The following is a 56,731-nucleotide window of genomic DNA, read 5'->3' as shown; positions in this document are numbered from 1 at the left end:
CCATGGGCGGGATGAACGGCCTGTTCTACGAGGCGGTCGCCCGCATCCCGCTCGGCCCCGCCGTCACCCTGGAGGTCCTCGGCCCGCTGGCCCTGTCCGTCCTCGCCTCACGCCGCGCGATCAACGCCGTGTGGGCGGGACTGGCGCTCGCGGGGGTCTTCCTGCTGGGCGGTGGAGGCTTCAGCGATCTCGACCCCATAGGTGTCGCCTTCGCCCTGGGGGCCGGCGCCATGTGGGCGGCCTACATCGTTTTCAGCGCGCGCACGGGGCGCCGCTTCCCGCAGGCGGACGGACTGGCCCTCGCCATGGCGGTGGCCGCCCTTCTCTTCCTGCCTCTGGGCATCGCCGAGGCGGGCAGCCGCCTGCTGAACCCCACCACCCTCGCCCTCGGCTCGGGGGTGGCCCTGCTCTCCTCGGTCCTGCCCTACACCCTGGAACTCCTGGCCCTGCGGCTGCTGCCAGCCTCCACCTTCGCGATCCTCATGAGCCTGGAACCGGCCATCGCGGCCACGGCCGGCTTCCTGATCCTCGGCCAGTCCCTGTCCGCCGCGCAGGCCGCCGCCATTGCCCTGGTCATCGCGGCGAGCATCGGCGCGGTCCGCACCCAGGTGGGCCGGGGCAAGGTGCGCGAACCGGTCCCGGAGGCCTGACCCGCACCGGGGCGCGTGCGCCGGTGCGTGTGTTCAGTCCACAGGCTTTCAGTCCACAGGCTTTCAGTCCGCAGGTTTTCAGTCCACAGGCTTTTCCCACACCGACACGTGGTGCCGGCTGTCGCTCGTGAACGGCTCCCGTGTCCAGCCCTCCCACCGCTCGCGCAGCCGCAGCCCCGCGAGCCGGGCCATCAGGTCCAGCTCGGCCGGCCACGCATAGCGGAACGGAACGGCCAGATAGGTGGCCCGGCCGTCCTCCACCCGTACGTGGTGCGAGCTGACCGACTGCGTGGCCACGTCGTACAGGTCGAAGCCCAGACGCCCCTCGTCCACACGGAACGGCACCGCGCTCTGTCCGGGCGGCAGCCGGCGCAGATCCGGCACCCCGACCTCGACGACGAAGCAGCCGCCCGGCTCGAGATGGTCCGCGGCGTTGCGGAAGCAGTCGACCTGGGCGTCCTGCGACGTGAGGTTCATGATCGTGTTGTAGACGAGGTAGGCCACGGAGAAGTGGCCGTCCACCTTCGTCGTCGCGAAGTCCCCGATCGTCACCCCGATCGCGGCACCGCCCGGCTTGGCCCGCAGCCGCTCCACCATCGCCCGGGACAGGTCGATGCCGTGCACCTCGACGCCGCGCTCCGCCAGCGGCAGCGCGATCCGCCCGGTGCCGACGCCCAGTTCGAGCGCCCGGCCCCCGCCCGCCAGCTCGGTCAGCAGGTCCACGGCCGGCGCCACGACGCCCGGGTCGAACATCTCCGCCGACGACTCGTCGTACCCCGCCGCGACGGGCTCTCCGAAGTAACCGTCCTGATCCGACATGCCTCGACAGTAGGGCGGGTACGTCGCGTGGCGCGCCCGGTTTTCTCCGGCCGGATCATCCGACGAAATTCATGCAAGCACGCTTGATTGTTTCTGGTGTCGCTGCCATGCTCCCTGGCATGTCAGATCCGACGCCCGTCTTCGACGACCTGCGTGAGGAAAGCCGAGCACTCGACGTGCTGGTGGCCGAGTTGACCGGCGAGCAGTGGGCGATCGCGACGCCCGCGCCGCGCTGGAGCGTCGCCCACCAGATCGCCCACCTGCACTGGACCGACAAGGCCGCCCTGCTCGCCGTGACGGACGGGGACGGCTTCGGCGAGGTCGTCGAGAAGGCGCTCGCCACGCCCGACTCCTTCGTGGACGACGCCGCCGACGAGGGCGCCCGCCTCGCCCCCGCGGAACTGCTGGCCCGGTGGCGGGAGGGCAGGGACGCGCTCCAGGGGGCACTGCGGGACGCGGCTCCCCAGGGCACCCGCTTCCCCTGGTTCGGGCCGCCCATGTCGGCCGCCTCCATGGCCACAGGGCGCCTTATGGAGACCTGGGCCCATGGCCAGGACGTGGCCGACGCACTCGGTGTGGTCCGCGCACCCACCGACCGGCTCCGGCATGTGGTCCGCATCGGGGTCCGCGCCCGGGACTTCGCGTTCGGGGTACGGGGGCTGCCCGTGCCGCAGGAGGAGTTCCGCGTCGAGGTCCAGGCACCGTCCGGCGCGCCGTGGACCTTCGGCCCGAAGGACGCACCGCAGCGCGTCACCGGGACCGCACTCGACTTCTGCCTCCTGGCCACCCAGCGCGCCCACCGCGCCGACCTCGCCCTGCGCGCCGAGGGCCCGGACGCCGACCGCTGGCTCGACATCGCCCAGGCCTTCGCCGGCCCACCCGGCACCGGCCGCCCGCCGAAGGGGGAACCGGCGTGACGGTGCTGCGCGTCGGCAACTTCTCCGGCTTCTACGGCGACCGCGCGGCCGCCCTGCGCGAGATGCTCACCGGCGGCGAGGTCGACGTCCTCACCGGCGACTACCTCGCCGAACTCACCATGCTCATCCTGGGACGGGACCGGTTGAAGGACCCGTCCGCCGGATACGCCCGCACTTTCCTTCGGCAACTCGAAGACTGCCTCGGCCTCGCCCACGAGCGCGGGGTGCGGATCGTCACCAACGCGGGCGGCCTCGACCCGGCCGGACTCGCGGGCGCCGTACGGCAGCTGGCCGAGCGGCTGGGCGTCCCGGTGCGGGTCGCGCACGTCGAGGGCGACGACCGCACCGCGGACCACCCCGGCACCCTCGCCGCCCACGCCTACCTCGGCGGGTTCGGCATCGCCGAGTGCCTGCGGGCCGGGGCGGACGTCGTCATCACCGGCCGGGTCACCGACGCGGCCCTCGTCACCGGGCCCGCCGCCGCCCACTTCGGCTGGGGGCCCGAGGACCACGACCGTCTCGCGGGCGCCGTCGTCGCCGGGCACGTGCTGGAGTGCGGGACCCAGGCCACCGGCGGGAACTACGCCTTCTTCCAGGAGGGCGACGTACGCAGGCCCGGATTCCCGCTCGCCGAGATACAAGCCGACGGCAGCAGTGTCATCACCAAGCACCCCGGCACCGGCGGTTTCGTCGACGTCGGGACGGTCACCGCCCAGCTGCTCTACGAGACCGGCGGTGCCCGGTACGCCGGGCCCGACGTCACCGCCCGGCTGGACACCGCCCGGCTGAGCCAGGACGGACCGGACCGGGTGCGGATCGAGGGCGTACGCGGGGAGGCGCCCCCGCCCACCCTCAAGGTCGGGCTCAACCGGCTCGGCGGCTTCCGCAACGAGGTCGCCTTCGTCCTCACCGGCCTCGACATCGAGGCCAAGGCCGCCCTCGTGCAGGAGCAGATGAGTGACGCGCTCGCCAAGTCCCCGCCTGCCGAGGTCCGTTGGGACCTGGTGCGTACCGACCGCGCCGACGCGGGCACCGAGGAGACGGCCAGTGCCCTGCTGCGCCTCGTCGTACGCGACCCCGACGAGCGGGCCGTCGGGCGGACGCTGAGCGGCGCCGCGATCGAACTGGCCCTCGCCAGCTACCCCGGCTTCCATGTGCTCGCGCCACCCGGAAAGGGCGCGCCCTATGGGGTCTTCGAGGATGTGTACGTGCCCCAGAAGGCCGTCGACCATGTGGCGGTCCTCCATGACGGCAGCCGCGTTCATGTGGCACCGGCCCAGGACACCCGGGCACTCGCCCCCCTGCCAGGGCCGCCCCTGCCGGATCCCCCGTCCGCCGGACCCACGCGACGTGCCCCGCTCGGCCTGGTCGCCGGTGCCCGCAGCGGGGACAAGGGCGGGAACGCCAACGTCGGCGTGTGGGCCCGCACGTCCGCAGCCGGAACAGCCGCCGCAGCCGACGCAGCCTGGCGGTGGCTCGCGCACGAACTGACCGCCGAACGGTTCCGGGAACTGATCCCCGAGAGCCGGGACCTCGTCGTCACCCGGCACGTCCTGCCGAACCTGCGCGCGCTCAACTTCGTCGTCGAGGACATCCTCGGCGCCGGCGTCGCCGCCCAGCACCGCTTCGACCCGCAGGCCAAGGCCCTCGGCGAATGGCTGCGCTCCCGCCACCTGGACATCCCGGAGGCCCTGCTATGACGGTTCTCGAGTCCGCACTGGACCCGCACGGCACCGACCACCGGGCGGCCCGCGAGGCCATGCTCGCCAAGCTCGCCGAGCTGGAGACCGAGCACGCCAAGGCGCTCGCGGGCGGCGGCGAGAAGCCCGTCGCCCGGCACCGCGGGCGCGGCAAGCTGCTCGCCCGCGAACGGATCGAGCTGCTCCTCGACCCCGACACCCCGTTCCTGGAGCTGTCCCCGCTGGCCGGCTGGGGCAGCGAGTACACGGTCGGCGCGTCCGTGGTCACCGGCATCGGCGTGGTCGAGGGCGTGGAGTGCCTGATCACGGCCAACGACCCGACCGTGCGCGGCGGAGCCGGCAACCCCTGGACGCTGAAGAAGACGCTGCGCGCCAACGACATCGCGCTCGCCAACCGGCTCCCCTGCATCAGCCTGGTCGAGTCCGGCGGCGCCGACCTGCCCTCGCAGAAGGAGATCTTCATCCCCGGCGGGGCGGTCTTCCGCGACATCACCCGGCTGTCCGCCGCCGGCATCCCCACCGTCGCGGTCGTCTTCGGCAACTCCACCGCCGGCGGCGCGTACATCCCCGGCATGTCCGACCACGTGATCATGGTCAAGGAGCGGGCGAAGGTGTTCCTCGGCGGGCCGCCGCTGGTGAAGATGGCGACCGGCGAGGAGAGCGACGACGAGTCCCTGGGCGGCGCGGAGATGCACGCGCGCGTGTCGGGCCTCGCCGACTACTTCGCCGTCGACGAGCTGGACGCCCTGCGCCAGGCACGCCGCGTGGTCGCTCGCCTGGGCCACCGCAAGGCGTACGCGGACCCGGCGCCCGCGGCACCGCCCAAGTACGACCCGGAGGAGCTGCTCGGCATCGTCCCCGCGGACCTGAAGAACCCCTTCGACCCGCGCGAAGTCATCGCCCGCCTCGTCGACGGCTCCGACTTCGACGAGTTCAAGCCGCTGTACGGGACGAGCCTGACCACCGGCTGGGCGTCCCTGCACGGCTACCCGGTCGGCATCCTGGCGAACGCCCAGGGCGTGCTGTTCAGCGCCGAGTCGCAGAAGGCCGCCCAGTTCATCCAGCTCGCCAACCAGCGCGACATCCCGCTGCTGTTCCTGCACAACACCACCGGCTACATGGTCGGCAAGGAGTACGAGCAGGGCGGGATCATCAAGCACGGCTCCATGATGATCAACGCGGTCAGCAACAGCCGCGTCCCGCACCTCTCCGTCCTCATGGGGGCCTCCTACGGCGCCGGGCACTACGGCATGTGCGGCCGCGCCTACGACCCCCGCTTCCTGTTCGCCTGGCCCAGCGCCAAGTCGGCCGTCATGGGCCCGCAGCAGCTCGCCGGCGTGCTGTCGATCGTCGCCCGGCAGTCGGCGGCGGCGAAGGGAGCGCCGTACGACGAGGACGCGGACGCCGCCCTGCGCGCGATGGTGGAGCAGCAGATCGAGTCCGAGTCGCTGCCGATGTTCCTGTCCGGGCGGCTGTACGACGACGGCGTCATCGACCCGCGCGACACCCGCACCGTCCTCGGCCTGTGCCTGTCGGCCATCCACACGGCGCCCTACGAGGGCGTGCGCGGTGGCTTCGGCGTCTTCCGGATGTGAGGCTCATGATTTCGACTCTGCTGGTCGCCAACCGGGGCGAGATCGCCTGCCGGATCTTCCGCACCTGCGGCGAGCTGGGAATCCGGACGGTCGCCGTGCACTCGGACGCCGACGAGAACGCGCTCCACGCGCGCGTGGCCGACACGGCCGTACGGCTGCCGGGGGCGACGCCCGCGGACACGTATCTGCGCGGCGACCTGATCGTGAAGGCGGCGCTGGCCGCCGGCGCCGACGCCGTGCACCCCGGCTACGGCTTCCTCTCCGAGAACGCCGGCTTCGCCCGCGCCGTCCGCGACGCCGGCCTGGTCTGGATCGGCCCGCCGCCCGAGGCGATCGAGGCGATGGCGTCCAAGACCCGCGCCAAGGAACTGATGGGCCTCGCCTCCCTCGACGAGGAACAGGTCACCGAGGCGGACCTGCCGGTCCTGGTGAAGGCGGCGGCGGGCGGAGGCGGGCGCGGCATGCGGATCGTACGCCGCCCGGAGGACCTCCCGGCCGCCCTGGAGAGCGCACGCGCCGAGGCCGCGAGCGCCTTCGGCGACGGCGAGGTCTTCATCGAGCCCTACATCGAGCGGGGCCGCCACGTCGAGGTGCAGATCCTCGCCGACACCCACGGCACCGTACGGACCCTCGGCACCCGCGACTGCTCCCTCCAGCGCCGCCACCAGAAGGTGATCGAGGAGGCCCCCGCGCCGGGCCTGACCGACCGGCTCGCCGAGGAACTGGACACCCTGGCCGTCCGTGCCGCCCGCGCCGTGTCCTATGTGGGCGCCGGCACGGTCGAGTTCCTGATCGCCGACGGCCGGGCCCACTTCCTGGAGATGAACACCCGCCTCCAGGTCGAACACCCCGTCACCGAGGCGGTCTTCGGCCTCGACCTCGTCGCCGAACAGATCCGCGTCGCCGAGGGCCACCCCCTGCCCGCCGACCCGCCCCGCGCCCAGGGGCACGCCGTCGAGGCCCGCCTCTACGCCGAGGACCCCGCCCAGGGCTGGGCGCCCCAGACCGGCACCCTGCACCGCCTCGCCGTACCCGACGGCATCCGCCTCGACACCGGCTACACCGACGGCGACGGCATCGGCGTCCACTACGACCCGATGCTCGCCAAGCTCGTCGCCCACGCCCCCACACGCGCGGAGGCGATCCGCAAGCTCGCCGGCGCCCTGGAGCGCGCCGCCGTCCACGGCCCGCTCACCAACCGGGACCTGCTCGTCCGCTCGCTGCGGCACGAGGAGTTCACCGGCGGCCGCATGAACACCGGCTTCTACGACCGCCACCTGCCCGAACTGACCGCCCCCGCTCTCGATCCGCACGCCCCCCTGGCCGCCGCCCTCGCCGACGCCCACGCCCGCTCCCGCTTCGGCGGCTGGCGCAACCTGCCGTCCCAGCCCCAGATCAAGCGGTACGAGTCGGCGGGGGAGGAGCACGAGGTCCACTACCGGCACACGCGCGAGGGCCTCACGGCCGACGGGGTGCGGGTCGTCCAGGCGGACGCGGGCCTGGTCGTGCTCGAAGTGGACGGCGTACAGCGCCGGTTCGAGGTGGCACGCCACGGAGACCAGGTCTACGTCAACGCCACCCGCCTCACCGCCCTGCCCCGCTTCCCCGACCCCACGGCCCAGCTGGCCCCCGGCTCCCTGCTGGCCCCGATGCCGGGCACGGTCGTCCGCGTGGCCGAGGGCCTGTCGCAGGGCGCGACCGTACGAGCGGGCCAGCCACTGATCTGGCTGGAGGCGATGAAGATGCAGCACCAGATCTCCGCCCCCGCCGCAGGCACCCTCACGGCCCTGCATGCCAAGCCCGGGCAGCAGGTGGAGCCCGGAATGCTGCTGGCCGTGGTGCAGACACCCTAGGGGCGCGCGGAACCGCGCGAGCGACCACACACAAGCCGCACTCGGAGGACTCGCATGACCACGCACATCGAATCCGAAGAACACAAAGCCCTGCGCTCCGCCGTCGCCGCCCTCGGCAAGCGCTACGGACGCGAATACCTCACCCGCGCCGTCGCCGAGGGAAAGCCCCCCACCGAACTCTGGTCCGAGGCGGGCAAACTCGGCTACCTCGGCGTCAACCTCCCCGAGGAGTACGGAGGCGGAGGCGGTGGTATCACCGAACTCTCCATAGTCCTCGAAGAGTTGGGCGCGGCAGGATCCCCCCTGCTCATGCTCGTCGTGTCTCCGGCCATCTGCGGCACCGTCATCTCCCGGTTCGGCACCGAGGACCAGAAGACCCGTTGGCTGCCCGGTCTGGCCGACGGCACCCGCCTCATGGCCTTCGGCATCACCGAACCCGACGCCGGCTCCAACTCCCACCGCATCACCACCACCGCCCGCCGCGACCCCGCAAGCGGCGACTGGCTCCTCACCGGCCGCAAGGTCTTCATCTCCGGTGTCGACATGGCGGACGCCGTCCTCGTCGTCGGCCGCACCGAGGACGCCCGCACCGGACGCCTCAAGCCCTGCCTGTTCATCGTCCCGACCGACGCCGAGGGCTTCCAGAAGCGGCCCATCGAGATGGAACTCAACGCCGCCGAGAAGCAGTTCGAGCTGGTCCTGGACGATGTACGGCTGCCCGCCGACGCCCTTGTGGGCGACGAGGACGCAGGCCTGCTCCAGTTGTTCGCCGGACTCAACCCCGAGCGGATCATGACCGCCGCGTTCGCGATCGGCATGGGCCGCTACGCCCTCGCCAAGGCCATCGAGTACGCCCGCGACCGCAGTGTCTGGAAGACCCCCATCGGCGCCCACCAGGCCATCGCCCACCCCCTCGCCCAGGCCCACATCGACCTGGAGCTGGCCCGGCTGATGATGCAGAAGGCCGCCCACCTCTACGACGCCGGCGACGACATCGGCGCGGGCGAGGCCGCCAACATGGCCAAGTACGCGGCCGCGGAGGCCTGCGTGAAGGCGGTCGACCAGGCCGTGCACACCCTCGGCGGCAACGGCCTCACCCGCGAGTTCGGACTCGCCTCGTTGATAACTGCCGCGCGTGTGGCTCGCATTGCCCCGGTGAGCCGGGAGATGATTCTCAACTACGTCTCCCACCAGACCCTGGGCCTGCCCAAGTCGTACTAGGCCGCCACCGCCCGCCACTTGGAGGAACCGTGTTCCGCAGCACGTACGCAGACGTTCCGCCCGTCGAACTCCCCATCCACGAAGCCGTTCTGGGCCGCGCCGCCGACTTCGGCGACCACCCGGCCCTGATCGACGGCACGGACGGCACCACCCTCACGTACGAGCAAGTGGACCGGTTCCACCGGCGCGTCGCCGCCGCGCTCGCCGAGTCGGGGCTGCGCAAGGGCGACGTCCTCGCCCTGCACAGCCCCAACACCGTCGCCTTCCCGACCGCCTTCTACGCGGCCACGCGCGCGGGAGCCTCCGTCACCACCGTGCACCCGCTCGCCACACCCGAGGAGTTCGCCAAGCAGCTCCGCGACAGCGGCGCCCGCTGGATCATCACCGTCTCCCCGCTGCTGCAGTCCGCCCGCCGCGCCGCCGAACTCGCGGGCGGCATACGGGAGATATTCGTCTGCGACAGCGCCCCGGGACATCGCTCGCTCAGCGACATGCTCGCCACCACCGCCCCCGAGCCGAAGGTCGCCATCGACCCGGCCGAGGACGTCGCCGCGCTGCCGTACTCCTCCGGCACCACCGGCACCCCCAAGGGCGTGATGCTCACCCACCGGCAGATCGCCACCAACCTCGCCCAGGTGGAACCCGCCTTCCCCGCCGAACCCGACGACCGCATCCTCGCCGTCCTGCCGTTCTTCCACATCTACGGCCTGACCGCCCTGATGAACGCGCCGCTGCGCAAGGGCGCCACGGTCGTCGTGCTGCCCCGCTTCGACCTGGAGACCTTCCTCGCGGCCATCGAGACCCACCGCATCACCACCCTGTACGTCGCCCCGCCGATCGTCCTCGCCCTGGCCAAGCACCCGGCGGTGGCCCGCTACGACCTCTCCTCCCTGAGGTACGTCATCAGCGCCGCCGCCCCGCTCGACGCGAGCCTCGCCGCCGCCTGCTCCGAACGCCTCGGGCTGCCCCCGATCGGCCAGGCCTACGGCATGACCGAGCTCTCCCCCGGCACCCACGTCGTCCCGGTCGACGCCCTGCACATCGCGCCCCCCGGCACCGTCGGCCGGCTCATCGCCGGCACCGAGATGCGCATCGTCTCCCTCGACGACTCCGGCAAAGACCTCGACACCGGCGAAAGCGGCGAGATCCTCATCCGCGGCCCCCAGGTCATGAAGGGCTACCTCGGCCGCCCCGACGCCACCGCCGCCATGATCGACGCCGACGGCTGGCTGCACACCGGGGACGTCGGACACGTGGACGACGACGGCTGGCTGTTCGTCGTCGACCGGGTGAAGGAACTCATCAAGTACAAGGGCTTCCAGGTCGCCCCGGCCGAACTGGAAGCCCTCCTCCTGGCCCACCCCGGCATCGCCGACGCCGCCGTCATCGGCACCTACGACGACGACGGCAACGAGATCCCCCACGCCCACGTCGTCCGCCAGCCCACCGCGGGCGACCTGACCGAGAACGAGATCATGCTCTACGTCGCCGAGCGCGTCGCCCCCTACAAGCGCGTGCGCCGCGTCACCTTCGCCGACTCCGTCCCGCGCGCGGCCTCGGGGAAGATCCTGCGCCGCGAGCTCAGGGAGAGCGTGTGAGCGCACTGATCGGACGCACGCGCACGCGCGGCGTCGAAACCCTCAGCCTGGACGCCGTCGACACCCGCAACGCGCTCTCCGCGGCCCTCGTCGGCGAACTCGCCGAGGCCCTCGCCGACTGCGCGAAGGACCCGGAGGTGCGGGCCGTCGTCCTCACCCACACCGGCACCACCTTCTGCGCCGGCGCCGACCTGCGCGACCCGCCCGACCCGGACGCCCTCGTGGGCGTGCTGCGGCAGATCGTCGAGCTGCCGAGGCCCGTCGTCGCCCGGATCACCGGCCACGTCCGGGCCGGCGGCCTCGGCCTCCTCGCCGCCTGCGACCTCGCCGCCGCCTCCGCAGCGGCCACCTTCGCCTTCACCGAGGTCCGCATCGGCGTCACCCCCGCGGTGATCTCCCTGACGGTCCTCCCGCGCACCGACCCCCGCGCGCTCGCCCGCTACTACCTCACCGGCGAACGCTTCGACCCCGCCGAAGCCGTACGCCTCGGCCTGCTCACCACCACAGGCGACGACGTGGACGAAGCCCTCGCCCCCGTCCTCGACGGCCTGCGCCGCTCCTCCCCCCACGCCCTGGCCGAGACGAAGCGACTGCTCACGGCTAGGGTGCTGGAGACGTTCGACCGGGACACGGCCCACCTGACCGCGCTCTCGGCCCGGCTGTTCTCCTCCGCCCAGGCCCGGGAGGGGATGACGGCCTTCCTGGAAAGACGGGATGCGGCATGGGTGGTGTGAGTACGGCGGAACGCGACCGCGTACCCAAGCAGGACCGGAGCCGGGCCACCCGGCAGCGGCTCCTGGAAGCAGCCGTGGCCTGCCTCGCCGAATACGGCTGGGCGGGCTCCACGGTCGCCGTCGTCGCCGAGCGCGCCGGCGTCTCCCGGGGCGCCGCCCAGCACCACTTCCCCACCCGCGAGGACCTCTTCACCGCCGCCGTCGAGTACGTCGCCGAGCAGCGCTCCAGCGCGCTGCGGGACCTGTTCCCGGACGGCGCCGCCGACCGCCGCGCCGTCGTCGTCGCCCTGGTCGACCTCTACACCGGCCCCGTCTTCCGGGCCGCCCTCCAACTGTGGGTCGCCGCCTCCAACGAGGACCAACTGCGCGGCCGGGTCACCGAGCTGGAGGCCCGCGTCGGCCGCGAGACCCACCGCATCGCCGTCGAACTCCTCGGCGCCGACGAGTCCCGCCCCGGCGTCCGCGAGACCGTCCAGGGCTTCCTCGACATGGCCCGCGGCCTCGGCCTCGCCAACCTCCTCACCGACGACACCGCCCGCCGCGCACGCGTCGTCGCCCAGTGGGCGGCCCTGCTGGACACGGCCCTGGCCTGAGCGCGACTCTGGCCTGAGCGCCCGCGCCACCGTCAGTGCCCCCCGCGCCCCTCGCGCCGGTCGTGTGAGGGGCGCCACATCCGTTCGGTGCGTCCCGCAGTACCCTTGCCCCATGCTTCCGATGCTCGTTCGCCGCCGCCACGTGGACTACGTGCGCGTCACGAGCATGGGCTGTCGCCACTCGGCCTGAAACAGCCCCGTTTCCCGGCTTCTCACAGCCTCTTCTCCTCCCCCTTTGTTTGCGGCATTCCGGGCACCGCCCCACCCCCGGCGGCCTGCCCGCGGGCCCACACACCCTGTGGACGCATCCATGACGACGCACACCGCGACGAACCCGTCGTACGACCAGCTCCCGATCATCGACCTGTCCGCCGCCGACCGCGGACCCCGGGCCCGGGCCCAGCTCCACTCCGCACTGCACAGCGCCGCCCACGACGTCGGCTTCTTCCAACTCGTCGGACACGGCGTGACCCAGGCCGAGACCGACGCCCTGATCACGGCCATGCACGCCTTCTTCCGGCTGCCCGAGACCGACCGGCTGGCCCTGGACAACATCAACTCCCCGCACTTCCGCGGCTACACGCGCACCGGAGACGAGCGCACCGCCGGCGCCCGCGACTGGCGCGACCAGCTCGACATAGGCGCCGAACGCCCCGCTCACACCCCCGGTCCGCACGAGCCGCCGTACTGGTGGCTGGAGGGCCCCAACCAGTGGCCCACCGCCCTGCCCGAGCTGCGCACCGCCGCCCTGGCCTGGATCGACAGGCTCAGCGGCGTCGCCCAGCGCCTCCTGCACGAACTCCTGACCGCCATCGGCGCCCCCGCGGACTTCTACGACCCAATCTTCGGCCCCCACGCCCACCCGCACCTCAAGCTGGTCCGCTACCCCGGCAGCGCGGGCGACGGCACCGACCAGGGCGTCGGCGCCCACAAGGACTACGGCTTCCTGACCCTGCTCCTCCAGGACACCGTCGGCGGCCTCCAGGTCCACCGCGAGGACGGCCTCTTCCACGACGTGCCCCCGCTGGACGGAGCCTTCGTCGTCAACCTCGGCGAACTCCTGGAAGTCGCCACCAACGGCTACCTGGTCGCCACCAACCACCGCGTGGTCAGCCCGCCCGGAGCGACGGAACGCTTCTCCGTCCCCTTCTTCTACAACCCCCGCCTGGACGCCAAGGTCTCCCCGCTCCCCTTCCCGCACGCGGGCACAGCCCCCGGCGTCACCACCGACCCGGCGAACCCGCTCTTCGCCGAGTACGGCTACAACGAACTGAAGGGCAAGCTGAGGGCCCACCCCCTGGTGGCGGAGCGGCACCACGCGAGCCTTCTGACTCCCGCATGAGAAAACGGCCCCGAAAGGACCGTTTTTTTCAGGGGCGCGGGGCTGTGCCGACATGCGGCTTCCGCCGCGCGGGCACGAGCAACCACAACGCACCCGCAGCCGCCACGCGCCCCACGCCACCCCCTCAGTGGGCGATGTCCGCGTACCCCTCCACATCCCGCGGATCACGCGGCCCCGGCCCCACATACCGAGCGGAAGGCCGCACCAAGCGACCCGTCCGCTTCTGCTCCAGAATGTGCGCCGACCAACCGGCGGTCCTCGCGCACGTGAACATCGACGTGAACATGTGCGCCGGAACCTCCGCGAAGTCCAGCATGATCGCGGCCCAGAACTCCACGTTCGTCGCCAGCACCCGGTCCGGCCGGCGGTTGTGCAACTCCTCCAGCGCCGCCTTCTCCAACGCCTCGGCGATCTCGAAGCGCGGAGCGCCCAGCTCCCTGGCGGTACGGCGCAGCACGCGCGCGCGAGGGTCCTCGGCCCGGTACACCCGGTGCCCGAACCCCATCAGCCGCTCACCGCGGTCCAGCGCCTTCTTGACGTACGCCTCCGCGTCCTCGGTCCGCTCGATCTCCTCGATCATCCCGAGCACCCGGGAGGGCGCGCCACCGTGCAGCGGACCCGACATCGCACCCACCGCCCCGGACAGCGCCGCGGCGACATCCGCGCCCGTCGAGGCGATCACCCGCGCCGTGAACGTGGACGCGTTCATCCCGTGCTCGGCCGCCGACGTCCAGTACGCGTCCACCGCGGCGACGTGCTTCGGATCCGGCTCCCCCCGCCAGCGGATCATGAACCGCTCGACGACCGACTGCGCCTTGTCGATCTCCTGCTGCGGCACCATCGGCAGCCCCTGCCCCCGCGCCGACTGGGCGACGTACGACAGCGCCATCACGGCGGCGCGGGCGAGATCCTGGCGGGCCTGCGCCTCGTCGATGTCGAGCAGCGGCCGCAGCCCCCACACCGGGGCCAGCATCGCGAGCGCCGACTGCACGTCGACGCGGATGTCCCCCGAGTGGACGGGGATCGGGAACGGCTCGGCCGGCGGCAGACCGGGATTGAAGGCGCCGTCGACGAGCAGCCCCCACACATTGCCGAACGAGACGTGACCGACCAGATCCTCGACGTCGACGCCCCGGTACCGCAGGGCGCCGCCCTCCTTGTCCGGTTCGGCGATCTCCGTCTCGAACGCGACGACTCCCTCGAGCCCGGGTACGAAATCGGACATCAGGCGGCTCCTCAAGATTCGGCGGCGGTCACACCGGTGATGCCCCGTTCCTCCGGTGGTCACCCAAAACCGCGGGGGGATCTGCACGATAACCCCGGGTGCCACAGTTGGGGAGACCACGCGACACTGAGTGCCACGGTCGTTCGATACGGCAGGATGACCGCGTGACGACCGACAGCGAACCCGTCCTGGACCCCGCCGCGGATCCCGCCGCCATGCGCAAGCAGTACCGGGCCCAGGGTCTCGAAAAGCAGAACCTCGCCACGCACCCCATGGACCAGTTCGCCCGCTGGTTCGAGGACGCCGCGCGCGCGGCCCTGCACGGCACGATCTACGAACCCAACGCCATGGTCGTCTCGACGGCGGACGCACAGGGCCGCCCCAGCTCCCGCACGGTCCTGATGAAGCAGTACGACACCGAGGGCTTCGTCTTCTACACCAACTACGACTCCCGCAAGGCCCGCGAGCTGGCGGAGAACCCGTACGTCTCCCTGCTCTTCCCCTGGCACCCCATCGCCCGCCAGGTCGTCGTCACCGGCATCGCCCGCCGCACCGGCCGCGACGAGACCGCCGCCTACTTCCGCACCCGCCCGCACGGCTCCCGCCTGGGCGCCTGGGCCAGCGCCCAGTCCTCGGTGATCGACTCCCGCGACGAACTGGAGTCCGCATACGCCGACCTCGCCGCCCGCTACCCCGAGGACGAGGACATCCCCGTCCCCCCGCACTGGGGCGGCTACCGCATCGCCCCGCAGACCATCGAGTTCTGGCAGGGCCGCGAGAACCGCCTCCACGACCGCCTCCGCTACACCGCCCGACCGGACGGCACCTGGATGGTCGACCGCCTCAGCCCCTGACCCTGAGGCCCCACAGACGCAGACGACCCGCGAGCTCGGGTCCTGCGCCGTACGGCGGACAGGGCCGGCCGGACGTACCGGCGAGCTCGCGGGTCGGGTGACTGCTTGGGATTGGGCCGGCTGCGTGTGTCTCGCACACGCTGGTCCGGCACCGCACATGGTGTAGTGGCGAGCCGCTAGCCCGCAGCCACCTCGTACGTCCGGGTTTCACTCATTTACCCGATCACCTCCTTTCCACGTGAAACCCACCCTAGGAAGCTGCCGGGGCGAGCTCAACTGTTTTTTCGGAGATGTTGACGGAATGGCTTCCGGCCGGAGACTGTAGCCATACCCGTCGCCTCGCTGCAGCAGCCGAAGATTCCAGTGAGAGACGTTGATCCGGCCGACCGGGGTGGTGAGGCTGTGCTGGCCTCTGGCTCGGACGGAGATACGGCCGGTCCAAGTCCCTGCCCACTTTCCAGAGGGCATGACTGCACGTACGAGGTCTCCGGTGACGTATCCGAAGTGCTGTTTCCTGCGGTCCCGTCGCAGGCGGGGGAATCCATACCGATCCGGCGTCGTGCGGGCGTATGAGCCGCGACCTGTGGCCTTGACGACCAGCACCCGATCGGGGACGCGAGCGATCGCGTCTCCGCTGTTGTGATCAAGACGGCCGACGGACAGGGCGTCCAAGGTGTGCGTCTTGTCGAGCCTCATCGCGTCACGGTTCGCCTTGGTGAGATGCCTTGGCCAGGCGAGTACGGGCTTGCCGAGCGTTTCCAGGGTCGCAATAAGCCGTAGCTGCGTCGCATTCATGGCAGCGGCGTCCCGAAGCGGGGCTTTGCTCTGATCGAGGATCCGGGCCAGGAGGCCGGGCCGGTGGGCGAGGAAGGACTCGATTGATCGGCTGCCCTTGGCCTTGTTGCACGGGATGCAGGAGAGAACGAGGTTCGAGATGCGGCTGGATCCTTGTCGGCTGCGGGGGCGCAGGTGCTCGATGTTCAGGGGTACTCCGGTGACGCCGCAGTATGCGCAGGCGCTGTCCCACCTGGAGCGCAGATAGGAGCGTGCTGTGGTTCCTGCCAAGGGGCCCTGTGTGTACTCCGCACCGTAGAGTGGTTTGCCCGCGCTCAGGGAGTGAGTGTCGAAGGCAGTGCGCTCCAGGTGGATGTCGGTGACGGGTGCGTAGCGGCACAGGCGCCTGGCGATGGAGAACGTGGTGTCGACGCGATGGCGTAGGGAGGGCGGGAGCCATCCTTCAGGGCGGACTCTGTTGTGTGAGCGTGGTGCTCGGTAGCGGCACTTGGCGGAACGTCGCCTGTGTCGATAGCCCGCGCGCTGTTGCATGAAGCTCTGGATCTGCGTCCCTCGATGGTGGAGTTCGACCGAGACGAGTCCGCGTCGGACGGTCACAGTGGCGCCGTATTCCGTGGTCTCCTTTTTCTCGTCGGTGAGGACGAGACCGGTGCTTTTGGAGCCGGGGTCGACGCGTAGCTGCACGCCGTCGACTTCCGAGCCGGTCAGTGTGCGGTCTTTCAGGCGGACAGTGAAAGGCACCTGACGTGCGACAGCGGCTCGCCCCTTGCTGAGGAGTTCGCGGGCTCGTGCAGGATGGCAGGGCATGAGCGGGCGCCCGTCCTTGGCGAGGACGAAGACCCTGCTCGCGCCGGTCCCACCCGTGTACGACGGGCTCCGTGTGGGAGCGTCACCGCTCCCGTTCTCTGCCTTCTTCGCTGTGTGGGCAGCGCTCTTGGCGTGACGCCGACGGGTTCCGGTGCCGTGCCCGTCGGTCTCCCCTCGCCCATGTTCCCTGCCGGTGCCCCGCGCGGTAGCGGGGTGTCCGTGGGCCGTTTCGTCCCTGCTCCCAAGGTTGTCTGCTCCCACGGGTTCCAGAGCAGGCTGCTGAGGAAGCACAGCCTGGTGGGTCTGCTCGCCTACAGGAAACGTAGTCATCGGGTGCACCTCCCTGATCCTCGGAGATCCGCGGAACCCTCGGACCGCGATGACTGGGGCTGGTCACTCGACGGCCTGGAGGCCCGGGAGCGAGCGACCTCCCTTCTCGTGTGCGGACGACGTTAGCGAAGCGGGACGGAGTCGCTGTCGTGATGAGCCATAAGACGCTTGGATGTGCTAATTGGTCCGATTTGCCGAACAAGCGAGCGGCATGAATGGTAGGAAGGCCGATCTCTCGCAGCGAAGGTCGAGTGTAGGGTTGGCTGTCCCGTCGCATCGTGGCTGAACCGGATCGAAGCCCATTTCACTGCCTTGCGCTACTTCACCGTGGACGGTACTGACCACGCCAGCCACAAGGAGCAGAGCAGCTTGTTCCGCCGCTACATCATCTGGCGGAACAAGCACGCCCAGGACGAGCGCCTACGCGCGGTCGTGAACAAGGCGAACGTCGCCTGACGCAGCCGCGCCCCGACGGAACAACGCGGTCCACAGGAACGTCACGCCGAACAGTGCGGACTCGGGTGGTTCCTCCCGCATGCGGCGCAATTCGACCTCGACCAGGTCGGAGAAGATCCAGCGCAGCGATTCGGGCGTGTAAGCCAGGCCGCCCTGCAGCTCGCGTCCGCGGTAAATGTCTGCGTCGGCGAGTTCCGACCCCATTCCCGCCTCACCTGCGGCGAAGCTGGTGAGCGCGAGATGGCCGCCGGGGGCGAGGACGCGGTCAAGGAGGGCCAGATAGCTGACGCGGCGGTGCGGCGCCAGGTGGTGGAAGCACCCTGAGTCGACGACCAGGTCGTAGGGGCCGCTCAACTCGGTGTCGGGGAGGGCGAAAGCGTCACCGCACAGGAAGCGGACGTCCACTCCTGCGTCATGGGCCCGGTCCTTGCCCCAAGCGACGGCAACGGGAGAGAGGTCGACGGCGTCCACCTCGAAGCCGCGCGCGGCGAGGTACAGGGCGTTGCGGCCCGGTCCGCACCCCAGGTCCAGAGCCCGACCGGGAGCGATCAGGCCCTGGTCGAGGTAGGCGGCCAGGTTTTCGTCCGGCTTCGCCGCGAAGAACGGGACCGGCCTTGACCGGTCGGCATAGAAGCGGTCCCAGAAGTCCTTGCCGTCGCCTGTCGCCAAGCGGCTGGCCTCGGATTCCGATGCGAAGAACCCGTCCAGGAGCGCGAGAACGTCCTCGACGGTGCGTACGGTCCGGTTCATCCGGCCCCCCTTTCGGTCGAGGCCGAGGATAGGAGTGAAGGGGATGAAAGGCCAGGTCAGACGGGCATGTTGCGATGGCTGGGGTGGGCTGCTGCGGCACCCCGAGCAGGCAGGGAAGGAACCCACTCCAGATCTCGACCCGCGTCTGCCCAAGCACCCCTCCGAGGCCAGGAAAGGACCAGCCTCGGCCGCGCCGGGGAGACTATTTCGACGAATTTCCCATCAGTACTACAGGGCGAACGTTGTCTGATGCGGCACTTAGTCACCCATGAACCACAAGTAGCTGCCCGGCGCCGCCGCACATGCTTCAAGGAGCTCGGCAAGGTCAAGCAGAGCCGCCCTCTGCTGGTCGTCAGTACACCCCTGTGTCAGGGCGGCGACTTCCTGACAGGCGACCCGAGCTTCCTGTTCGTTGAACAACGTGTCACCGTACGGATCCACCCAGCCGAGCTTGCCCGAGCCACGCCAGTCGAGGGTGCTCAGCACCCCCGCCAACGCTTCACCGTGCGCGTAAGAGCCCCGCAGCAAGGTGTCCCGGGATGCCCCCTTCCGCGTGGGTCGCCCAGAGTGCAGTTCCAGCTCGATCCCCATGACCTCTCCTTCGGCCTGACTCGGACACCGAAGCTTCGCAGAGATCATTTGTCGGACAGGGACCCCCCCGAGTGGTTTTCGCAGAGCGGCCAAGCCGCTCCAAGGCGCGACCACCACTCAACCTTCGATGAAAAATGCCGGCGAATCCGGTGGACGCTCGGTCCACGGCCGCCCTACCTTGCCGCGCATGACTGATCTTCGGATCGAGCTGGTGGACGGCGATGCCATGCTCGAGCAGTGGCGGTACGTCCACAATGTGATCGTTCCGCCGGCGGCCATGTCCGTGGAGGACGCCCGGGAGCGGTTGGCGCGGTACCGGCTGGAGAACGCGTATCTCGGCGACGAGCTGGTCGGATGCTCCACCGTGCGGCCGCCGGTCGGGGAGGGTGAGGTCGCGACGGTCATCGCGCGCGTGCTGCCCGCGTACCGGGGACGGGGCTTCGGTGCGGCGCTGTACGGGAACGGGCTCGCCCACGCGCGCGGGCTGGGGGCGAAGGCGGTCGAGACGTGCGTGCTGGCCGCGAACGAGGACGGGCTGCGGTTCGCTGTGCGGCGTGGGTTCGTGGAGACCGACCGGTACGTGCTGGACGGGGAGAGCGACGAATGGGTCGACCTGAGGCTGGAGGAGAGGCCGGCACCGGGGGAGGCTGTCCGGCATTGATTCCTTCAATCTGCGGGAACAGGATGTGGGCTGTGTCACGTTCCAGTTGAATGAAGGCCAGTGAGCGGAACGAGCGCCTTAGGTGCGCCGACGCAGCCTGCAGGGGGTCCAGGTGAGTGCTTCGCGGCGGAGTGGGACCACCGACGAGCTGGGGCCGGACGAGCCCGAGCCGGACGGGCCGCGGGATCCTGACGGTTCCGCCGGTCCGGACGAGTCCGGCGGGTCCGACCTGCTCGCCGCGCTCCTGGACGGCATGGACGCGGCCCTGTGCGCCTTCGACGCCGACGGTGTGGTCACGCACTGGAACCGCGAGGCGGAGCGCATCCTGGGCTGGAGCGCGGCCGAGGCGGTCGGGCGGCACGGGTTCGCCGGGTGGGCGGTGCGCAGCGCCGACGCCGAGGAGGTGCAGTCCCGGCTGCTGGCGGCCATGCACGCGCCCGGCCGTCAGGTGCACGAGTTCGCCCTGCTCACCAAGGACGGCGGACGGGTTCTCGTCCGTACCCAGTCCGCCGCCGTCCGCGGCCCGGACGGAAAGCCGGCGGGCCTGTACTGCGCCTTCAGCGAGGTGCACGCGCAGATCGACCTGGAGCGTTCGATCGCGCTGAGCGAGGCGTTGTTCGAGGACGCGTCCTGGGGTGTCGTCCTCGTGGACGCCGATCTGCGGCCCGCCGTCGTCAACGCGCACGCGGCGCGCGCCCTGGGCATCGGGCGTACGTCCGCGCTGGGGCGGCCGCTCGGCGAGCTGCTCGCGCAGGGCGTGGAGGAGCTGGAGAGCGCGCTCACCCATGTGCTGGCCGAGGGCGCGCCGCCCGCGCCGGCCGAGATGTGGGTGGCCCTGCGCACGCCGGAGGGTGAGCAGCGGCGCTGCTGGCGCAGCGGGTTCCTGCGGCTGGCCTCGCCGCTGACCGAGGAGCCGGTGCCGCTCGGCGTGGGCTGGCTCTTCCAGGACGTCACCGAGGCCAAGCACGGCGAGCAGGAGGCCTCCTTGCTGCGCTTCCGCACGAACCAGCTGCACCGTGCCACCCGTGCCGCCGCCGAGTGCGAAGACCCGGGGGAGGCGGCCACCGTCCATCTCGACTTCGCTCTCGCCGGGTTCGCCGACCACGCGCTGCTCGACCGTGTCGCCGGTGCTCCGCGCGTGGAGGACGACGACACGACTCCGGTACGGCTGGTACGGCTCGCCGCCACACCCGCGGGTACGCCCGGCCCGAGCGTCCTCACCGGTGCGGCCGGACTGCCCCTGCGCTACGAGCCCGGCCACCCGGCGCTGCAGTGCGTGGAGCGCACGGGCACGGTGCGCGCCGACGCGGGCTCGGTGCCGCCTGAGCAGGCGCGGGAGTGGGCGCTGGCCCGGCAGTGGCCCGAGGACGCCGTGCACGCTCTGTGTGCGGTGCTGCGCAGCCGGGGCCGGACGCTCGGTGTGGTCACCTTCCTGCGCGGGTCCGGCCGCAGCCGCTTCGCGCGGTTCGACGCGGCCTATGCCGAGGATGTGGCCGCACGGATCGCCGCTGCCCTGGACCTCGCGGCGGCGGTGCGGGAGCGGCCGGGGACGTAAGGGGCGCGGGTCGTGAGGGTCGGGGGCCCGTGGTTCAGCGTCGGTAGAAGATCCGGTCGCCGTATTCCTCGAAGATCCGCGCGTTCCAGTCGAGGCCGCCGTCGACGTTGCCTGAGCGCAGCAGCGGGGGCTCGATGCCGCGGTCGGCGAGCGTGGCGGCCGTCGTCGCCAGGACGGCCTGCATCAGGGCTGAGGTGACCACCGTGGAGGCGGGGGCGAAGGGTGCCGGGATGGTGTCGAGGGTGAGCTCGGCGTCGCCGACCGCGATCTTCGAGTCCAGGACGATGTCGCAGTGGTCCTTCAGGAAGGTGCCCGAGGTGTGCCGTGACGTCGTCTGCGAGGCGTACGCCACCGAGGTCACACCGATGACCCTCACCCCGCGCGCGCGTGCGCTGAGGGCCATCTCCACGGGCAGGGCGTTGCGGCCGGACAGGGAGATGATCACCAGGGCGTCGCCGGCGCGGAGGGGTGAGGTGTCCAGGACGGCGCTCGCGAGTCCGTCCACGCGTTCCAGGGCGGAGCCGAGGGTCGCCGGGGTGACGTCGACGCCGACCACTCCGGGGACGGCGAGCAGGTTCATCAGCGCAAGTCCGCCCGCGCGGTACACGACGTCCTGGGCGGCCAGTGAGGAGTGCCCGGCGCCGAAGGCGAACAGCCGGCCCCCGTCCGCGACGGTGTCGGCGAGCAGGGTGCCGGCCGCGGTGATCGCCTCGGCCTCCTCCTCGCGGACCCGCTGCAGCAGGTTGACGGCGGCGTCGAAGAACAGGTCGGCAGGCGTGCCGTCGCTCATGCGGTGCCCCTTCGCGGCGTCGGTGTCGCGGATCACCGTGCGGTCTGGACCACTGCGGTGTCAATACGGCCGAGGGGGCGTGTCCACACGTGTTGACGACAGCCGCGGTTCCCAGGGGCGCGGGGTCGTGTCGATGTGCGGCTCCGCCGCGTGGGCGCGACCAGCCCCCCACAGACCCGGATCCGGCGATGAACCCGTCCTCTTACGGCGGCTCCCCGCACGGTCCGTTCCGCCGGAGGCCTCCGCTTGTCAGTGGGATCCGGCAGAATTGACGACAGGGCCAGCGCACGCGCCGGAGCTGCCGGCAGAGGTAATCGAGGGGCACGTATGTCCGGACTGATCGACACCACGGAGATGTATCTCCGCACCATCCTCGAACTCGAAGAGGAAGGCGTCGTCCCCATGCGCGCCCGGATCGCGGAGCGGCTGGACCAGAGCGGGCCCACGGTGAGCCAGACGGTGGCGCGCATGGAGCGCGACGGTCTGGTGTCCGTCGCCAGCGACCGGCACCTGGAGCTGACCGACGAGGGCCGCCGGCTGGCCACGCGGGTGATGCGCAAGCACCGCCTCGCGGAGTGCCTGCTGGTCGACGTGATCGGCCTGGAGTGGGAGCAGGTCCACGCGGAGGCGTGCCGCTGGGAGCACGTGATGAGCGAGGCCGTCGAGCGCAGGGTCCTGGAGCTGCTCCGGCACCCGACCGAGTCTCCGTACGGCAACCCGATCCCGGGTCTGGAGGAGCTGGGCGAGAAGGACGGGGCGGACCCGTTCCTGGACGAGGGCATGGTCTCGCTGGCGGACCTGGAGGCGGGCGCGGACGGCAAGACGGTCGTCGTCCGCCGTATCGGCGAGCCGATCCAGACGGACGCGCAGTTGATGTACACGCTGCGGCGCGCGGGTGTGCAGCCCGGTTCCGTGGTGAGCGTGACGGAGTCGCCCGGCGGGGTGCTGGTGGGCAGCGGCGGCGAGGCGGCCGAGCTGGAGGCCGACGTCGCCTCCCACGTGTTCGTCGCCAAGCGCTGAACGGGAGGGCCCCGGCGCCTGACGGCGCCGGGGCCTGTCCTCCCCTGTCCGACCCGGAGCCCCGAGCTCCCAGGGTCGTCCCCTGCGGACCGTTTTTCCCCGAGCGGTCCGCCTCCCGCCAAGTAGATCCCCTCGACGGCGCCGATCATTCCCCGAGAGGTGTCACTCGAATGAGGGGTGTTGTCCGCAGAGACAGATTTTTCGAATAGGTATTCGATATTCTGCCGGGGCGGGAGGACGGCGAGAGCGGCGCGCACGCCGACGAACGGCGCCGACGCCGAGAGCGCGAGCCCGCAGAGAAGCACGGAGAACCACAGAAGACCACGGAGAACCGCAGAAAACCGCAGTACACCGGTGCGAGGCAGGCGGAGCTGGGGGGTACCAGGCCGATGGCACGACGTATCGACGTGACGGGAGCGGGCAGGGTGCGCCTGGCCGCGTGGGAGTTCGCGGACCCGCCCAAGACGGATCCGGAGCCCGGCTCTCCGGGCGTGCTGTTACTCCACGGACTGATGGGTCGCGCCTCGCACTGGGCGTCCACCGCCCGTTGGCTCGCCGAGAGGTACCGTGCCGTCGCGCTCGACCAGCGCGGCCACGGCCAGAGCGAGAAGGATCCACAGGCCGCGTACACCCGCGAGGCCTACGTCGAGGACGCCGAGGCCGCCGTCCAGCAGCTCGGTCTGGCGCCCGCCGTGCTCATCGGCCACGCCATGGGCGCGCTGACCGCCTGGCAGCTCGCCGCGAGGCGTCCCGATCTCGTCCGCGGCCTGGTCATCAGCGACATGCGGGCGTCCGCGCTGGGCGCGGCCTCGCAGCGCGAGTGGGCCGAGTGGTTCCGCACCTGGCCCGTCCCCTTCACCACGCTCGCCGACGTCCGTAAGTGGTTCGGCGAGGACGATCCGTGGGTGGAGCGGCCGAACCCCTCCCGGGGGGAGTTCTACGCCGAGGTCATGCACGAGTCCGCGGACGGCTGGCGTCCCGCCTTCGACCCGGAGCAGATGCTTCGGACGAGGGAGAGCTGGGTGTACGACGCGCACTGGGAGGAACTGGCGCAGGTCCGGTGCCCTGTGTTGGTCGTGCGCGGGGTGGACGGGGAGCTGGGGCGGGCGGAGGCGCAGGAGATGGTGCGGGTGTTGCCTGGCGGGGAGTATGCGGAGGTCGCGGAGGCGGGGCACCTCGTCCACCTTGACCAGCCGGTGGCTTGGCGGATGGCGGTCGAGCCGTTTCTTGAGTCCGTGCTCGGGGATTGAGGCGCCTTCTGGGGTGCGTGGTGGCGGTGCGTCGGCGAGTGCGGGTGCGCTTCGGCCGTTCGCGCGCACGCGGCGGAGCCGCATATCGATACAGCCCCGCGCCCCTTGGGCACGCCGTAGCGCCCTGCGTCGGACCGGTGCCGTCAGCCCCTGCTCACCGCCGTCAGTATTTCCGGGAGGCGGGATGCCAGGCGAGGTGCTGCCAGGCGGAGGCCCAGCCAGGTGATCGTGGTGCCGTAGACCGCGCCCACCGGCAGGAGCAGCCAGGTCCACACGGCCCCGCTCGCGCTCAGGTTCAGGCAGATCAGCAGGATGATGACGGGGGAGCAGAGCAGGGCGGCGGCGACCATGCCGCCGAAGACGGAGATCCAGGCGAGGCCGGCCTGGCCGGGTGCGACGTTCTTGTGGCCCTCCTGGGGGATGGAGTACGGGAAGCGGGCCGAGGCCCAGGCGCCGGTGGCCAGCATGGCGCCGAGCAGGGCGAGGGAGAGGCCGAGCGCCTCCGGCAGGCGGGGCCAGTCGCCGAGGAGCGCGGTCGTCAGGACGGTCACCAGGGCGGCGTACGGCAGGGTGATCAGCAGCAGGGCCAGCGCTCGTCCGCGCAGCTCGGCGTAGGCGTCCCGGGCGGTGGAAATCGTCTGGGCCACCATCCAGAAGGCGGAGGTGTCCTGGCCGAACTGGTTGTACATCTGGATGCCGAGCATGCCGGCGGCGAAGCACGCGAAGTAGATCGAGCCGGTGCCCTGCATCGCGTTGAACACCGGCACGATCAGCCCGATGGCCAGCGAGGTCACCCACGCGGCCTTGGTCTTCGGGTCGCGCCAGATGTAGCGCAGGGCGCGTTCCATGACCGGACCCGTGCGCCCGCCCGGCAGCAGCCGCCCCAGCCGGGCCGAGGAGCGGTCACGGGTGGCCACGTCGGCGGCCTGGAGGGTGGATCCGTCGGGTGAGGTCATCAGCCGGGTCAGGCTCCGCGCCCAGACGGCGATCAGCGCCGCCAGCCCGGCCGCCGACACGGCGAGTCGAGCGAGGGCGATGCCGTACGACCCGTCGCTCGCCGCGTGCACCGCGCCCACCGCCGAGGCGGGCGGCACCCAGGACAGCACGTCCGCCACGGGCCGCAGCTGACCGAGCCCGGCCGACCCCAGCCGGCGTGCGCCGAAGTTGACCAGCTGGGTCCCGACCCCGATCACCAGGCCGCTCAGCACGGCCAGATCGCGGCCCTTCCTGCTGGTCAGGAGCCGTACGTTCGCAGCGGCGACGGCCCGCGCGAGCGCCACGCAGACCAGCAGCGCGAGGAGGACGGCGACGACGGCGAACCCGTACCCGGCCGCGCCGTGCGCCACCGCCAGCACGCACCCCGTCAGCACCAGCAGCGTGAACAGCGGACCGATCCCGACCAGGGAGGCGGCGAGCAGAGCCCGGACGAGGGGCCGGGGCCGCAGCGGGAGCAGTACCAGGCGGGTCGGGTCGAGCGTCTCGTCGCCGCCCGGGAAGAACAGCGGCAGCACCGCCCAGCCCAGCGCCAGCAGAGCCGTACCCGTAACGGCGACGGCCTCGGCGTTCGTGTGCCCGCGCAGCCCCACCAGGCCCAGCAGTTGCAGCAGTGCGACGAGCAGTGCGAGGACGGCCGAGACGGCGAACGCGGCCCGCCGGCCGGCCGACTGCCGCAGCCCGTTCCTCAGCAGCGACAGCTTCAGGCGTACGACGGTGGCGGTCAGGGTCGTCGCGGCGACGGGCCGGGTCGTACCGGCCGTGCCCGCGGTCGCGGTGGGGCTGGTCATCGGGGTGCCCCGCCGCCGAGCCAGTCCAGGTCGGACGCGGCGTCCCGGCCGCTCGCGCCCACCAGTTCCAGGAACGCCCCCTGGAGCGTTTGATGCGTCGCGCGCACCTCGGCCAGGGCTCCCGTGGCGCGGATGCGCCCGGCGGCCATGACGGCCACCCAGTCGCACAGCGACTCGACCAGCTCCATGACGTGGGAGGAGAACACCACGGTGGCGCCGGAGGCGGTGTAGCGCTCCAGCACCCCGCGGATGGTCTGCGCGGACACCGGGTCGACACCCTCGAACGGCTCGTCCAGGAAGAGGACTTCGGGATTGTGGAGGACGGCCGCCGCCAGCCCGATCTTCTTGCGCATACCGGTCGAGTAGTCGACCACGAGCTTGTGCTGGGCCCCCGCGAGATCGAGCACGTCCAGCAGTTGGGTGGCCCGCTTGTCGACCTCCGCACCGGGCAGCCCCCGCAGCCGCCCCGCGTACCCGAGCAACTCCCGCCCCGACAACCGCTCGAACAGCCGCAGCCCCTCGGGCAGCACCCCGATCCGCGCCTTCACGGCCACCGGGTCCCGCCACACGTCGTGCCCGACGACCTCGACGGACCCGTGGTCAGGCCGCAGCAACCCGGTCACCATGGACAGCGTGGTGGTCTTCCCGGCCCCGTTGGGCCCGACGAGCCCGATGAACTTCCCGGCGGGCAGATCGAGATCGATCCCGCCCACGGCCACCTGCTGCCCGAACCGCTTCCAGAGCCCGCGTACACGCACTGCAGCATCGGTCATGAATGAACCCTACGGTGCCTGAAGCGCCCCCGAAGGGGCGCGGGACTGTATCGATGTGCGGCTCAGCCGCGATGGGGGTCCCTCCGCGCTGGGGGTCCCCCCGCGCTGGGGGTCCCTCCCGCTCGAGCGAAGCCGAGAGTGGGGGAGGAGTCGAGAGTGGGGGAGAAGCCGAGAGTGGGGGAGAAGTCGAGAGTGGGGGAGCGATCAGCCACGACGAGCCCGCACCCGCCGACGCACCGGCCCCGGCGGACGAGTCGGCGCCCCTACCGGTCCCGGAAACACGCATAGGCGAGCGGCGAGATCAACTCCTCCGCGTCCGGCAGCCACCGATTCGCGGCGGTCGGCCGGCAGGCCCACTGGACGGCGCCCCGCGACCCGAGACGCGTCGGCGGCGCGGCCACGAAACTCCCCTCGCCCAACGGCTCGAGATCCAGCGAAGCCAGTGACCATCCCAACTTCCGCACCAGGCCGGGAACCTTCAAGGACGCGCCCGGCAACACGAAGAAGTGCATCCGCCGGTCAGGCGTCAGCGTCACCGGCCCCAGCGTCAGCTCCATCCGCTCCATCCGGGCCAGCGCAAGGAACCCGGCGCTCTCCGAGACGGACAGCGCGTCGAACGTCCGCCCCGTGGGCAGCAGGATCGCCGCCGCCGGCTGCTTCTGCCACATCCGGCGGGCGACGGTCGCGCTGCCGGTCGCCTGCGTCGCCCAGTCGGGCCGTGCGGGATGCGCACCCGGAGCGGGGCAGGAGGCATCGCCGCACGAGCACCGCTGCACCCCGTCGACCGCTTCCTGCCAGGTACCCGGGAACACGTCCCAGTGCCGCTCCTCGGCGTAGCGCACGGCGGTCTCCAGCAGCGATTCCCCGCGCTGCCTCGGAATCTGGGCGGCTTCGGTTCCCGCGATCGTCTCTTCCACGTTCCACTCAACTCCCGCGCCCACCTTGGGTTACGGCCGCGGCAGGGGCGGGGGAGGAGCATCGATTCGGCAGCCGGGGCGCATGGGTGCACGGCCGGGGGCGCGCGGGAGGAACCGGGGCCCGGGAAGGGTAACCAGAACGGGGGTGGCAACTGCCTTTACCCCGGCAAACCGCACATGTCACGCATTGACGGTATGTCAACTGGGCAGTGATCTGCCGACCGGAACCTTCCGGCCGGCTCTTCACGCTCCAGGGGTTCGCAGGGGGTAGCACATGGCCGCAAGGCCTCTCGTGGCGAGGCAGCCGAACGAACGGCTGCAGGCACTCATCCAGGAAGCGGGGTGCTCGAACGCCGGGCTGGCCCGGCGGGTCAACATGTGCGGTGCCGAGCACGGTCTCGACCTGCGCTACGACAAGACGTCCGTGGCCCGCTGGCTGCGCGGCCAGCAGCCCCGCGGCCGGGCCCCGGCGACCATCGCGGAGGCGCTCGGGCGCAAGCTCGGCCGTACGGTCACGATCGACGAGATCGGCATGGCCAACGGCAAGAACCTCGCCTCGGGGGTCGGTCTCCAGTTCTCGCCGACGGTACTGGGGGCCATCGAGCAGGTCAGCGAGCTGTGGCGCAGCGACGTGGGGCGGCGGGACTTCCTGTCCGGGTCCTCCGTCGCCGCCTCCGCGCTGGTCGAGCCCAGCCGTGACTGGCTGATCTCGGCACCGGACGCCCAGGTGGCCCGGCAGGCGGGCCCGCGCGTGGGCCAGTTTGACGTGGCGGCCGTACGGTCCATGACGCAGGCGCTGGTGGACCTCGACCACCAGTTCGGCAGCGGGCATGTGCGCCCCGTCGTCGTGCACTACCTCAACAGCGTGGTCTCCGGGCTGCTCGCGGGGTCGTACCGGGAGGCGGTCGGGCGTGAACTGTTCGCGACCGTGGCCCGGCTGACCGAACTGGCCGGGTACATGGCGGTCGACACCGGGCAGCCGGGTCTGGCCCAGCGCTACTACATCCAGTCGCTGCGCCTCGCGCAGGCGGCCGGCGACCGCGGCTACGGCGGTTACGTCCTGGCCGCCTCCATGAGCCACCTCGCCGCGCAGCTCGGCAACCCGCGCGAGATCGCCCAGCTGGCGCGGGCCGCGCAGGAGGGGGCGCGGGGGCGGGTGACCCCGCGCGCGGAGGCGATGTTCCACGCGGCCGAGGCCCGCGGGCACGCGCTGCTCGGCGACGCCCGCGCGGCACAGACGGCCGTGGGACGGGCGGTCTCCGCGATGGAGCGGGCCGACGCGGCCTCCGGGGACGACCCGGTGTGGATCGCGCACTTCGACGAGGCCTACCTCGCCGACGAGCTCGCGCACTGCCACCGCGACCTGGGCCAGGCCGAGGCGGCGGCCCGATGTGCCGAGCAGTCGCTGGCCGGCCACCCCGAGTCACGGGCCCGGCGCCGCGCCATCGGATATGTGTTGCTCGCCACGGCCCAGGTGCAGCAGCGCGAGATCGAGCAGGCGTGCAGCACCGGCCTGAAGGCGGTCGAGCTGCTGGAGACACTGCGCTCCAACCGGGGTGCGGACTATCTGGAGGACCTCCAGCAGCGGCTGGAGCCGTTCCGCGACGAGGCCGTGGTCAGAGAGTTCGAGGCCCGTCTCGACGTCCTGCAGGCCGCCTGAACGCCGGCCGCGCGATTGCGTGAACGCACGGCAAACGGTGCCCGGACCATCGGCCGGACCCCATAACAGCGTGCGGCGGGTTGGTTTTGTTACCACTGTCACAGGGCAGAAGATCGCGCCCTGAGCTGCGTGGCACCTTGCTCGGGGGACCCGGTAGCGTGAGCCGACGATTCCGAAGGTCCCTCAATCGTAGGAGTCCCGGTGACGCAGAGTGGACAGGGCGAGGAGCCCTCGGCGCGGCCCGCGCACGAAGGCATCGTGCTGCCCTCCGACGGAGGTGAGCCCCTGCTGCCGGGCATGACATCCGCGCCCACGCCCGCCACGCCGGCCGGCGGCCAGGCGTGGGGCGGTTCGTGGGGCCCCGGCGAGGAGCCGGCCCACCAGCCGACCCACCAGCCGGGCCAGGGCTGGTCCCCGGCCCCCGCCCAGCAGTGGCACGCCCCGGAGCAGGCCCCGGCCGCGGCCGGCCCCGGCCCGCTGCCCCCCGAGGGCACCCAGGGCCCGTCGTACGACGCCCGGTCCTACGGCGCACCCGTGTACGGCCAGGACGGCCAGGCCTCCGCCTACGGTCAGCAGACGGGCCACGGCCTCGGCGGCCAGGACCCACAGGGCCAGCCCCAGCCCCAGCCCCAGGCCTACGGCCAGGCCGGCGGGCAGCCCCCGTACGGCGGGGGAGCCGGGCAGTCCGCGTACGGCGGTGGAGAGTCGTACGGGCAGCAGCAGTACGCCGGACACGAGCTTCCCGGGGGTCCGGGCGCGTCGGCCGCGTCCCTGCCGCCCGCCCTGCCGGACGCGTACGCGTCGCCGAGCGCCCCGCTGCCCCCGGAGACCGACGGCGCCACCCAGTACATCCCGCCGGTGCCCGCGGGCCCCGCGGGCGGGCAGTCGCCCGCGTACCCGCAGGCCGCCCCGGGCCCCGCGGGCGGGCAGCCGCCCGCGTACCCGCAGGCCGCCCCGGGCGCCGCGCCCGAGGCGTACCTGCCGTCGGCCCCGGCGGGCGGCGCCGACGAGGGCGCCACGCAGTACATACCGCCGGTCGGGCCCGGCGCGCTGCCGCCCGAGGCGGCCGGGGAGGAGACCCGGTTCCTGGGGCGCGTGCAGCAGCCGCCCGCGGCGGCCGGCCACCCGGACGCGCAGGCCACCCAGTACATCCCGCCGATCCCCGGCGGGGCGCCGGGCGGGGACCGGCAGCCGCCCGCCGAGTTCGACAACCTCTTCCGCAGCGGGCCCGCCGCCGACGACGGCCCGGCCGGTGCCACGCAGCAGATGCCGCGCGTCCAGCCGGACGCGTACCCCGGCCCCTCGCAGCCGATGTCGCAGGGCATGCCGACGGACACCATGGGCTACGAGCGCGGACGGCGGGGAGGACGGACCGGCTCGCGGGTGCCGCTGATCGCCGCCATCGGTGTCGGCATCGCCGTCATCGGTATCGGCGCCGGCGCGCTGCTCAGCGGTGGCGGCGGGGACAAGGGCGACGACAGCAAGACCGTCGCCGCGTCCTCCTCGCCCACCCAGGAGACCTCCGCGCCCGCCGCCGACCCCGCCAAGGCGCAGGCGGCCGAGCTGGACAAGCTGCTCGCCGACAGCGGCGGCAGCCGTGCCTCGGTGATCCGGGCGGTCGGGAACGTCCGCCAGTGCGACAACCTCGGCCAGGCCGCCTCCGACCTGCGCGCCGCGGCCAAGCAGCGCACCGACCTGGTCACCCGGCTCGGCAAGGTGTCCGTGGACAAGCTGCCGAACAACGCCCAGCTGACCGAGGCCCTCACCAAGGCCTGGCAGGCCTCCGCATCCGCCGACAACCACTACGCGGCCTGGGCCGACCAGGTGGCGGGCGGCGGCAAGCGGAGCTGCCACAAGGGCCACGCCCGGGGCACCGGACAGACCCAGGCCGGCGACCGGGCGAGCGTCACCGCCAGCTCGGAGAAGAACAAGGCTGCCGGCCTCTGGAACGCCATCGCCAAGCAGTACGGCCTGACCCAGCGCCAGCCCACCCAGCTCTGACGCCCCTCGAAGCCCTACCGGTCCCGGCGCCCGCGACACGGCCGCCGGGACCGTCGGCGTTCCGGACGCGGTCGCCGGGACCGCGGGGGCCGGACGTCGGCGCGACGACAGCGAGCGCCCGACGCATGAGGGCCCGACGTATGAGGGCCCGACACGTGAACGTCCGACACCGTCGGCAGGGCCTCGGTCAGCCGATGTCCGCGTTCTCCAGGGTCTTGGTGACGTCGGTGAAGCCGTCGCTCCCGCCGCCCCCGTTCTGCTGGGCGGCGACCAGCCGGCCGTCGTGGACGACCTGGAGGGTGACGTCGGCGTTGACGAGGCGCGGGAAGCCGACCGCGGCGAGGGTGGTCTCGTTGGGCCAGTGCAGGGTCGGGGTGAGGCCACCGGTGGAGACCTCCAGCCCGTGGTCGAGGGTGCGCCGCACACTGTCGGCGCTCACCTCGCCGTCGCCGATCCTGTCCAGCGCGGCCCTCAGCACGGTGTAGGCGATCCAGGTGGTCTGCACCCCGGCGTCCGCGGGGTCGATGCGGTTGTCGCCGAAGGCCACCTGGTTGATCACCTTCTTCATGGGGGCCCAGCGCGCGTCGGACGCCGGCGGGTACCAGCCGGTGATGTACGCCCCCTCGTACGGACCCGACGCCCCGCCCGTCGTGTTGATCACCGTCTGGTCGACGCTGCCCAGCACGGTCGCGAGCCGCACCTTCGGGAACTCGTCGCGGGCGCGCCGGAAGGAGTCCATGAAGGTGTCGGTGCGGTCCCCGAGCGCGGGCACCACGCACCCCTTGCGGGCGTAGTCCCCGGTCGCGTACCGCAGCGCCCTGTCGGCCTGGCCGCCGTACTCGGTGGCGTCCTCCGCGGCGATCTGGTCGCCCGCGTCCGGATGCCCGCCCGACGTGAGGCCGGAGTCCAGCAGCGCGGGCAGCTGGTCGCCCGCGATGCTGTCGGGGCGGATCAGGGCGACCGGGCCGCAGGCGCCCGCCAGGGCCTTGCCCAGGCCCGCGAGGAGGGTGGGCTGGCCCCCGTTGACCGGGTACGACATCGGCCCGGTGAACTCCGCGTTGGTGACGCCGTAGCCGCCTATGTAGGGGATGCCGGCGCTCTCCAGCGGGGCGAGGTAGGAGTCGCTGTACTGGCTGTACGAGCCGACGACCGCGACCACGTTCTCGGCCGCCGCGCGCCGCGCGCACCGCGCGGCACCGACGCTGTCGTTGTGGTCGTTGCAGGTCAGGACCTCGAGCTTGCGGCCGTTGACGCCGCCCTGCGCGTTGATCCACTTGGCGTAGGCGCGGGCCATCGCGGGCATGCCGGGCTTGTTGGTGGCGTCCGTGTTCTCCGGCGCCCAGGTCATGACCTTGACGGTGCCGTCCCCGGAGCCCCCCGTGGCACCAGGGATGACCCCGCAGCCGGCGGTGAGCGACACGCACGCGGCCACAGCGCTCGCGGACAGGGCGCTCGCTCTGGCCGGCCGGGAGAAAAGGGGGAGGATGGTGCTGAGGGTGGGGCGCCTGCCGGTCATGGACACGCACGATTCCCTCACACCGCTAACCCGGGAGTGACCCACGGTCAACAAAAGGTGACGCCAGGGTGAATTGCGGGGGCCCGTGCGACCAGTGTGACGGGGAACGTACGATCGATGACCGTGCAAGGTTCGGAGAACTCTTCCCGTCGCGGCCGTCGCTCCTCCACCATGGGCGTCATGCCACTGAACGACATGCCGTGGTGGCGCTGGCGCAGCAATGTGCGCTCCGCGCTGCACATGCTTTCCGACCCGGGGTTCCAGCGGGACGTCTGGCTGGCCGGCGTGGACGGCTACGGTGACGTCACCGACGCCGTGTACCGGCTGGTGGAGGACACCTGGCTGGACAACTGGTCGGCCGAGAAGTACGTCGGCACGATCTTCCGGGACTCGCAGGAGGCGGCGCTCGTCGACACCGCCGTGCTGCGGGTGCTGCGGATCATGCACCAGGTCGGACCGGACGCGCCCGTCGCCACCTACCTCGAGCACGAGGGGTGGCCGGAGGCGGTGCGGGCGGCCCGGGACGCGCACCTGCGGCTCGCCACGAGCGACGAGGACGACCCCGACGCGCCGCCGCGGAGCCTCGAGGTACTGCAGATCATGACCCGGTCCGCGTAGCGGACGTCGGCGGGGCGGGCCGGTCCGACGTGAGATTCTGGGGTGCATGAACGAGCAGCCCACGCGAGCCGCGGCCTCCGCCGACCAGTACGTCCTCACCCTCTCCTGCCCGGACAAAAAGGGCATCGTGCACGCCGTGTCGAGCTACCTGTTCATGACCGGCTGCAACATCGAGGACAGTCAGCAGTTCGGCGACCACGACACGGGTCTGTTCTTCATGCGCGTCCACTTCTCGGCGGAGGCGCCGGTGACGGTGGAGAAGCTGCGGGCGAGCTTCGCGGCGATCGGTGACACCTTCCACATGGACTGGCAGATCAACCAGGCCGACCAGAAGATGCGGATCGTGCTGATGGTCAGCAAGTTCGGGCACTGCCTGAACGACCTGCTGTTCCGGGCGCGGATCGGCGCGCTGCCGGTGGAGATTGCGGCGGTGGTCTCCAACCACACCGACTTCGAGGAGCTGGTGGGCTCCTACAACGTCCCCTTCCACCACATCCCGGTGACGAAGGACAACAAGTCGGAGGCCGAGGCGCGGCTGCTGGAGATCGTCCGCCAGGACGGTGTCGAACTGGTGGTGCTGGCCCGCTACATGCAGGTGCTCTCCGACGACCTGTGCAAGCAGCTCAGCGGCCGGATCATCAACATCCACCACTCGTTCCTGCCGAGCTTCAAGGGCGCGAAGCCGTACCACCAGGCGCACGCGCGCGGCGTCAAGCTGATCGGTGCCACCGCGCACTACGTCACCGCCGATCTCGACGAGGGGCCGATCATCGAGCAGGAGGTCGAGCGGGTCGGCCACGACGCCACCCCGGAGGGCCTGGTCGCGATCGGCCGCGACGTGGAGTGCCAGGCGCTCGCGCGCGCGGTGAAGTGGCATGCCGAGCGGAGGATTCTGCTCAACGGGCGACGGACGGTGGTGTTCGCCTAGGAGCGGGCCGTTCGGTCGCCGGGCGACTGCGGGCCGCCGGCGGCTGATCGCGCGGTTTCCCGCGCCCCCGAAGGGACGCGGGGACCCTACATCCGGCTCAGCGACGCGGTGGCGAACAGCACGTCCCTGATGGCCTCGCGGTCGCCGACCTGGCCCGCCGCGGCCTCCTCCGGAAGCACGTGGCCCGCGGCCAGGCGGCAGAACTCCAGACCGTCCAGGGCGATGTGGGCCACCTCGAACTCGGCGGAGCCCACCGCGCCGGGGGAGTCCAGGGGGATCAGCCACTCCCCGCCGGCCGCGCCCTCGATCTCCAGCCGCAGGCTGCGGCCCGGCGTGCCCGCCGGCACGAGATGCGGGCCCCGGGCGGGCGAGGACAGGCCCTTGCGGCGGCGTTCGGCGAGCACGCTCGGCAGCATGCGGGCCGCGAGGTCGATCATCTCGTGCAAGTGCCGCGGCGCGGGCGGCTGGTACGGGTAGTCCACCGCCTCCGCGATGTCCTCGGCGTGCGCCCAGCACTCGAAGGCACGGTCCAGCATCGCGTCGTGCAGGGGCAGTTCGAAGTCGCCGTACGACACCGCGAGCCCGCCCGCGCCGCCGCCCGTGAAGGACGCCGTCTGCACGAGACGGTGGCTCTGCTCCCGCCAGGGCGCCCGCACCGAGCGCGTCGGCGGGAAGCGCGAGGTCCGCCAGAACGCCTCGGTCCGCGCGACCGGCCCGGTCACGCCCCGCCCGGCCGTGCCGCCGGCCTTGATGATCTCCGCCAGCGGGTCCTCCAGGCCCAGCGCCATCGCGACCAGCCCGTCCACCGACATCAGGTGCGCGATCGCCCCGGCGACCGTCGTACGACGGCTCGTCGCCGTGTCGTCCTCGAACCAGCGCAGCCGCACGGGCGCGTGCCACTCGGAGTCCCCGAAGTCCTGGAGCAGCGCGTCCAGCCGCGCGGTCTCGGCGTCGTACGGCACCGCCCAGCCGGGCACCGGGATGCGCGGCGGCCGGCGGTCCAGGCAGCTCTCCAGGACCCGGGTGCGCAGTACGGGGTCGAGGTCGAGGCTCTCGGGCTGGTGCAGCAGCCCCACCGCCTCGCGCAGCCGGCGCGCCTCGTCCGCGCAGGTACCGCAGCTGCCGAGGTGGTCCTCGACGGCTGCCGTCTCCGCCGCCGAGCAGGCGGCCAGGGCCCAGGCCCCGAGGAGCGACTTCAGGACGTCGTGTGACAGGTCGAGCGGCACGGGTGCGACATCCCCCAGGTCGGTCGGATCGGGCAGCGCGCGTCCGCTGTCCTCGACGGAGGCGCGGGGCGTCGGGATGCGCGCGGGCCGGTCGGGCCCGGCGCCGTCGTTCTCCCGCTCCCCGTCCCCCGGGCTGCCCGGCCCGCCGGACCGCTGCCCGGGAAGGCGTTCGTCAGGTGCGGAGCCGGCTTCGAACGGCCTCTGCCGTGCGCCGTACCCCTCGTGCTCGCCGTACTCCTCGTCGCCGTCGCGCCCGGACTCCCCGCCGCGGGCGCCGAATTCTCCGGTGCCGCTCACACCGCACCCCCGTATCCCGGCGGGGTGGCCGCGTCGTGGGCGGTGGAGAGCAGTTGCAGGCCGAGTCGGAGGCGACGGCGCGCCTCGTCCTCCGTGACGCCGAGGTCGACGGCGGTCTGGCGGTAGTCACGGCGCTGGAAGTAGGCGAGTTCCAGGGCGGCGCGCAGCGGTGAGGGCATCGAGTGGACGATGTAGTCGGCGCGGGCGGCGACGGAGGCGCGGCGCACCTTGCTCTCCAGCTCCTCCGGGGAGCCGCTCTCGCCCCGGGTGAGCGCGGCGGTCTCGCTGTCGCGCAGCCGCTGCACGGCGAGCCCGTGGGTCACGGTGGCCACCCAGGAGCGCAGCGGGCCCTGCTTGGGGTCGTACCCCTCGGGGTGTTCCCAGATGTGGGTGAAGACCTCGCGGGTGACCGCGTCGGCGGCCTTCTCGTCGCCGAGGACGCGGTGGGCGAGGCTGTGCACGAGGGAGGCGAACCGGTCGTACAGCTCGCCGAGGGCGGCCGCCTCGCCGCGCGCGAGCCGCTGCTGCATCTTGCGGTCCCAGCGGGGCGGTGCGTCGTTCTTCGCCATGCGGTTCCTCCCCTCACTCGTATCCAGGGTGTCGTCACCGTCCCCTCGAATGTAGTCGGCACGCCTGACCGCGCACGCCCCTTTGTGTCAATGTGCGCCCCGTGAAGGCCCGCAGGTGATAGTGCCCTCTTCACATAACCTTCACGCATGGGCTGTTCATATCGGATCGAGTCGGATCGGTACTGACCGAAACAAGCCCCTTGTTGATCTCCTGCGGTTTCCTGTTCCGGGTTTCAGGGAACGGCCGCTGGGCAGCCGCGCGGAAAGGGAAAGAAACGTAGGAACTGCTTCCGTTTCCGGGCGGTTCCGTGAGATCCGGCGAGCGGAGGGGCATGGTCGTGGCATTCACAGTGAGAGGCGCGGAACAGGGCGAGTGGGCCGTCCTTCAGGTGTCCGGGGAACTGGACCTGATGACCTCGCCGGCGCTGCGCCAGCGGGTGCACGACGCGGTCGCCGACGGCCATCACAGCCTGGTCCTCGACCTGTCCGACGTCTTCTTTTGCGACTCCAGCGGGGTCGGTGTCCTGATCGCCGCCCGCCGGTTGATCCGCTCCTGCCAGGGCCGGCTGCGGCTCATCCTGCCGGACCGGGGCGCCGACGACGGCTCGCACGTCAACCGGGTGCTCGGCGCGCTCGGCGTGCGCCGCCTCTTCGACGTCCACGCCGATGTGGAATCCGCCACGACCGACGAGGCCGGCCCCCTCTCCGCGTGACGTCCTTCCCTGTAGCCGCCTTCCGGTCGTCGCCCCCGTCGCTGTCTGTGGACCATACTTTTCCGGCCTCCGCCACAAGGTTGTCGCAGAATTCCCCCGGTCCTGGCACAACAGACTCTTTTCCGCCACTTCCCGGTGGCCCGCGACGTACGCTCCCAGGCAGACAGACCCCCACGTCAACGTAAGGCGGCCCGAACAGACATGGTCAGCACCGAGTACGAGCGCAGGATCGCCGCCCGGTTCGGCACCTTCGACCAGGACGGCAACGGCTACATCGACCGCGAGGACTTCAGTTCGGCGGCCAAGGCGCTGCTCGCCGAGTTCGCCGTCCCGGCCCGCTCCGACAAGGGGCAGGCGCTGTACGCCGGAGCGGAGGCGTTCTGGCAGGGCATGGCGGGCATCGCGGACCGTGACGGCGACCAGCGCATCACCCGTGAGGAGTTCGTCACCGGCGCGGTCAAGCGGCTGCGCGACAACCCCGAGCGCTTCGCCGAGATCGCCCGCCCCTTCCTGCACGCGGCCCTCGCCGTGGCGGACCCGGACGCGGACGGCCGCGCGACCCTCGCCGACACCGTGCGGGTCCTGCGGGTCTTCCATGCCCCGGTGGAGATCGCCGAGGCCACCGCCGCCGCCCTCGACACGGACGGCGACGGAATGGTCGGCGAGGCGGAGATCATCCCGGCGTTCGCGCGCTACTTCACGGTGCCGGAGTAGGCCGCGCCCGGCGGCGCGTCAGAGGTGCCGGGTCGGGGCTCCACACAGGTGCCCAGGCCGGCGGAGCGGTCGATCCGCGGCACGCTCGGCCCGTCGGGGATGACCTGGCCGCCCGACTCGGGGAACGCCGTGCCGGTCCACCGGATCGGTGCGGCGCGCCGTCCGGGGACCCGCTCATGAAAAGAGCTCCCGCAGCTTGTACTTGAGCACCTTCCGCAGGGTGTCGTTGCGGGGCAGGGCGTCGATCACCTGGAGCCGCTCCGGCAGTTTGTGGACGGACAGGCCTTGCGCCCGCAGGTACGAGACGACCTCCGGCAGCGTCAACTCGTCCGTGCCCGGCCGCTGTTCGATCACCGCGCAGACCAGTTCCCCGCGCTCCGCGTCCGGCAGGCCGATCACCGCCGCGTCCCCCACCGCCGGATGCGCGGCGAGCAGGTCCTCGATCTCCTTGGCCGAGATGTTCTCGCCCTTGCGGATGATGATGTCCTTCAGGCGGCCGGTGAGGACCAGGTGGCCGGTGCCGGTGACGTGGCCGACGTCGCCGGTGCGCAGGAAGCCGTCGGCGTCGAAGGCGTCGGCCGTCCGGTCGGGGTCCAGGTAGCCCCGGCAGACGGCCTCGCCGCGCAGCCGCACCTCGCCGTCGACGATCCGGATCTCCATCCCCTCCGGCGGGCGGCCCTCGGTCGTCGCGAGGTTCTCGGGGGTGTCCCGCGGATCCCCCATCGTGATCATCGGCACCTCGGTCATGCCGTAGCCGTGCGTGAGCTGGACGCCCATCTCGCGGACCACGCAGTGGTAGACCTCCGGCGGCTTGGGGGCGCCGCCGCCCGCGAGCAGCCGCAGGGAGGGGATCACCTTCTCGCCGGGCTGTTTGCGCTGCTCGGCGAGGAACATCGAGTAGAACGCCGTCGACCCGCCGGCCACGGTCACCCCGTGCCGCCGGTACTCCGCCAGCGCCTGCGGCAGCGCGAACTGCTCGAACATCACCGCCGGGAAGCCGTACAGGAGCAGCATCACCGTGTAGTCGGGCCCGGCTATGTGCGCGTAGGGGAACGCCATCGAGCCCACGTCGTCCGATGTCAGGCGGAGCGCGTGGGCGAGGCAGGAGCCGCCGGCGATCAGGGAGCGGTCGGTGTGCAGGACGCCCTTGGGTTCGGAGGTCGTCCCCGAGGTCCAGTAGATCCAGCGGACCGAGGTGCCCTCGGCGGGCGGCGCGGGCAGCACGGCCGGATCGCCCTCGGGCAGGTCGTCGTACGCCTCGAAGACGCCCTTCGCGCCGAGGCGGCGGGCCATCTCCGTGTGGTCGTGACCGCGCCAGGGGCCCGGTACGGCGAAGAACTCGGCCCGTGACTCGCGCAGCGCGAAGCCGACCTCCCGGTCCCGGTAGAAGGGGATGACCGGGGACTGTACGGCGCCCAGGCGGGCCAGCGCGAAGGACAGCAGGGCCGTCTCGATGCGGGTGGGCAGCTGCCAGGCCACCACCGTGCCGGGCCGGACCCCCATGCCGTACAGGCCGGCCGCCACCCGCTCGGCGCGCTCGCGCAGGGCGCCGAAGGTGAGGACCCGGTCCTCCTGGAGCAGGACCGGCCGGTCGGGGGTGAGGCGGGCCCGGCGGTCCACCAGCTCCCACAGGGTGCGTGCGGAACTCAGGGAGTGCGGGGTCTCGTTCACGGGTGCCCCCTCCTTGGCTGACGACTCGTCAGCTGCCATGCTATCTGACGAGTCATCAGATAAGTACTGTCCGGCGGAGGGGAACCATGACCGAACTGCCCCGCATCATCAGCGTCGACGACCACGTGATCGAACCCGCCCACCTCTTCGAGACCTGGCTCCCGGCCAGGTACCGGGACCAGGGGCCCAAGCCGCTGACCGCCGGGATCGGCGAGCTGGCCTACGTCGGCGGGAAGTACCAGATCACCATGGACCCGGCCGGCCAGCCCACGGACTGGTGGATCTACGAGGACCTGAAGTTCCCGTACAAGCGCAACATCGCCGCCGTCGGCTTCGACCGCGACGAGATGACCCTGGAGGGCATCACCCGGGAGCAGATGCGCCCCGGGTGCTGGGACCCCGTCGAGCGCCTGAAGGACATGGACCTCAACCACGTCGAGGCCAGCCTCTGCTTCCCGACCTTCCCGCGCTTCTGCGGCCAGACCTTCGCCGAGGCGCACGACAAGGAGGTCGCCCTCGCCTGCGTGCGCGCCTACAACGACTGGATGGTGGAGGAGTGGTGCGGCGGTAGCGGGGGCCGGCTGATCCCGCTGTGCCTGATCCCGCTGTGGGACGTCGAACTGGCGGTCGCGGAGGTCCGGCGCAACGCCGCGCGCGGGGTGCGGGCCGTGACCTTCTCCGAGATCCCCACCCACCTCGGACTGCCGTCCATCCACTCCGGGTACTGGGACCCGTTCTTCGGCGCGTGCCAGGAGACCGGCACGGTCGTCAACATGCACATCGGCAGCAGTTCCCAGATGCCCGCCGCCTCCCCGGACGCCCCGCCCGCCGTCCAGGCCTCGCTCAGCTTCAACAACGCGATGGCCTCGATGATGGACTACCTCTTCAGCGGGGTCCTGGTGCGCTTCCCGACCCTCAGACTCGCCTACTCCGAGGGGCAGATGGGCTGGATCCCGTACGCCCTGGAACGCGCCGACGACGTGTGGGAGGAGCACCGCGCCTGGGGCGGGGTGCGCGACCTGATCCCCGAGCCGCCGTCGACGTACTACTACCGGCAGATCTTCTGCTGCTTCTTCCGCGACAAGCACGGGATCGCGTCCCTGGACGTCGTCGGCCGCGACAACGCCACCTTCGAGACCGACTACCCGCACGTCGACTCGACCTTCCCGCACACCAAGGAGGTCGCCCTCGACCATGTGAAGGGACTCGACGACGAGACCGTGTACAAGCTGATGCGGGGCAACGCCATCCGCATGCTCGGCCTGGACCTGGACCTGGACCTGGACCTGGACCTGGACCTGGACCTGGACCTGGACCTGGACCTCGACCGGCAGACCGGGAAGACCCCCTGATGGACCTTTCCTGCACCCCGGAGGAGGAGGAGTTCCGGGCCCGGCTGCGGGAGTGGCTCGGCAAGGTGCTGCCCACCCTGCCGGCCGAACCGTCGCACCTTGACTGGCCCGGTCGCCGCGCCTACGACCTCGGCTGGCAGCGGATGCTCCACGACGCCGGGTACGCCGACGTCCACTGGGACGCCTCGCCGACCCTGCGGCTGATCTTCCTGGAGGAGACGGAGAAGGCGGGCGCACCCTACGTCGGCGCGAACTTCGTCGGGCTGCTGCACGCCGGGCCGACCATCGCCGCCGAGGGCACCCCCGAGCAGCGCGAGCGCTGGCTGCCGCCGATCCTGCGCGGCGACGAGGTGTGGTGCCAGGGCTTCAGCGAACCCGGCGCCGGCTCCGACCTCGCCGCGCTGCGCACCCGCGCGCACAGGGACGGCGACGACTACGTGGTCACCGGGTCCAAGATCTGGACCTCGCACGCCGAGGTCGCCGACTGGTGCGAGCTGCTGGTCCGTACCGACCCCGAGGCGCCCCGGCACAAGGGCATCACCTGGCTGGCCGTGCCCATGGACACCGAGGGCATCACCGTACGGCCGCTGCGCACGCTCGCCGGGTCGGCGGAGTTCGCCGAGGTGTTCCTGGACGAGGTGCGGGTACCGGTGGCCAACCGGGTCGGCGCCGAGAACGACGGATGGCGCGTGACCATGGTGACGCTCTCCTTCGAGCGCGGCACCGCCTTCGTCGGCGAGGTCGTCGCCTGCCGCCGCACGCTCGGCGAACTCGCCCGTACGGCCCAGGAGAACGGCCGCTGGGACGACCCGGTGCTGCGGCGCCGGCTCGGCAGGCTCAACGCCGAGTTCCGGGCGCTGTGGCGGCTGACCCAGTGGAACGTCAGCGAGGCGGAGGCGAGCGGCCCGGTGCCCGGCGTCGGCGGCTCCGTCTTCAAACTGCGCTACTCCCACGCCCGCCAGGAGCTGTTCGACACCGCCGCCGACGTTCTCGGCCCCGGCTCCCTCGACCTCGACAGGTCCTGGGTCCTGGACCGGCTCTCCTCCCTCTCGTACACCATCGCCGCCGGCACCTCCCAGATCCAGCGCGACATCGTCGCCGAGCGCATCCTCGGCCTGCCGAAGGGACGGTGACCGTGCGATTCCGACTGACACGGGACCAGCGGGCGTTGAGGTCCGCCGTACGCGAGCTGCTCGCCCGGCACTGGACCGGCGAGGCCCTGCGCACGGCGGCCGACGCGCAGGTGAGCGCGGACGCCGGGGTCTCGCCGGGCCTGGACCGGACGCTGTGGAAGGCGCTCGGGGACGCCGGGTTCTTCGCCCTGCGGCTGCCCGAGGCCGACGGGGGTGTCGGGCTCGGGACGGCGGAGGCGGTGCTGGTGTTCGAGGAGGCGGGGCGGGCGCTGGTGCCGGGCCCGCTGGTGGCGACGCACCTCGCGGCCGGGGCCGTGCCCGGCGCCGCCTCCGGGGAGACGGTCGTGGCCGCCGTCGACGGCACCCTGGTGGAGTGGCTGGACGCGGCGGACACCGTACGCGGGGACGCCTCCGGGGCGGTGCCGCTCCGGTCGGTCGACCCGCTGACGCCCCTGCACGAGGTGCCCGGCGCCGCAGCGCCCGAGCCCGACCCGGTGGCCGAGCTGCTCACCGCCGCCGAGCAGCTCGGCACGGCCACCCGGGTGGGCGAGCTGGCCGTGCAACACGCCCGGACCCGTGAGCAGTTCGGGCAGCCCATCGGGGCCTTCCAGGCCATCAAACACCTGTGCGCCGACATGCTGGTGCGTACCGAGACCGCCCGCGCGGCGCTCTACGCGGCCGCTGTCACCGCCGACCCGGCCGACGTCGCCGCCGCCCGTCTGCTCGCCGACGAGGCCGCCGTCCGCGGCGCCCGCGACTGCCTTCAGGTCCACGGCGGCATGGGCTTCACCTGGGAAGCGGACGTCCATCTGCATCTGAAGCGGGCCTGGGTACGGGCCCGGCGCGGCGGCGGAGGCACGCAGAGTGAGGAAGCGCTCGCCGCCGACCTGGTGGCCTGACCGCCGCCCGGCGCCCTGCGCTGCGGCGCCGCCGAAGCCATGGCCCAGGATGTCGCGGATCGTGGCATCCGGGAATCACGGAGCGTCGATATCGGGTTGTGTCCGTCGCGGGACTCGTCACGGCCCGGAGTCGGCGGCCCGCTCCGGTACCTTGTGTGGGATGCGAGTGGCTGTGAGCACGAGCCGTTCCGGTGGTGCCCCTGGGGCGACCCCGGACCACGCGCTGCGCGCCGCTGCTCGCGGGGCGGGAGGAGCGTTCGGCCCCGCCTGTTCGACTCCCTGGCACGCGCGTCGCACAGTATGCCGCACGCGTACTCCTTCGCGCTGGAATATGCCCGAAGCGCTTGTTGGGGTGACTGTACGTCAACCATGCTGTCTCGTAAGGGAATCACAGTCCGTGACCCTTGCTCTGGCCGTTGTCCTGGCCATGCAGAAAATGGCTACGATCGTGGCCCTCGTCGTGCTGCTCGCCGTGGATCGCGTCGCGGCGTTCAGATGGCGTGGGGTCATGTGTCCGCCGGTTCGGATGGTGTGAGCGGTGCAGGTGCTTCAAGTGCAACTGGAGATCCGGCCCGATCCCGCGGAGGTCGGGCGAGCCAGGAGGTGGGCGCGCTCCCGGCTCGCCGGTCTGGGCATAGCGGCCGACGAGCCGCTCGCCGAGACCCTGATCCTGCTCGTCTCCGAGCTGGTGACCAACGCGGTGGTGCACACCGGACGCCCGGCCGTGCTGCGGCTCTCCCTGCCCGGCGGGGCGGCCGATCCGGCTCCCTCGGGCGGCGGAACACCCCTGGCGGCTCCGGGCGGAACACCCCTGGCCGCTCCGGGGTCTTCGGCCTCTTCGGGTGCCGAGGCGTCCCCGGCCCCCGCGGCCGCCGGTGTCTCGGTCACCGTGCGGCTGGAGGTCGCCGACAGCAGCTCCCGGGCACCCGTGCCCCGCTGCGTCGGCGGTGAGGCCACGGGCGGCCGGGGTCTGGCCCTCGTCGACTGTCTCGCCGACCGCTGGGGCTGGAGTCCCGAGGGCGCCGGCAAGAGCATCTGGTGCGAACTGGACCGCTGTTCGCAGCCCCGGGAGGGCGCGGCGGTGGCGTACGGGGGCGGTCCGGTCGCGTACGAGGGTCTCGCGTTCGAGGCGGTGTAGGCCCCGGGGCAGCGGTGCGCCGGGTGTGCGTCCGGCGGTGCGCCGGGGGTGCATCCGTGCGCGGCTCCGGCGAAGAGGGCATTCGTGAGGAATCGCCGTACCGGCGTTGACGCCGCGTGACCGTTTCCACACGCTGGTGGACGACGATTCGCCGCGAGGGGACGGCGAGGGCGCGGGTGACGGCGGTCCTCGTCGAGTGTGGGTCGCACCGGTTGGCGGCGCCATGCGGACGCACGGGGAGGTGCGCCGCCAACCGGAGTTGGTCAACCGCTCTGTACGACGCGGCGATCGGGCTTCACAGGACGGCGATCGGTGCCACCGGTGTGCCCGTCGCGCCGACGAACGGCTCCGGCATCGCCGACAGCAGGAACGCGTACCGCCCTTCTTCTCCACAGGCTGTGGACAACTCTTCGAGATTCCAGTTCTGTCCCTGGAGCATCCCCATCTCCACCAGGTCCAGGGCGTGCACCGGCAACCAGAGATTGTCGATCTCGGGCGGAAAGATCTCAAAAGTGAGCGTGTCGTTCGCGACCGCGGCCACGTCGCGCGCGTGGAACCACTCCGGGCAGCGCACCGACAGCCCCGGCGACGGATAGCCGTACCCGTGCTTGTCCCCGGCCAGATAGACCTGCACCTGCCCGGTCCGCACCAGGACCACGTCCCCTGCCCGCACCCGTACCCCGCCGAACTCCTCGGCCGCCTCCAGGTCCTCCGGCGTGACCGCCTGCCCGCCCGCCAGCCGGTCCACGCCCCGCGCGCGGGCCACGTCCAGCAGCACCCCGCGCGAGACGACGTGCCGCGCCTTGTCGATCCCGCCGAACTCGGCACCGCCGTGCGCGGTGACCGTGTGCGCCGGGCGGCCGTTGTAGAGCTTCCCGGAGTGCGAGACATGGGTCAGCGCGTCCCAGTGGGTGCCGGCCTGGAGTCCCATGGTCACCGCGTCGTCGCTGCACGCCACCGTGCCCGGACCGAACAGCTCCTGGTTGATCTGCACCATCGTGTGCAGCGGGTTGACCCGGCCCGGGATCATCCCGGTCTGCACGCCGTCCTGCTGGAGAGGGAGGGCGAGCGGGACCCGCCGGCCCGTGCGGACGCAGGCCGCGGCCTCGCGGACGACCTCGTCCGTGATCAGGTTCAGGGTGCCGATCTCGTCGTCGGCCCCCCATCGCCCCCAGTTGTTCACGCGCTCGGCGATCTCGTGGAACGAGGGGTGAAGGGTCGGTAGTGACATCCGGTGCCTCCCCGGGGGTTGTGTCCGCGCGTCCGACGCGCCATAAAATCTAACGGTCCGTCAGAAACCGCGGGAAGGGGCCGGACGTGGGGAACTTCTTGGCAGGCAAGGTCGTCGCCGTGACCGGCGCCGGCCGGGGCATCGGGCGCGCGGTCGCCCTCGGGGCGGCCGCCGCGGGCGCGAAGGTCGTCGTCAACGACTACGGGGTGTCCACCGACGGCACCTCGCCCACCAGCGAGATCGCCGACGCCGTCGTCAAGGAGATCGAGGCGGCGGGCGGCGAGGCGGTCGCGGTGGCCGACGACATCTCCACGATGAGCGGCGGACAGCGGGTCGTCGACGTCGCCCTGTCGTCGTACGGGCGCCTCGACGGAGTGGTGTGCGTCGCAGGGATCCTGCGCGAACGCATGCTGTTCAACATGGCCGAGGAGGAGTGGGACCCGGTCGTCGCCACCCACCTCAAGGGCACGTTCACCGTCTTCCGGGCCGCGTCGGCGGTGATGCGCAAGCAGCGCACGGGCACGCTGATCGGCTTCACCAGCGGCAACCACCAGGGATCCGTGTCGCAGGCCAACTACAGCGCGGCCAAGGGCGGGATCATCTCGCTCGTCCGCAGCGCGGCGCTCGGGCTGCACAAGTACGGGGTGAGCGCGAACGCGGTGGCCCCCGTGGCCCGTACGCGGATGTCGGCGAACGTGCCGATGGAGCTGACGGAGATCGGGGAGCCCGAGGACGTGGCGGCCCTGGTGGTCTACCTGCTCTCCGAACGGGCCCGCGAGGAGCACATCACCGGGCAGGTCTACACGATCGCCGGCCCGAAGATCGCGGTGTGGGCCCAGCCGCGGGAGCTGCGGGCCGCGTATGCCTCCGGCGGGTGGACGCCGGAGACGATCGCGGAGTTCCTGCCGGGGTCGGTCGGTGTGGATCCGATGCCGATGCTGGCCCACCTGTCGGCGATGGAGGGTGCGGCGCGGGAGGGGGCACGGCCCAACGCGTAGGAGCTCGGTGGGCGTTGTGGGCTTTCGGGCGCGGGTTGGTTGTGGTTTCTCGCGCCCACGCGGCGGAAGCCGCACATCGGCACAGCCCCGTGCCCCTGGGCTGGTTGGACACGTCGGCGTTCGAGGGAGAGCCGTGGATTTCGAGTTCACCGCTGAGGACGATGCCTTTCGGGACGAGGTTCGTACCTGGTTGGAGACCAACGTCAACCGGGCTACGGACAAGCGCACATGGGAGCGGATCCTCGGCAAGGCCGGCTGGATCGGGCTCGGCTGGCCCGAGGCCGGGTACGGCAACCGCACCGCCACGCTCACTCAGCAGGTCGCCTGGGCCGAGGAGTACGCGCGGTCGGGGGCGCCGGCGCGGTCCGGGCACATCGGGGAGAAGCTTCTTGCCCCCACCCTCATCGCCCACGGCACGGACGAGCAGAAGCGGCGCTTCCTGCCGCCCGTCGCGGCCGGTGAGGAACTGTGGTGCCAGGGGTACAGCGAACCGGGCGCCGGGTCGGATCTGGCCGGGGTGCGTACGGCGGCGGTGCGGGAGGGTGAGTTCTACCGGATCACCGGGCAGAAGATCTGGACCTCTCTGGCCCACGAGGCCGACTGGTGCTTCGTGCTCGCCCGTACCGAGGAGGGGTCGCGGCGGCACCACGGGCTGAGCTTCCTGCTCGTGCCCATGGACCAGCCCGGACACATCGACGTACGCCCCATCCGGCAGTTGACCGGCACGAGCGACTTCAACGAGGTCTTCTTCGACGGGGCACGCGCACGCGTGGAGCACGTCGTCGGGGGAGAGGGGCAGGGGTGGCGGGTGGCGATGAGCCTGCTCGGCTTCGAGAGGGGCGTGTCGACGCTCGCGCAACAGATCGGGTTCGCCGAGGAGTTGGCGGGGGTCGTACGGACGGCCGTACGGACGGGCGCGGTCCACGACCCTGTCGTACGGGACCGGCTGGTGCGGCAGTGGGCCGAACTGAGGGTCATGCGGTGGAACGCGCTGCGCACCCTCGGCGGCTCCGGCGACCCGGGTGCGCCCAGCGCGGCCAAGCTGCTGTGGGCGAACTGGCACCAGAGGCTGGGGGAGCTGGCCGTTCAGGTGCGGGGCGCGGAGGCCTCCGTCGGGCCCGGTGACTGGTCGCCGTCGGCGCCGTACGAACTCGACGCGGACCAGCGGATGTTCCTCTTCTCCCGGGCCGACACCATCTACGGCGGCTCGGACCAGGTGCAGCGCACGATCATCGCCGAGCGGGTGCTCGGTCTGCCGAGAGAGCCGAAGGGGGCCGTGTGATGCGCGGTGTGGTGTTCGACGGCAAGCGGGTCGAGGTCGTGGACGACCTGGCGATACGGGATCCCGGGCCCGGCGAGGTGCTGGTGGCGGTCTCGGCGGCCGGGCTGTGCCACAGCGACCTGTCCGTGGTGGACGGGACGATCCCCTTCCCGGTGCCCGTGGTGCTGGGGCACGAGGGGGCCGGGGTGGTGGAGGCGGTCGGTGCCGGGGTCACGCATGTCGCGGCCGGTGACCATGTGGCACTGTCCACGCTCGCCAACTGCGGGACGTGCGCGGACTGCGACCGGGGCCGGCCGACGATGTGCCGGCGGGCCATCGGCCGCCCCGGCAGGCCCTTCACCCGGGGAGACCGGGCGATCCACCAGTTCGCGAGCAACTCCGCCTTCGCGGAGCGCACGGTCGTCAAGGCCGTGCAGGCGGTGCGGATCCCGAAGGACGTCCCGCTGTCGTCGGCCGCGCTGATCGGCTGCGGGGTGCTGACCGGCGTCGGCGCCGTCCTCAACCGGGCCCGGGTGGACCGGGGTGACAGCGTGGTCGTCATCGGCACCGGCGGGATCGGCCTGAACGTCCTCCAGGGCGCGCGGCTCGCGGGCGCCCTGCGGATCGTGGCCGTGGACGCCAACCCGGCGAAGGAGGAGGCGGCCCGGCGGTTCGGCGCGACCGACTTCCTGACCTCGACGCAGGGGGTGCGGGACCTGCTGCCCACGGGCGCCGACCACGTCTTCGAGTGCGTCGGCCGGGTGGAGCTGGTCCGTGAGGCGATCGACCTGCTCGACCGGCACGGCCAGGCCGTCCTGCTCGGAATGCCGAGGGCGGACGCCGAGGCCTCCTTCGTCGTCTCCTCGATGTTCCTCGACAAGGCGATCCTCGGCTGCCGCTACGGTTCCTCCCGCCCCCAGCACGACATCCCCCGCTACGCCGGCCTGTACCGCCAGGGGCGCCTGCTCCTCGACGAACTGGTCTCGGCGACCTACCCGGTCGAGGACTTCGCGAAGGCGAGGTCCGACGCGGAGGCGGGGCGGGTGGCGAGGGCGGTGCTCACGTTCTGAGAGCCGGGGGCCGTTGGACGACGGTTGGCTCCGACGACGGTGGTCGGCCTCGCTGTGACGGCTCTAGAGTGCGGCCATGGGGAGGCGCAGGGTCCGTCGCATGGTGGTGGGCGGCATCGCGTACGGCTGGTGTTTCGGGCACCGGCACGATCGTGTGCGGGGGTATCCCGGGTGCACGAGTTCGGTGACGCTGTGGCGTCCCGGAAGCCGGGCCTGCCTGAGTCTGGTTTTCCGGCCGGCGTCCGACCGGGTCATCGCCGACGGCTACTTCGACGAGGGCGCGGTGGTGCGCATGCCGGACCGGGAGTGCCTGAATCTCCATGAGCCCGGCAACGTAAGGGCGTTGCTGGACGAGGCCCTGGTCCGTGGACTGTTCCCCGCGGCGGGAACGGTGGAAGTGGACGGCTGGCCCCTGTTCGACGCGGTACGACCGCAGGATCCGCCGGACCCGCTCTAGCAGTTGACGTCGACGTCGTCGAAGAGGGTGAGCATCCGGCCGAGGACGCGGACGCAGGCGTCGACGTCGGCCGGGGTGAGATCGGCCGCCGCCTCGCGGAGCAGTGCGTGCTCGCGGGCGACGGTGGTCTCGATCGCCGTGCGGCCGGTGTCGGTGAGCCGGATCAGGGACGAGCGGGCGTGTGCGGGGTTCGGTACGGCCTCGACCAGGCCGCCGGACGCGGCGTCGTTGACCATGCGCTGGACGAACTGGCGGCTGATCGACTGGGCCCGGCCCATCTGGGGGACGGTCATCGGGCCGTGTTCGCGCAGCAGATCGAGCACCGCGCGGACGCCCACGGACAGGCCCTGTCGTGCGGCGTCCTGTTCGATCTTCCGCTGGACCCGCCGGTAGAGCGGTCCGACCAGGGCGAAGACCTCCATCAGTCGTGGGCCTGCTTCGTCGGGGGGCAGCGGGTTGTCTCCATCGCTCACACGTCGATGATAAATGACAACTGAGTTGTCATGACCGTCCATGCATGACAACCTGGTTGTCATGAGTGAAGCTTTCAGCCTCCGCTTCTTCGCGTCCTCCGACGGCGACCTCGCCTACCGTGACACCGGTGGCACGGGCGCCCCCGTCGTACTGCTGCACGCCGGCTTCGTCGACCACACCATGTGGGACGAGCAGATCCCGGTCCTCGCGCGGGAGTTCCGCGTCATCGCGCCGGACGCCCGCGGCCACGGGCGGTCCGCCAACGCGAGTCGCCCCTTCCGTCAGGCCGACGACCTCGCCGAGCTGCTCCACCACCTGGGCACGGGCCCAGCCGTCCTCGTGGGCATCTCCATGGGCGCGATGATCGCCGTCGGGACCGCGCTGGAACACCCCGATCTGGTCCGGGCGCTGGTCGTCTCGGGCGGCGGCACGGACGAGTCCGAGTTCACCGAGCCCTGGTCCCGGCAGGCCCAGGCGACGCAGTTCCAGGCGCTGGCCGCCGGGGACATCGAGGCCTGGCAGGACGCGAGCGACGTCTGGGTGCACGGCCCGGAGCGCCCGCGGGACGCCGTCCGCCCGGAGGTCTACGCCCGCCTGCGCGCGATGCGCCTGCGCACCATCGGCAAGCACACGCTCGACGAGCCCAGTCACCTCGTCCCGGTCGAGAACCTCGCCGCCCGCGCCGGCCGGATCGCCGTCCCCGTGCTCGCCCTCGACGGCGCACTGGACGCACCCGAACTCCGGGCCATGGCCGTGTCCGTCGCGCGCGCGGCACCGCGAGGCCGGACGACCGTGATCGACGGCGCCGCGCACTTCCCCAACCTCGACCGCCCCGAGGAGTACACCCGCGTCGTCACCGACTTCGTCCGCAGCGTGGACCGGGAGCCGTCAGCCCGCCCGTGAGGGGCCTCGGCCGGTGCCGCTCCCGGTTGTGCCGCGAGGCCGTCCCTAGACCGCCCCGCCCACCCCCGTCCTGAACGTCCGCCGGTACGCCGTCGGGGTCACCCCGAGGGCCTGCTGCAGGTGCTGGCGCATCGACTGGGGGGTGCCGAAGCCCGCGTCGCGGGCGATCCGGTCGACCGAGAGGTCGGTGGACTCCAGGAGGTGGCGGGCGCGTTCGACGCGCTGCTGGGCGAGCCACTGGCCGGGGCTGATGCCGACCTCCTCACGGAAGCGGCGGGTGAAGGTGCGTACCGACATGGCCTCCTGCTCGGCCATGTCCCGCAGCTGGATCGGCTCGTGCAGCCGGCCGAGCGCCCAGGCGCGGGCCGCGGTGGTCGTGGCCAACTGCGGGTCGGGGACCGGACGGTGGATGTACTGGGCCTGGCCGCCGTCGCGGTGGGGCGGTACGACCGTGCGGCGGGCCACCTCGTTGGCGACGGCCGCGCCGTGGTCGCGGCGCACCATATGGAGGCACAGGTCGATCCCGGCGGCGACCCCGGCCGAGGTCAGAACGTCGCCGTCGTCGATGAACAGCACGTCCGCGTCCACCTCGACCTTCGGGAACATCCGCTGGAGATGCCCGGCGTGCCACCAGTGCGTGGTCGCCGGGCGTCCGTCGACGAGGCCGGCGGCGGCGAGGACGTACACGCCGATGCAGATGGAGGCGAGGCGGGTGCCGGGGCGGACGAGGGCCAGGGCGGCGGCCAGCTCGTCGGTGAGCCTGCCCTCCTCGTAGACCGGGCCGAGTTCGTACGACGACGGGACGATCACCGTGTCGGCCGTGGCCAGGGCCTCCGGGCCGTTCGGGACGTGCAGGCAGAAGTCGGCGTCCGTCGCGACCGGGCCGGGCGGGCGAACCGAGCACGTCACCACCTCGTACAGCGGTCGGCCCTCGGCATCCCTGGCACCGCCGAAGATCCGGTGCGGTATGCCCAGCTCGAAGGGGATCAGGCCGTCCAGTGCCAGGACGACGACGCGGTGCGGGCGGAACTCCTCGCCGACAGTCATGGCCCGATCCTAGCCAACACTGTCCTTCGGGCCACTCGATGCGGAGGAACGCACCACGCACTCTTGTCGACGTGACTCAGACAACCGAAGCCGCAGCCCCGGCCCACGCCCCGCCCGCCCCGCGTCGCCGCGTGCACCGTGCCTGGTTCGTCGCCGCCGTCACCTTCGTCACGATCATCGGCGCGGCGGCCTTCCGCTCGCTGCCCGGCCTGTTCATCGACCCGCTGCACCAGGAGTTCGGCTGGTCGCGGGGCACGATCGGCGCGGCCGTCTCCGTCAACCTCGCGCTCTACGGGCTCACCGCACCCTTCGCGGCCGCCCTGATGGACCGTTTCGGCATCCGCCGCGTGGTAGCCGTCGCGCTGACCGTGATCGCGCTCGGCTCGGGCCTGACGGTGTGGATGACGACGGCCTGGCAGCTGATGCTGTGCTGGGGCCTGCTGGTGGGCCTGGGCTCGGGCTCCATGGCGCTGGCCTTCGCCGCGACGGTCACCAACCGCTGGTTCACCGAGCGACGCGGCCTGGTCAGCGGCATCCTGACCGCGGGCTCCGCCTCCGGCCAGCTGATCTTCCTGCCGCTGCTGTCCTGGATGGTCGAGACGTACGACTGGCGTCCGGCCGCCGTCACGGTCTCCCTCGCGGCCCTCGCCGTCGTGCCGTTCGTCTGGCTGCTGCTGCGCGACCACCCCGCCGACGTGGGTCTCGCGCCGTACGGGGCGACGGAGTTCGTGCCGAAGCCGGCACCGGTCACCGGCGCCGCCCGCCGCGCCCTCACGGTCCTCGGCTCCGCCGTCCGGACGGGCCCCTTCTGGCTGCTCGCCGGCACCTTCGCGATCTGCGGCGCCTCCACCAACGGCCTGGTCCAGACCCACTTCGTGCCCGCCGAGCACGACCACGGCATGCCCGTCACGACGGCGGCCTCGCTGCTCGCGGTCATCGGCGTGTTCGACGTCGTCGGCACGATCGCCTCCGGCTGGTTCACCGACCGCTTCGAACCGCGCCGCCTGCTCGCCGTCTACTACGCCCTGCGCGGCATCTCGCTCCTGTTCCTGCCGATGCTGCTGGGCCCGTCGATCCACCCGCCGATGATCTTCTTCATCGTCTTCTACGGCCTCGACTGGGTCGCCACCGTCCCGCCCACCCTCGCCCTGTGCCGCGAGCAGTACGGCGAGGACAGCGCCATCGTCTTCGGCTGGGTGCTCGCCTCCCACCAGGTCGGCGCGGCCGTCGTCGCCTACCTCGGCGGTGTCGCCCGCGACGTCTTCGGCTCGTACGACATGGTCTGGTACGCCTCCGGCACCCTGTGCGCGGCGGCCGCCCTGATGGCCCTGGTGATCCGGCGCCGCCCGGCGGCCCCGGCACCGGCCCTGTCCCTGTCCTGACCGCGCGGCCGTCCTGCCGTCATCCGGTCCTGACCGCGCGGCCGGACCCGCCGGGTCCGGTCAGGCGCCGTCGAGCCGGGTGAACCGGCCCCGGTGGAAGACCAGCGGATCCGCCGCCTCCGAGGCACCGAGGGCGGCCACCCGGCCCACGACGATGAGGTGGTCGCCGCCGGTGTGCACGGCGTGGACCGCGCAGTCGACCCAGGCGGCGGCACCGGCCAGTCGCGGGGCCCCGGAGAAGGGCGCCGCGTCGTGGTCGACGCCCGTGAACTTGTCCGCGCCGCTCACCGCGAAGGCCCGGCACAGCGGGCCCTGCCCGGCGCTGAGCACGTTGACGCAGAAGACGCCCGCGCGGGCGATGCGCGGCCAGGTCGTCGAGGTGCGGCCCACCAGGAAGCAGACCAGGGGCGGGTCGAGGGAGAGGGAGGAGAAGGACTGGCAGGCGAAGCCGGCCGGGGAGTCCTCGCCCTCGGCGGCCGGCGCGGTGATCACCGTCACGCCGGACGCGAAGGTCCCGAGCACGCTGCGGAACAGCGCCTGATCCACCGGCGCCCGCTCGTCGTCCCGGACACAGCGCAACTCCGGGCGCGGCAGCGCCTCCACGGGCCCCCGTACCGGAGCCGATCCGAGGTAACGGACGGCGGCCGCTGCCGCCCCTGCGTGTCCCATCACCCCTCCATTGAAGCTGACGGACCGTCAGATGGGAAGAGGACGGACAACGGCCGAAAACGTGCGCGTACCCTGCGGCAGCGCGGACGACCCCGAACTGTTCGTCCTCCTCGGCGACCCGGACGCGGGGTCCCTGCGGATCCTCAAACGGGCCGGCTGACCGGCCTCACCGCCCCCGGAACTCCGGGCTCCTGCGTTCCACGAAGGCTCGCAATCCTTCCCGCGCGTCCTCGCTCGTCATGTTGATCTCCTGGGCGGCGGCCTCCGCGGCGAAGGCGGTGGTGCGGTCGCTGTCGAGGGAGGTGTTCACCAGGTGCTTGGTCAGGGCGAGGGAGCGGGTCGGGCCGGTCGCCAGGCGGGTGGCCCACTCCCGGGCGGTCTTCTCCAGCTCGCCGTCCGGGACGACCCGGTTGACCAGCCCCAGCCGCTGCGCCTCCGCCGCCGGGACCGCGTCACCGAAGAACATCAGCTCCTTGGCCCGCTGCGGCCCGACCAGCCGGGGCAGCAGGTAGGCGCCGCCGCCGTCCGGGACGAGCCCGCGCCGCACGAACACCTCGATGAAGCGGGCCGACTCGGCCGCCAGCACCAGATCGCAGGCGAGCGCGAGATGCGCGCCGAGCCCCGCCGCCGTCCCGTTCACCGCCGCGAGCACCGGCTTCTCGCAGTCCAGTACGGCGCCGGTGAGCCGCTGGGCGCCCACGCGCAGCACGCGGGCCACGTCACCGGCGACCCGCTCCCCGCCGCCTCCGCCCCCGCCGCCCCGCAGGTCCGCGCCCGCGCAGAAGCCGCGCCCGGTTCCGGTGAGGACGACGGCCCGCACGTCCGGGTCCGCCGATGCCTCCTCCAGCAGCCCGATCAGCCGGTCCCGCATCGCGGGGGTGAGGGCGTTGAGGGACTCGGGCCGGTCCAGGGTGACGTACGAGACCTGCTCGCGGACCTCGTGCCCGATGCCGATCACCTTGCCGCTCACCGGCACATCACCAGCGCGTCCAGCGCGACCGCGCCCTGCCCCCGAGGCAGCACCATCACCGGGTTGATGTCCAACTCGGCGATCCGCGAGCCCAGTTCGAGTGCCATGCGCTCCACCCGCAGCACGACCTCCACCAGCGCGTCCACATCGGCGGGCGGCCGCCCCCGGACCCCGTCCAGCAGGGCCCGGCCGCGCAGCTCCGCGAGCATGTCGCGGGCCTGGTCCTCGCCGAACGGTGGCACGCGCACGGCGGCGTCGCGCAGCACCTCCACCAGCACCCCGCCGAGCCCCACGGTCACCGTGGGCCCGAACAGCTCGTCGTGCGTGACCCCGACGACCATCTCCACGCCCGCCTCGACCATCTGGCACACGAGGACGCCGTCCAGCGCGACGCCCTCGTAGCGGGCGATGTCGGTCAGCTCGCGGTAGGCGTCCCGGACCTGGCTGGCCGAGGTCAGGCCGATCTTGACCAGGCCGAGTTCGGTCTTGTGGGCGATGTGGGCGCCGGACGCCTTCATCACCACCGGATAGCCCACCTGCGCGGCCGCGCGCACGGCCGCCGCCGCGCTGGTCACCAGCTGCTCACGCGGCACCCGGATGCCGTAGGCGCGCAGCAGTTGCTTGGCCGCGTGCTCGCTGAGCTGCTGTCCGGGCCGCATCAGGGCCTCGGCCTTGCGGAGCGAGGGGGAGGGGGTGCGCGGGGCGTCGTCGAAGGGGGAGCGGTAGTCGCTGGCGAAGCGGTGGTGGTCGAGCCAGGCGCGCACGGCGGTCAGGCAGTTGCCGACGGTCCGGAAGGTCGCCACCCGTGCGGAACCGAGCAGCACCTCGCGGTACGCCGGCTCGGTGCCGACCGGCGACCCCCACACCACGCACACCAGCTTGTCCGTCTCCTCGGCCGCCTCGACCAGGTCCTTCACGAGCTGGTCGCTGAGCGGCGGGAAGGGCCCGGTGACCGGGCAGATCAGCACCCCGACCTCCGGGTCGGCGAGGATCGCGTCGATGATCTTCCGGCCGCGCCAGTCGCCCACCGGATGCCCGCCGTTGTCCACCGGGTTGGCCACGCTCAGGTACTCGGGTATCCACTGGTGCAGCTCGGCCTGCTTCGCCCCGGACAGCGTCGGCAGCCGCAGCCCCGCCGCGCAGGCGAGGTCGGCGACGTGCGCGCCGGTCCCGCCGGAGATGGAGCAGACGACGACCCCGTCGGCCAGGGGAGCCCGCGCCCGCGCCAACAGGGCGGCGGTGTCCTGGAGTTCGTCGAGACCGTCGACGCGCACCACCCCGTACTGCCGCATGGCGGCGTCCACCACGTCGTCGGCGCCGGTCAGCTTGCCGGTGTGCGAGGCGGCCGTACGGGCCCCGGCCTCGGTGCGGCCCACCTTCACCGCGACCACCGGTACTCCGCGGCGGGCCGCGCGGTCGGCGGCCAGCAGAAAGGCCCGGCCGTCCTTCAGGCCCTCCACGTACGCGGCGACGGCGCCGACCTCGGGCTGCTCGGCGAACCAGGACAGGAAGTCGGAGGTCTCCAGGTCGGCCTCGTTGCCGGTCGGCGCCCAGTGGGAGAGCCGGATGCCCAGCTCCTGGAGGGCGAAGACGGGCCGGCCCTGATGCCCGGACTGGGTGATCAGCGCGATGGCCGGCCCGTCCAGGTCGTCCCGGAACCGCTCGAAGGCGTTCAGGTTGGTGTTCGGCCCGAGCAGCCGCAGCCCCGACCGCCGTACCGCCTCGGCCAGCCGCTCCTGCGCCGCCGCGCCCTCCTCGCCGGTCTCGGCGAACCCGGAGGCGAAGGCGACGGCGAACTTCACCTTCGCCTCGGCCAGTTCCTCGATCACCGGCAGCGGATCGGCCACCAGCAGCACGGCCAGGTCGACCTGTTCGGGCAGGTCGGCGACCGAGGGGCGGCAGGGTAGGCCGAACACCTCCGCGCGTGACGGGTGCACCGGATGCACCCGGGCCCCCACCCGCTCGGCCCAGGCCAGCAGTTGCCGGGTGATCCCGGTGTTGGGCCGCCCTTCGGTGTCCGAGGCGCCGATGACGGCGACCGACTCGGGCCGGAAGAACCGCGCCAGATCGGGTACGTCCCTGTGCAGCGGTCGCCCGCTGACGTCGAGGTCGGTCCCGCCGGCCCCGCCTTCCATGGAGTCGGCCCGGCCGTGCACGGCCGGGGCGCGGCCCAGCGCGCCCGCCGCGATGTACCCCGCCCCCCCCGGGTCGGTGGGGTTGGTGGCGTGGGGTTTTGAAAACAAAGTTGACCCCC

Annotated in this window: 50 protein-coding genes and 1 pseudogene (1 of these 51 cut by a window edge); 32 read left to right on the top strand and 19 right to left on the bottom strand. The window is 72.1% G+C overall.

The annotated features are described in order from the left end of the window. Positions 1-650: the 3' portion of an EamA family transporter gene (locus ACWD5D_RS32930; RefSeq protein WP_451376449.1), read on the top strand. It extends 331 nt beyond the left edge of the window; 650 of the gene's 981 nt are visible here — the last part of the coding sequence; the start codon falls outside the window, past its left edge; the stop codon is at positions 648-650. A gap of 78 nt (positions 651-728) precedes the next feature. Here the strand turns inward: ACWD5D_RS32930 and ACWD5D_RS32925 are convergent, their stop codons facing one another. After that, positions 729-1,469, bottom strand: a complete 741-nt coding sequence (locus tag ACWD5D_RS32925) for a class I SAM-dependent DNA methyltransferase (RefSeq protein ID WP_451376448.1) — start codon at positions 1,467-1,469, stop codon at positions 729-731. A 119-nt stretch (positions 1,470-1,588) separates the two neighbouring features. Here ACWD5D_RS32925 and ACWD5D_RS32920 point away from each other — a divergent pair, with 119 nt between their 5' ends. From ACWD5D_RS32920 to ACWD5D_RS32880, 9 genes are all read left to right on the top strand, one after another. Beyond that, positions 1,589-2,386, top strand: coding sequence for a TIGR03084 family metal-binding protein (locus tag ACWD5D_RS32920; RefSeq protein WP_451376447.1), 798 nt, complete (start codon positions 1,589-1,591; stop codon positions 2,384-2,386). Next, entirely contained in the window at positions 2,383-4,086 is a 1,704-nt protein-coding gene (locus tag ACWD5D_RS32915) for an acyclic terpene utilization AtuA family protein (RefSeq protein WP_451376446.1), read from the top strand. Before ACWD5D_RS32920 ends, ACWD5D_RS32915 begins: the two co-directional genes overlap by 4 nt. Next, entirely contained in the window at positions 4,083-5,681 is a 1,599-nt protein-coding gene (locus ACWD5D_RS32910) for an acyl-CoA carboxylase subunit beta (RefSeq protein WP_451376445.1), read from the top strand. Before ACWD5D_RS32915 ends, ACWD5D_RS32910 begins: the two co-directional genes overlap by 4 nt. 5 nt (positions 5,682-5,686) lie before the next feature. Beyond that, positions 5,687-7,534, top strand: coding sequence for an ATP-binding protein (locus ACWD5D_RS32905; RefSeq protein ID WP_451376444.1), 1,848 nt, complete (start codon positions 5,687-5,689; stop codon positions 7,532-7,534). A 54-nt stretch (positions 7,535-7,588) separates the two neighbouring features. Beyond that, positions 7,589-8,755, top strand: coding sequence for an acyl-CoA dehydrogenase family protein (locus tag ACWD5D_RS32900; protein ID WP_451376443.1), 1,167 nt, complete (start codon positions 7,589-7,591; stop codon positions 8,753-8,755). Between the two features lie 29 nt (positions 8,756-8,784). Next, positions 8,785-10,353 carry a 4-coumarate--CoA ligase family protein gene (locus ACWD5D_RS32895; protein ID WP_451376442.1) on the top strand — a complete coding sequence of 523 codons (1,569 nt, stop codon included), beginning with the start codon at positions 8,785-8,787 and terminating at the stop codon, positions 10,351-10,353. After that, positions 10,350-11,087, top strand: a complete 738-nt coding sequence (locus tag ACWD5D_RS32890) for an enoyl-CoA hydratase family protein (protein WP_451376441.1) — start codon at positions 10,350-10,352, stop codon at positions 11,085-11,087. Before ACWD5D_RS32895 ends, ACWD5D_RS32890 begins: the two co-directional genes overlap by 4 nt. Continuing rightward, positions 11,075-11,680: a TetR/AcrR family transcriptional regulator gene (locus tag ACWD5D_RS32885; protein WP_451376440.1), complete on the top strand. Its 606-nt coding sequence runs from the start codon at positions 11,075-11,077 to the stop codon at positions 11,678-11,680. Before ACWD5D_RS32890 ends, ACWD5D_RS32885 begins: the two co-directional genes overlap by 13 nt. A gap of 310 nt (positions 11,681-11,990) precedes the next feature. Continuing rightward, positions 11,991-13,022, top strand: a complete 1,032-nt coding sequence (locus ACWD5D_RS32880; RefSeq protein ID WP_451376439.1) for an isopenicillin N synthase family dioxygenase — start codon at positions 11,991-11,993, stop codon at positions 13,020-13,022. Positions 13,023-13,146: 124 nt separating this feature from the next. Here the strand turns inward: ACWD5D_RS32880 and ACWD5D_RS32875 are convergent, their stop codons facing one another. Then, positions 13,147-14,247: a citrate synthase 2 gene (locus tag ACWD5D_RS32875; RefSeq protein ID WP_451376438.1), complete on the bottom strand. Its 1,101-nt coding sequence runs from the start codon at positions 14,245-14,247 to the stop codon at positions 13,147-13,149. A gap of 215 nt (positions 14,248-14,462) precedes the next feature. Here ACWD5D_RS32875 and pdxH point away from each other — a divergent pair, with 215 nt between their 5' ends. Beyond that, positions 14,463-15,101, top strand: coding sequence for a pyridoxamine 5'-phosphate oxidase (gene pdxH / locus ACWD5D_RS32870; RefSeq protein ID WP_451376490.1), 639 nt, complete (start codon positions 14,463-14,465; stop codon positions 15,099-15,101). 207 nt (positions 15,102-15,308) lie between these two features. Here pdxH and iscB read toward each other — a convergent pair whose 3' ends face one another. Next, on the bottom strand, positions 15,309-17,033 hold the full coding sequence (iscB, locus tag ACWD5D_RS32865) for an RNA-guided endonuclease IscB (RefSeq protein ID WP_451376437.1): 1,725 nt from the start codon (positions 17,031-17,033) through the stop codon (positions 15,309-15,311). A 273-nt stretch (positions 17,034-17,306) separates the two neighbouring features. On the opposite strand from iscB, the pseudogene ACWD5D_RS32860 reads away from it, so the two are divergent. Next, positions 17,307-17,489 (top strand): annotated as a pseudogene (locus ACWD5D_RS32860) (transposase); the annotation flags it as partial. On the opposite strand, the gene ACWD5D_RS32855 reads toward ACWD5D_RS32860, so the two are convergent. Further along, on the bottom strand, positions 17,454-18,239 hold the full coding sequence (locus ACWD5D_RS32855; RefSeq protein WP_451376436.1) for a class I SAM-dependent methyltransferase: 786 nt from the start codon (positions 18,237-18,239) through the stop codon (positions 17,454-17,456). The pseudogene ACWD5D_RS32860 and the gene ACWD5D_RS32855 overlap by 36 nt on opposite strands. A 258-nt stretch (positions 18,240-18,497) precedes the next feature. Then, entirely contained in the window at positions 18,498-18,830 is a 333-nt protein-coding gene (locus ACWD5D_RS32850) for a hypothetical protein (RefSeq protein WP_451376435.1), read from the bottom strand. A 187-nt stretch (positions 18,831-19,017) separates the two neighbouring features. Here ACWD5D_RS32850 and ACWD5D_RS32845 point away from each other — a divergent pair, with 187 nt between their 5' ends. Beyond that, positions 19,018-19,491 carry a GNAT family N-acetyltransferase gene (locus ACWD5D_RS32845; RefSeq protein WP_451376434.1) on the top strand — a complete coding sequence of 158 codons (474 nt, stop codon included), beginning with the start codon at positions 19,018-19,020 and terminating at the stop codon, positions 19,489-19,491. Between the two features lie 112 nt (positions 19,492-19,603). Further along, positions 19,604-21,046: a PAS domain-containing protein gene (locus tag ACWD5D_RS32840; protein WP_451376433.1), complete on the top strand. Its 1,443-nt coding sequence runs from the start codon at positions 19,604-19,606 to the stop codon at positions 21,044-21,046. Positions 21,047-21,080: 34 nt separating this feature from the next. On the opposite strand, the gene ACWD5D_RS32835 is transcribed toward ACWD5D_RS32840, so the two are convergent. After that, on the bottom strand, positions 21,081-21,836 hold the full coding sequence (locus tag ACWD5D_RS32835; RefSeq protein WP_451376432.1) for an SIS domain-containing protein: 756 nt from the start codon (positions 21,834-21,836) through the stop codon (positions 21,081-21,083). Positions 21,837-22,163: 327 nt separating this feature from the next. On the opposite strand from ACWD5D_RS32835, the gene ACWD5D_RS32830 reads away from it, so the two are divergent. After that, entirely contained in the window at positions 22,164-22,856 is a 693-nt protein-coding gene (locus ACWD5D_RS32830; protein ID WP_393882692.1) for a metal-dependent transcriptional regulator, read from the top strand. Between the two features lie 389 nt (positions 22,857-23,245). After that, positions 23,246-24,106: an alpha/beta fold hydrolase gene (locus ACWD5D_RS32825; protein ID WP_451376431.1), complete on the top strand. Its 861-nt coding sequence runs from the start codon at positions 23,246-23,248 to the stop codon at positions 24,104-24,106. Positions 24,107-24,249: 143 nt separating this feature from the next. Here ACWD5D_RS32825 and ACWD5D_RS32820 read toward each other — a convergent pair whose 3' ends face one another. The 3 genes from ACWD5D_RS32820 to ACWD5D_RS32810 form a co-directional block, all read right to left on the bottom strand. Further along, positions 24,250-25,890 (bottom strand): transporter, encoded by a 1,641-nt coding sequence (locus tag ACWD5D_RS32820; RefSeq protein ID WP_451376430.1) that lies wholly within the window; start codon positions 25,888-25,890, stop codon positions 24,250-24,252. Beyond that, positions 25,887-26,663, bottom strand: coding sequence for an ABC transporter ATP-binding protein (locus ACWD5D_RS32815; protein ID WP_451376429.1), 777 nt, complete (start codon positions 26,661-26,663; stop codon positions 25,887-25,889). Before ACWD5D_RS32815 ends, ACWD5D_RS32820 begins: the two co-directional genes overlap by 4 nt. Before the next feature lie 263 nt (positions 26,664-26,926). Continuing rightward, on the bottom strand, positions 26,927-27,580 hold the full coding sequence (locus ACWD5D_RS32810) for a bifunctional DNA primase/polymerase (RefSeq protein WP_451376428.1): 654 nt from the start codon (positions 27,578-27,580) through the stop codon (positions 26,927-26,929). Between the two features lie 274 nt (positions 27,581-27,854). On the opposite strand from ACWD5D_RS32810, the gene ACWD5D_RS32805 reads away from it, so the two are divergent. After that, positions 27,855-29,240 (top strand): transcriptional regulator, encoded by a 1,386-nt coding sequence (locus ACWD5D_RS32805; RefSeq protein WP_451376427.1) that lies wholly within the window; start codon positions 27,855-27,857, stop codon positions 29,238-29,240. Between the two features lie 201 nt (positions 29,241-29,441). After that, on the top strand, positions 29,442-31,241 hold the full coding sequence (locus ACWD5D_RS32800) for a hypothetical protein (RefSeq protein WP_451376426.1): 1,800 nt from the start codon (positions 29,442-29,444) through the stop codon (positions 31,239-31,241). Between the two features lie 187 nt (positions 31,242-31,428). On the opposite strand, the gene ACWD5D_RS32795 is transcribed toward ACWD5D_RS32800, so the two are convergent. Beyond that, the gene (locus ACWD5D_RS32795) at positions 31,429-32,757 is read right to left on the bottom strand and encodes an ABC transporter substrate-binding protein (protein ID WP_451376425.1); all 1,329 of its coding nucleotides are present in this window, start codon (positions 32,755-32,757) and stop codon (positions 31,429-31,431) included. Between the two features lie 117 nt (positions 32,758-32,874). Here ACWD5D_RS32795 and ACWD5D_RS32790 point away from each other — a divergent pair, with 117 nt between their 5' ends. Continuing rightward, the gene (locus tag ACWD5D_RS32790) at positions 32,875-33,375 is read left to right on the top strand and encodes an SCO4402 family protein (protein WP_451376424.1); all 501 of its coding nucleotides are present in this window, start codon (positions 32,875-32,877) and stop codon (positions 33,373-33,375) included. Positions 33,376-33,421: 46 nt separating this feature from the next. Continuing rightward, a complete protein-coding gene (gene purU, locus ACWD5D_RS32785) occupies positions 33,422-34,303 on the top strand; it encodes a formyltetrahydrofolate deformylase (protein WP_451376423.1) in 882 nt (293 codons plus the stop codon). Positions 34,304-34,389: 86 nt separating this feature from the next. On the opposite strand, the gene ACWD5D_RS32780 is transcribed toward purU, so the two are convergent. Together ACWD5D_RS32780 and ACWD5D_RS32775 are read right to left on the bottom strand one after the other, a co-directional pair. After that, positions 34,390-35,826: an MDMPI N domain containing protein gene (locus ACWD5D_RS32780; RefSeq protein WP_451376422.1), complete on the bottom strand. Its 1,437-nt coding sequence runs from the start codon at positions 35,824-35,826 to the stop codon at positions 34,390-34,392. Then, on the bottom strand, positions 35,823-36,395 hold the full coding sequence (locus ACWD5D_RS32775; protein ID WP_451376421.1) for a sigma-70 family RNA polymerase sigma factor: 573 nt from the start codon (positions 36,393-36,395) through the stop codon (positions 35,823-35,825). The genes ACWD5D_RS32780 and ACWD5D_RS32775 overlap by 4 nt, the downstream gene beginning before the upstream one ends. Before the next feature lie 332 nt (positions 36,396-36,727). On the opposite strand from ACWD5D_RS32775, the gene ACWD5D_RS32770 reads away from it, so the two are divergent. Beyond that, positions 36,728-37,108, top strand: a complete 381-nt coding sequence (locus ACWD5D_RS32770) for an STAS domain-containing protein (protein ID WP_451376420.1) — start codon at positions 36,728-36,730, stop codon at positions 37,106-37,108. A 201-nt stretch (positions 37,109-37,309) separates the two neighbouring features. Next, on the top strand, positions 37,310-37,822 hold the full coding sequence (locus tag ACWD5D_RS32765) for an EF-hand domain-containing protein (protein ID WP_451376419.1): 513 nt from the start codon (positions 37,310-37,312) through the stop codon (positions 37,820-37,822). A gap of 174 nt (positions 37,823-37,996) precedes the next feature. On the opposite strand, the gene ACWD5D_RS32760 is transcribed toward ACWD5D_RS32765, so the two are convergent. Continuing rightward, entirely contained in the window at positions 37,997-39,493 is a 1,497-nt protein-coding gene (locus ACWD5D_RS32760; protein WP_451376418.1) for a class I adenylate-forming enzyme family protein, read from the bottom strand. 86 nt (positions 39,494-39,579) lie between these two features. Between ACWD5D_RS32760 and ACWD5D_RS32755 the strand changes: the two genes are divergently transcribed. From ACWD5D_RS32755 to ACWD5D_RS32740, 4 genes are all read left to right on the top strand, one after another. Continuing rightward, a complete protein-coding gene (locus tag ACWD5D_RS32755; protein ID WP_451376417.1) occupies positions 39,580-40,845 on the top strand; it encodes an amidohydrolase family protein in 1,266 nt (421 codons plus the stop codon). Continuing rightward, positions 40,845-41,978: an acyl-CoA dehydrogenase gene (locus ACWD5D_RS32750; protein WP_451376416.1), complete on the top strand. Its 1,134-nt coding sequence runs from the start codon at positions 40,845-40,847 to the stop codon at positions 41,976-41,978. The genes ACWD5D_RS32755 and ACWD5D_RS32750 overlap by 1 nt, the downstream gene beginning before the upstream one ends. Positions 41,979-41,980: 2 nt before the next feature. Then, positions 41,981-42,877 (top strand): acyl-CoA dehydrogenase family protein, encoded by an 897-nt coding sequence (locus ACWD5D_RS32745; protein WP_451376415.1) that lies wholly within the window; start codon positions 41,981-41,983, stop codon positions 42,875-42,877. A 553-nt stretch (positions 42,878-43,430) separates the two neighbouring features. Next, positions 43,431-44,015, top strand: coding sequence for an ATP-binding protein (locus tag ACWD5D_RS32740; RefSeq protein ID WP_451376414.1), 585 nt, complete (start codon positions 43,431-43,433; stop codon positions 44,013-44,015). Between the two features lie 295 nt (positions 44,016-44,310). Here the strand turns inward: ACWD5D_RS32740 and ACWD5D_RS32735 are convergent, their stop codons facing one another. Then, positions 44,311-45,246: a cyclase family protein gene (locus ACWD5D_RS32735; protein WP_451376413.1), complete on the bottom strand. Its 936-nt coding sequence runs from the start codon at positions 45,244-45,246 to the stop codon at positions 44,311-44,313. Positions 45,247-45,332: 86 nt separating this feature from the next. On the opposite strand from ACWD5D_RS32735, the gene ACWD5D_RS32730 reads away from it, so the two are divergent. The 4 genes from ACWD5D_RS32730 to ACWD5D_RS32715 all read left to right on the top strand — a co-directional run bounded on the left by ACWD5D_RS32730 (position 45,333) and on the right by ACWD5D_RS32715 (position 49,032). Continuing rightward, a complete protein-coding gene (locus ACWD5D_RS32730; protein WP_451376412.1) occupies positions 45,333-46,244 on the top strand; it encodes an SDR family NAD(P)-dependent oxidoreductase in 912 nt (303 codons plus the stop codon). A gap of 133 nt (positions 46,245-46,377) precedes the next feature. Beyond that, a complete protein-coding gene (locus ACWD5D_RS32725) occupies positions 46,378-47,526 on the top strand; it encodes an acyl-CoA dehydrogenase family protein (RefSeq protein ID WP_451376411.1) in 1,149 nt (382 codons plus the stop codon). After that, positions 47,526-48,575, top strand: coding sequence for a Zn-dependent alcohol dehydrogenase (locus ACWD5D_RS32720; RefSeq protein ID WP_451376410.1), 1,050 nt, complete (start codon positions 47,526-47,528; stop codon positions 48,573-48,575). The genes ACWD5D_RS32725 and ACWD5D_RS32720 overlap by 1 nt, the downstream gene beginning before the upstream one ends. 76 nt (positions 48,576-48,651) lie before the next feature. Further along, on the top strand, positions 48,652-49,032 hold the full coding sequence (locus ACWD5D_RS32715; protein WP_451376409.1) for a hypothetical protein: 381 nt from the start codon (positions 48,652-48,654) through the stop codon (positions 49,030-49,032). Here ACWD5D_RS32715 and ACWD5D_RS32710 read toward each other — a convergent pair. Then, positions 49,029-49,454 (bottom strand): MarR family winged helix-turn-helix transcriptional regulator, encoded by a 426-nt coding sequence (locus ACWD5D_RS32710; protein WP_451376489.1) that lies wholly within the window; start codon positions 49,452-49,454, stop codon positions 49,029-49,031. The two genes, ACWD5D_RS32715 and ACWD5D_RS32710, sit on opposite strands and share 4 nt — an antisense overlap. Before the next feature lie 112 nt (positions 49,455-49,566). On the opposite strand from ACWD5D_RS32710, the gene ACWD5D_RS32705 reads away from it, so the two are divergent. Continuing rightward, positions 49,567-50,409, top strand: coding sequence for an alpha/beta fold hydrolase (locus ACWD5D_RS32705; RefSeq protein ID WP_451376408.1), 843 nt, complete (start codon positions 49,567-49,569; stop codon positions 50,407-50,409). A gap of 45 nt (positions 50,410-50,454) precedes the next feature. Here the strand turns inward: ACWD5D_RS32705 and ACWD5D_RS32700 are convergent, their stop codons facing one another. Further along, complete coding sequence (locus ACWD5D_RS32700; protein WP_451376407.1) at positions 50,455-51,456, bottom strand: GlxA family transcriptional regulator; 1,002 nt, start codon at positions 51,454-51,456, stop codon at positions 50,455-50,457. Positions 51,457-51,527: 71 nt separating this feature from the next. On the opposite strand from ACWD5D_RS32700, the gene ACWD5D_RS32695 reads away from it, so the two are divergent. Next, the gene (locus tag ACWD5D_RS32695; RefSeq protein WP_451376406.1) at positions 51,528-52,838 is read left to right on the top strand and encodes an MFS transporter; all 1,311 of its coding nucleotides are present in this window, start codon (positions 51,528-51,530) and stop codon (positions 52,836-52,838) included. Between the two features lie 60 nt (positions 52,839-52,898). On the opposite strand, the gene ACWD5D_RS32690 is transcribed toward ACWD5D_RS32695, so the two are convergent. The 3 genes from ACWD5D_RS32690 to ACWD5D_RS32680 form a co-directional block, all read right to left on the bottom strand. Further along, complete coding sequence (locus ACWD5D_RS32690; protein WP_451376405.1) at positions 52,899-53,507, bottom strand: flavin reductase family protein; 609 nt, start codon at positions 53,505-53,507, stop codon at positions 52,899-52,901. A 166-nt stretch (positions 53,508-53,673) separates the two neighbouring features. Further along, positions 53,674-54,483 carry an enoyl-CoA hydratase/isomerase family protein gene (locus tag ACWD5D_RS32685; protein ID WP_451376404.1) on the bottom strand — a complete coding sequence of 270 codons (810 nt, stop codon included), beginning with the start codon at positions 54,481-54,483 and terminating at the stop codon, positions 53,674-53,676. Next, the gene (locus ACWD5D_RS32680) at positions 54,474-56,720 is read right to left on the bottom strand and encodes an acetate--CoA ligase family protein (RefSeq protein WP_451376403.1); all 2,247 of its coding nucleotides are present in this window, start codon (positions 56,718-56,720) and stop codon (positions 54,474-54,476) included. The genes ACWD5D_RS32685 and ACWD5D_RS32680 overlap by 10 nt, the downstream gene beginning before the upstream one ends. Positions 56,721-56,731 lie beyond the last annotated feature (11 nt).

The organism is Streptomyces sp. NPDC002520 (assembly GCF_053595235.1).
Note: the sequence above shows the minus strand (reverse complement) of the source record. Positions and strands in the feature narration are given on the sequence as shown.

Bases quoted from the DNA above. Each gene is read 5' to 3' on its own strand.
- ACWD5D_RS32925 (WP_451376448.1), bottom strand. From the start codon at position 1,469: ATGTCGGATCAGGACGGTTACTTCGGAGAGCCCGTCGCGGCGGGGTAC.
- ACWD5D_RS32920 (WP_451376447.1), top strand. From the start codon at position 1,589: ATGTCAGATCCGACGCCCGTCTTCGACGACCTGCGTGAGGAAAGCCGA.
- ACWD5D_RS32910 (WP_451376445.1), top strand. From the start codon at position 4,083: ATGACGGTTCTCGAGTCCGCACTGGACCCGCACGGCACCGACCACCGG.
- ACWD5D_RS32905 (WP_451376444.1), top strand. From the start codon at position 5,687: ATGATTTCGACTCTGCTGGTCGCCAACCGGGGCGAGATCGCCTGCCGG.
- ACWD5D_RS32900 (WP_451376443.1), top strand. From the start codon at position 7,589: ATGACCACGCACATCGAATCCGAAGAACACAAAGCCCTGCGCTCCGCC.
- ACWD5D_RS32885 (WP_451376440.1), top strand. From the start codon at position 11,075: ATGGGTGGTGTGAGTACGGCGGAACGCGACCGCGTACCCAAGCAGGAC.
- ACWD5D_RS32880 (WP_451376439.1), top strand. From the start codon at position 11,991: ATGACGACGCACACCGCGACGAACCCGTCGTACGACCAGCTCCCGATC.
- ACWD5D_RS32875 (WP_451376438.1), bottom strand. From the start codon at position 14,247: ATGTCCGATTTCGTACCCGGGCTCGAGGGAGTCGTCGCGTTCGAGACG.
- pdxH (WP_451376490.1), top strand. From the start codon at position 14,463: ATGCGCAAGCAGTACCGGGCCCAGGGTCTCGAAAAGCAGAACCTCGCC.
- iscB (WP_451376437.1), bottom strand. From the start codon at position 17,033: ATGACTACGTTTCCTGTAGGCGAGCAGACCCACCAGGCTGTGCTTCCT.
- ACWD5D_RS32855 (WP_451376436.1), bottom strand. From the start codon at position 18,239: ATGAACCGGACCGTACGCACCGTCGAGGACGTTCTCGCGCTCCTGGAC.
- ACWD5D_RS32850 (WP_451376435.1), bottom strand. From the start codon at position 18,830: ATGGGGATCGAGCTGGAACTGCACTCTGGGCGACCCACGCGGAAGGGG.
- ACWD5D_RS32845 (WP_451376434.1), top strand. From the start codon at position 19,018: ATGACTGATCTTCGGATCGAGCTGGTGGACGGCGATGCCATGCTCGAG.
- ACWD5D_RS32835 (WP_451376432.1), bottom strand. From the start codon at position 21,836: ATGAGCGACGGCACGCCTGCCGACCTGTTCTTCGACGCCGCCGTCAAC.
- ACWD5D_RS32830 (WP_393882692.1), top strand. From the start codon at position 22,164: ATGTCCGGACTGATCGACACCACGGAGATGTATCTCCGCACCATCCTC.
- ACWD5D_RS32825 (WP_451376431.1), top strand. From the start codon at position 23,246: ATGGCACGACGTATCGACGTGACGGGAGCGGGCAGGGTGCGCCTGGCC.
- ACWD5D_RS32820 (WP_451376430.1), bottom strand. From the start codon at position 25,890: ATGACCAGCCCCACCGCGACCGCGGGCACGGCCGGTACGACCCGGCCC.
- ACWD5D_RS32815 (WP_451376429.1), bottom strand. From the start codon at position 26,663: ATGACCGATGCTGCAGTGCGTGTACGCGGGCTCTGGAAGCGGTTCGGG.
- ACWD5D_RS32805 (WP_451376427.1), top strand. From the start codon at position 27,855: ATGGCCGCAAGGCCTCTCGTGGCGAGGCAGCCGAACGAACGGCTGCAG.
- ACWD5D_RS32795 (WP_451376425.1), bottom strand. From the start codon at position 32,757: ATGACCGGCAGGCGCCCCACCCTCAGCACCATCCTCCCCCTTTTCTCC.
- ACWD5D_RS32790 (WP_451376424.1), top strand. From the start codon at position 32,875: ATGACCGTGCAAGGTTCGGAGAACTCTTCCCGTCGCGGCCGTCGCTCC.
- purU (WP_451376423.1), top strand. From the start codon at position 33,422: ATGAACGAGCAGCCCACGCGAGCCGCGGCCTCCGCCGACCAGTACGTC.
- ACWD5D_RS32775 (WP_451376421.1), bottom strand. From the start codon at position 36,395: ATGGCGAAGAACGACGCACCGCCCCGCTGGGACCGCAAGATGCAGCAG.
- ACWD5D_RS32770 (WP_451376420.1), top strand. From the start codon at position 36,728: ATGGTCGTGGCATTCACAGTGAGAGGCGCGGAACAGGGCGAGTGGGCC.
- ACWD5D_RS32765 (WP_451376419.1), top strand. From the start codon at position 37,310: ATGGTCAGCACCGAGTACGAGCGCAGGATCGCCGCCCGGTTCGGCACC.
- ACWD5D_RS32755 (WP_451376417.1), top strand. From the start codon at position 39,580: ATGACCGAACTGCCCCGCATCATCAGCGTCGACGACCACGTGATCGAA.
- ACWD5D_RS32750 (WP_451376416.1), top strand. From the start codon at position 40,845: ATGGACCTTTCCTGCACCCCGGAGGAGGAGGAGTTCCGGGCCCGGCTG.
- ACWD5D_RS32735 (WP_451376413.1), bottom strand. From the start codon at position 45,246: ATGTCACTACCGACCCTTCACCCCTCGTTCCACGAGATCGCCGAGCGC.
- ACWD5D_RS32720 (WP_451376410.1), top strand. From the start codon at position 47,526: ATGCGCGGTGTGGTGTTCGACGGCAAGCGGGTCGAGGTCGTGGACGAC.
- ACWD5D_RS32715 (WP_451376409.1), top strand. From the start codon at position 48,652: ATGGGGAGGCGCAGGGTCCGTCGCATGGTGGTGGGCGGCATCGCGTAC.
- ACWD5D_RS32710 (WP_451376489.1), bottom strand. From the start codon at position 49,454: ATGGAGGTCTTCGCCCTGGTCGGACCGCTCTACCGGCGGGTCCAGCGG.
- ACWD5D_RS32705 (WP_451376408.1), top strand. From the start codon at position 49,567: ATGAGTGAAGCTTTCAGCCTCCGCTTCTTCGCGTCCTCCGACGGCGAC.
- ACWD5D_RS32700 (WP_451376407.1), bottom strand. From the start codon at position 51,456: ATGACTGTCGGCGAGGAGTTCCGCCCGCACCGCGTCGTCGTCCTGGCA.
- ACWD5D_RS32690 (WP_451376405.1), bottom strand. From the start codon at position 53,507: ATGGGACACGCAGGGGCGGCAGCGGCCGCCGTCCGTTACCTCGGATCG.